At 72.8% G+C, this 57,671-nt stretch carries 43 protein-coding genes (2 of these 43 running past the window's edge); 26 read left to right on the top strand and 17 right to left on the bottom strand.

The genetic code is table 11. The annotated features are described in order from the left end of the window. A protein-coding gene (locus AGRA3207_RS25115; protein ID WP_231329465.1) for a flavin-containing monooxygenase crosses the window boundary here: on the top strand, positions 1–753 show its final stretch. 753 nt of this gene lie to the left of the window's left edge; 753 of the gene's 1,506 nt are visible here — the last part of the coding sequence; its start codon lies beyond the left edge, outside the window; the stop codon is at positions 751–753. Here AGRA3207_RS25115 and AGRA3207_RS25110 read toward each other — a convergent pair. Both AGRA3207_RS25110 and AGRA3207_RS25105 read right to left on the bottom strand, forming a co-directional pair. Further along, positions 708–2,393 (bottom strand): AMP-binding protein, encoded by a 1,686-nt coding sequence (locus tag AGRA3207_RS25110; protein WP_231329464.1) that lies wholly within the window; start codon positions 2,391–2,393, stop codon positions 708–710. The two genes, AGRA3207_RS25115 and AGRA3207_RS25110, sit on opposite strands and share 46 nt — an antisense overlap. Then, positions 2,390–7,162 (bottom strand): non-ribosomal peptide synthetase, encoded by a 4,773-nt coding sequence (locus AGRA3207_RS25105; RefSeq protein ID WP_231329463.1) that lies wholly within the window; start codon positions 7,160–7,162, stop codon positions 2,390–2,392. The genes AGRA3207_RS25110 and AGRA3207_RS25105 overlap by 4 nt, the downstream gene beginning before the upstream one ends. Before the next feature lie 380 nt (positions 7,163–7,542). Here AGRA3207_RS25105 and AGRA3207_RS25100 point away from each other — a divergent pair, with 380 nt between their 5' ends. The 4 genes from AGRA3207_RS25100 to AGRA3207_RS25085 all read left to right on the top strand — a co-directional run bounded on the left by AGRA3207_RS25100 (position 7,543) and on the right by AGRA3207_RS25085 (position 10,208). Continuing rightward, positions 7,543–8,157 (top strand): class I SAM-dependent methyltransferase, encoded by a 615-nt coding sequence (locus AGRA3207_RS25100; RefSeq protein WP_231329462.1) that lies wholly within the window; start codon positions 7,543–7,545, stop codon positions 8,155–8,157. Positions 8,158–8,239: 82 nt separating this feature from the next. Then, positions 8,240–8,500 (top strand): acyl carrier protein, encoded by a 261-nt coding sequence (locus AGRA3207_RS25095; RefSeq protein WP_231329461.1) that lies wholly within the window; start codon positions 8,240–8,242, stop codon positions 8,498–8,500. Then, complete coding sequence (locus tag AGRA3207_RS25090; RefSeq protein WP_231329460.1) at positions 8,500–9,354, top strand: SAM-dependent methyltransferase; 855 nt, start codon at positions 8,500–8,502, stop codon at positions 9,352–9,354. Before AGRA3207_RS25095 ends, AGRA3207_RS25090 begins: the two co-directional genes overlap by 1 nt. Further along, the gene (locus AGRA3207_RS25085; protein WP_231329459.1) at positions 9,351–10,208 is read left to right on the top strand and encodes an acyl-ACP desaturase; all 858 of its coding nucleotides are present in this window, start codon (positions 9,351–9,353) and stop codon (positions 10,206–10,208) included. Before AGRA3207_RS25090 ends, AGRA3207_RS25085 begins: the two co-directional genes overlap by 4 nt. Before the next feature lie 32 nt (positions 10,209–10,240). On the opposite strand, the gene AGRA3207_RS25080 is transcribed toward AGRA3207_RS25085, so the two are convergent. Then, positions 10,241–11,056: an SDR family NAD(P)-dependent oxidoreductase gene (locus tag AGRA3207_RS25080; protein ID WP_231329458.1), complete on the bottom strand. Its 816-nt coding sequence runs from the start codon at positions 11,054–11,056 to the stop codon at positions 10,241–10,243. Positions 11,057–11,118: 62 nt separating this feature from the next. Between AGRA3207_RS25080 and AGRA3207_RS25075 the strand changes: the two genes are divergently transcribed. From AGRA3207_RS25075 to AGRA3207_RS25060, 4 genes are all read left to right on the top strand, one after another. Next, positions 11,119–12,486: a cytochrome P450 gene (locus tag AGRA3207_RS25075; RefSeq protein ID WP_338028218.1), complete on the top strand. Its 1,368-nt coding sequence runs from the start codon at positions 11,119–11,121 to the stop codon at positions 12,484–12,486. A 221-nt stretch (positions 12,487–12,707) separates the two neighbouring features. Next, the gene (locus AGRA3207_RS25070) at positions 12,708–13,187 is read left to right on the top strand and encodes an avidin/streptavidin family protein (protein WP_231329457.1); all 480 of its coding nucleotides are present in this window, start codon (positions 12,708–12,710) and stop codon (positions 13,185–13,187) included. An 854-nt stretch (positions 13,188–14,041) separates the two neighbouring features. Beyond that, a complete protein-coding gene (locus tag AGRA3207_RS25065; protein ID WP_231329456.1) occupies positions 14,042–14,767 on the top strand; it encodes a S1 family peptidase in 726 nt (241 codons plus the stop codon). Between the two features lie 29 nt (positions 14,768–14,796). After that, positions 14,797–15,354: a snapalysin family zinc-dependent metalloprotease gene (locus AGRA3207_RS25060; protein ID WP_231329455.1), complete on the top strand. Its 558-nt coding sequence runs from the start codon at positions 14,797–14,799 to the stop codon at positions 15,352–15,354. A gap of 136 nt (positions 15,355–15,490) precedes the next feature. Here the strand turns inward: AGRA3207_RS25060 and AGRA3207_RS25055 are convergent, their stop codons facing one another. Further along, positions 15,491–16,249 (bottom strand): GntR family transcriptional regulator, encoded by a 759-nt coding sequence (locus AGRA3207_RS25055; protein ID WP_231329454.1) that lies wholly within the window; start codon positions 16,247–16,249, stop codon positions 15,491–15,493. Continuing rightward, positions 16,246–17,586 carry a homogentisate 1,2-dioxygenase gene (gene hmgA / locus AGRA3207_RS25050; protein WP_231329453.1) on the bottom strand — a complete coding sequence of 447 codons (1,341 nt, stop codon included), beginning with the start codon at positions 17,584–17,586 and terminating at the stop codon, positions 16,246–16,248. Before hmgA ends, AGRA3207_RS25055 begins: the two co-directional genes overlap by 4 nt. Positions 17,587–17,799: 213 nt before the next feature. Between hmgA and AGRA3207_RS25045 the strand changes: the two genes are divergently transcribed. Next, positions 17,800–18,882, top strand: coding sequence for a glycoside hydrolase family 113 (locus AGRA3207_RS25045; protein WP_231329452.1), 1,083 nt, complete (start codon positions 17,800–17,802; stop codon positions 18,880–18,882). 31 nt (positions 18,883–18,913) lie between these two features. On the opposite strand, the gene AGRA3207_RS25040 is transcribed toward AGRA3207_RS25045, so the two are convergent. Further along, entirely contained in the window at positions 18,914–20,743 is a 1,830-nt protein-coding gene (locus AGRA3207_RS25040) for a DUF2334 domain-containing protein (RefSeq protein WP_231329451.1), read from the bottom strand. A gap of 296 nt (positions 20,744–21,039) precedes the next feature. On the opposite strand from AGRA3207_RS25040, the gene AGRA3207_RS25035 reads away from it, so the two are divergent. The 4 genes from AGRA3207_RS25035 (at position 21,040) to AGRA3207_RS25020 (ending at position 24,453) form a co-directional block, all read left to right on the top strand. Then, positions 21,040–21,231, top strand: coding sequence for a hypothetical protein (locus AGRA3207_RS25035; RefSeq protein ID WP_231329450.1), 192 nt, complete (start codon positions 21,040–21,042; stop codon positions 21,229–21,231). Then, complete coding sequence (locus AGRA3207_RS25030; protein ID WP_231329449.1) at positions 21,228–22,475, top strand: glycosyltransferase family 2 protein; 1,248 nt, start codon at positions 21,228–21,230, stop codon at positions 22,473–22,475. The genes AGRA3207_RS25035 and AGRA3207_RS25030 overlap by 4 nt, the downstream gene beginning before the upstream one ends. 95 nt (positions 22,476–22,570) lie before the next feature. After that, a complete protein-coding gene (gene wecB / locus AGRA3207_RS25025) occupies positions 22,571–23,758 on the top strand; it encodes a non-hydrolyzing UDP-N-acetylglucosamine 2-epimerase (protein ID WP_231329448.1) in 1,188 nt (395 codons plus the stop codon). Positions 23,759–23,769: 11 nt separating this feature from the next. Further along, a complete protein-coding gene (locus AGRA3207_RS25020; RefSeq protein ID WP_231329447.1) occupies positions 23,770–24,453 on the top strand; it encodes a 3-keto-alpha-glucoside-1,2-lyase-like domain-containing protein in 684 nt (227 codons plus the stop codon). An 84-nt stretch (positions 24,454–24,537) separates the two neighbouring features. Here the strand turns inward: AGRA3207_RS25020 and AGRA3207_RS25015 are convergent, their stop codons facing one another. Further along, positions 24,538–25,110 (bottom strand): snapalysin family zinc-dependent metalloprotease, encoded by a 573-nt coding sequence (locus tag AGRA3207_RS25015; RefSeq protein WP_231329446.1) that lies wholly within the window; start codon positions 25,108–25,110, stop codon positions 24,538–24,540. Between the two features lie 175 nt (positions 25,111–25,285). Between AGRA3207_RS25015 and AGRA3207_RS25010 the strand changes: the two genes are divergently transcribed. Next, positions 25,286–26,236, top strand: a complete 951-nt coding sequence (locus AGRA3207_RS25010; RefSeq protein WP_231329445.1) for a LysR family transcriptional regulator — start codon at positions 25,286–25,288, stop codon at positions 26,234–26,236. Here the strand turns inward: AGRA3207_RS25010 and AGRA3207_RS25005 are convergent. Both AGRA3207_RS25005 and AGRA3207_RS25000 read right to left on the bottom strand, forming a co-directional pair. Next, positions 26,228–27,160, bottom strand: a complete 933-nt coding sequence (locus AGRA3207_RS25005) for a LysR family transcriptional regulator (RefSeq protein ID WP_231329444.1) — start codon at positions 27,158–27,160, stop codon at positions 26,228–26,230. The genes AGRA3207_RS25010 and AGRA3207_RS25005 overlap by 9 nt on opposite strands. A gap of 68 nt (positions 27,161–27,228) precedes the next feature. Further along, positions 27,229–27,915, bottom strand: a complete 687-nt coding sequence (locus AGRA3207_RS25000; RefSeq protein ID WP_231329443.1) for a hypothetical protein — start codon at positions 27,913–27,915, stop codon at positions 27,229–27,231. Positions 27,916–28,167: 252 nt separating this feature from the next. Here AGRA3207_RS25000 and AGRA3207_RS24995 point away from each other — a divergent pair, with 252 nt between their 5' ends. Next, positions 28,168–29,091: a glycoside hydrolase family protein gene (locus tag AGRA3207_RS24995; protein WP_231329442.1), complete on the top strand. Its 924-nt coding sequence runs from the start codon at positions 28,168–28,170 to the stop codon at positions 29,089–29,091. A 4-nt stretch (positions 29,092–29,095) separates the two neighbouring features. Here the strand turns inward: AGRA3207_RS24995 and AGRA3207_RS24990 are convergent, their stop codons facing one another. Next, positions 29,096–30,085, bottom strand: coding sequence for a sulfotransferase family protein (locus tag AGRA3207_RS24990; RefSeq protein WP_231329441.1), 990 nt, complete (start codon positions 30,083–30,085; stop codon positions 29,096–29,098). Between the two features lie 397 nt (positions 30,086–30,482). On the opposite strand from AGRA3207_RS24990, the gene AGRA3207_RS24985 reads away from it, so the two are divergent. Further along, positions 30,483–31,832 (top strand): NsdA family TPR-like regulatory protein, encoded by a 1,350-nt coding sequence (locus AGRA3207_RS24985; protein ID WP_231329440.1) that lies wholly within the window; start codon positions 30,483–30,485, stop codon positions 31,830–31,832. Between the two features lie 173 nt (positions 31,833–32,005). After that, positions 32,006–33,274: an FAD-dependent oxidoreductase gene (locus tag AGRA3207_RS24980; RefSeq protein ID WP_231329439.1), complete on the top strand. Its 1,269-nt coding sequence runs from the start codon at positions 32,006–32,008 to the stop codon at positions 33,272–33,274. A 324-nt stretch (positions 33,275–33,598) separates the two neighbouring features. Here AGRA3207_RS24980 and AGRA3207_RS24975 read toward each other — a convergent pair whose 3' ends face one another. Beyond that, positions 33,599–35,503 (bottom strand): ABC transporter ATP-binding protein, encoded by a 1,905-nt coding sequence (locus AGRA3207_RS24975; protein WP_231329438.1) that lies wholly within the window; start codon positions 35,501–35,503, stop codon positions 33,599–33,601. Between the two features lie 10 nt (positions 35,504–35,513). Beyond that, on the bottom strand, positions 35,514–35,729 hold the full coding sequence (locus AGRA3207_RS24970; protein ID WP_231329437.1) for a hypothetical protein: 216 nt from the start codon (positions 35,727–35,729) through the stop codon (positions 35,514–35,516). A 194-nt stretch (positions 35,730–35,923) separates the two neighbouring features. Between AGRA3207_RS24970 and AGRA3207_RS24965 the strand changes: the two genes are divergently transcribed. The 5 genes from AGRA3207_RS24965 to AGRA3207_RS24945 all read left to right on the top strand — a co-directional run bounded on the left by AGRA3207_RS24965 (position 35,924) and on the right by AGRA3207_RS24945 (position 43,405). Beyond that, on the top strand, positions 35,924–38,965 hold the full coding sequence (locus AGRA3207_RS24965; protein WP_231329436.1) for a lantibiotic dehydratase: 3,042 nt from the start codon (positions 35,924–35,926) through the stop codon (positions 38,963–38,965). After that, positions 38,962–40,299: a lanthionine synthetase LanC family protein gene (locus AGRA3207_RS24960; protein ID WP_231329435.1), complete on the top strand. Its 1,338-nt coding sequence runs from the start codon at positions 38,962–38,964 to the stop codon at positions 40,297–40,299. Before AGRA3207_RS24965 ends, AGRA3207_RS24960 begins: the two co-directional genes overlap by 4 nt. Positions 40,300–40,329: 30 nt before the next feature. Continuing rightward, positions 40,330–41,235 (top strand): cupin domain-containing protein, encoded by a 906-nt coding sequence (locus tag AGRA3207_RS24955; protein WP_231329434.1) that lies wholly within the window; start codon positions 40,330–40,332, stop codon positions 41,233–41,235. Then, entirely contained in the window at positions 41,217–42,263 is a 1,047-nt protein-coding gene (locus tag AGRA3207_RS24950) for an ArsR/SmtB family transcription factor (RefSeq protein WP_231329433.1), read from the top strand. Before AGRA3207_RS24955 ends, AGRA3207_RS24950 begins: the two co-directional genes overlap by 19 nt. A 119-nt stretch (positions 42,264–42,382) precedes the next feature. Beyond that, on the top strand, positions 42,383–43,405 hold the full coding sequence (locus tag AGRA3207_RS24945) for a GlxA family transcriptional regulator (protein ID WP_231329432.1): 1,023 nt from the start codon (positions 42,383–42,385) through the stop codon (positions 43,403–43,405). On the opposite strand, the gene AGRA3207_RS24940 is transcribed toward AGRA3207_RS24945, so the two are convergent. Next, complete coding sequence (locus AGRA3207_RS24940) at positions 43,386–44,366, bottom strand: winged helix-turn-helix domain-containing protein (RefSeq protein WP_231336383.1); 981 nt, start codon at positions 44,364–44,366, stop codon at positions 43,386–43,388. The genes AGRA3207_RS24945 and AGRA3207_RS24940 overlap by 20 nt on opposite strands. A 231-nt stretch (positions 44,367–44,597) precedes the next feature. Between AGRA3207_RS24940 and AGRA3207_RS24935 the strand changes: the two genes are divergently transcribed. Then, on the top strand, positions 44,598–45,299 hold the full coding sequence (locus tag AGRA3207_RS24935; RefSeq protein ID WP_231329431.1) for a class I SAM-dependent methyltransferase: 702 nt from the start codon (positions 44,598–44,600) through the stop codon (positions 45,297–45,299). Positions 45,300–45,532: 233 nt separating this feature from the next. Here AGRA3207_RS24935 and AGRA3207_RS39905 read toward each other — a convergent pair whose 3' ends face one another. From AGRA3207_RS39905 to AGRA3207_RS24915, 3 genes are all read right to left on the bottom strand, one after another. After that, positions 45,533–49,918: a CDP-glycerol glycerophosphotransferase family protein gene (locus AGRA3207_RS39905; RefSeq protein ID WP_273699936.1), complete on the bottom strand. Its 4,386-nt coding sequence runs from the start codon at positions 49,916–49,918 to the stop codon at positions 45,533–45,535. Between the two features lie 14 nt (positions 49,919–49,932). Further along, complete coding sequence (locus tag AGRA3207_RS24920; protein WP_231329430.1) at positions 49,933–53,997, bottom strand: bifunctional glycosyltransferase/CDP-glycerol:glycerophosphate glycerophosphotransferase; 4,065 nt, start codon at positions 53,995–53,997, stop codon at positions 49,933–49,935. 306 nt (positions 53,998–54,303) lie between these two features. Next, positions 54,304–55,248, bottom strand: coding sequence for a LysR substrate-binding domain-containing protein (locus tag AGRA3207_RS24915; protein WP_231329429.1), 945 nt, complete (start codon positions 55,246–55,248; stop codon positions 54,304–54,306). Positions 55,249–55,699: 451 nt separating this feature from the next. On the opposite strand from AGRA3207_RS24915, the gene AGRA3207_RS24910 reads away from it, so the two are divergent. Continuing rightward, positions 55,700–56,254, top strand: coding sequence for a peroxiredoxin (locus AGRA3207_RS24910; RefSeq protein WP_231329428.1), 555 nt, complete (start codon positions 55,700–55,702; stop codon positions 56,252–56,254). Positions 56,255–56,329: 75 nt separating this feature from the next. Further along, complete coding sequence (gene ahpD, locus AGRA3207_RS24905) at positions 56,330–56,872, top strand: alkylhydroperoxidase, AhpD family (RefSeq protein ID WP_231329427.1); 543 nt, start codon at positions 56,330–56,332, stop codon at positions 56,870–56,872. 116 nt (positions 56,873–56,988) lie between these two features. Here ahpD and guaA read toward each other — a convergent pair whose 3' ends face one another. Continuing rightward, positions 56,989–57,671: the 3' portion of a glutamine-hydrolyzing GMP synthase gene (guaA, locus tag AGRA3207_RS24900; RefSeq protein WP_231336381.1), read on the bottom strand. Its footprint extends 952 nt past the window's final position; only the last 683 of its 1,635 coding nucleotides appear in the window; its start codon lies off the right edge, out of view — the gene reads right to left on this strand; the stop codon is at positions 56,989–56,991.

Here is a 57,671-nt window from a genome sequence, read left to right as displayed (position 1 = left end):
TTCCAGGTCAGCCGGTGGTTTCCCAAGACCGTGCGCGGTCTTCTGCGGCGGATGGCCGTGGCGGCGCTGCCGCCGGGTTTCGAGGTGGACGTCCATTTCAATCCCCGCTACCGGCCGTGGGACCAACGTCTGTGCATGGCTCCCGACGGTGACCTGTTCACCGCCATCCGGGACGGGAGGGCGTCGGTCATCACCGGCCGCATCGCCGGGTTCACCAAGGACGGGATCGAGTTGCGCAGCGGGGAGGTGCTGCCCGCCGATCTCGTCGTCACGGCGACCGGGCTCAACATGCGGCTCTTCGGGGGTGTGCGGGTCGTGGTGGACGGGGAGGAGGTGGCGGTTCCGTCCACGCTGACCTACAAGGGCGTGATGTTCGCCGGTGTGCCGAACCTCGTGTACGCGATGGGGTACACGAACGCCTCGTGGACGTTGCGGGTCGAGCTCATCGCCCGGTACCTGTTCAGGCTGCTGCGCCATATGGACGCGCGCGGGCACCGCGTCGCCGTCCCGGTCAATACCGACGCCTCGGTGACGGAGGAGCCGTTCGTGGACCTCGCGGCGGGGTACGTGCGGCGCGTGCTGCACGAGCTGCCGAGGCAGGGGTCGCGGGCGCCGTGGCGGCTGCCCATGAACTACGTGGTCGACTCGCTCGTGCTGCGGTTCGGCCGTGTCGACGACGCGGCGATGACGTTCCGAGGTGGATCCGGTCAGCGCGCGCGCCGGGCGAGTATGGGGAGCCGGCCGTGGAAGTAGCCGTCCCGGCAGCGTCCGCGCTGTACCTTTCCTGAGGACGTGAGCGGGATCGTCTGCCCGCGCACCACGACGACCTGGTCCGGTGCGTGCCCGACCTCGGTGCGGAGGCGGGCCATGACCCGCTCCGCCAGGTCCCCGGGGTCGGCGCCGCCGTGGGCCTCCACGGCCACGACCATCCGTTCGGTCTCGGGGAGGGCGAACGCGGCGCAGGCGGCGCCCACGCCGTCGACCTGCGCGGCGACGTGCTCGTAGTCCTCCGGGTACAGGTTCGCGCCCCCGATGATGATCATGTCTTTGAGGCGTCCGCTCAGCACCAGCCCGGCGGGCGTGCGGTAGCCGAGGTCGCCGGTGCGCAGCCAGCCGTCCCGCATGACCGCGGCGGTCGCCTCGCGGTCCCGCCAGTAGCCGCGCATCACCGACGGCCCGCGGACGCAGATCTCGCCGACGACGCGGTCCGTCAGCGGGGTCCCGTCCTCGGCCCTGATCGACAGGTCGACGCCGGGGACGGCGGTGCCGCAGACGGCGAGCGTGCGGGTGCCCGGTCCCGCCTCGGGGGCGGGGGTCGCGGCGCCGCCGGGGCGCAGGCCGTCCCGCCGGACGTGGTCCCAGCGCATCGGCTCGGTGAGGCTGCCCATCGACACCGACAGGGTGGCCTCGGCGAGTCCGTACATCGGGGTGAGCGCCTCGGGGCGCAGGCCGTACCGCGCACCCCGCGCGGTGAACTCGTCGGCGGCGTCCTTCCTGGTCGGCTCCGATCCGTCGCCGCACACCCGCAGCGCCGACAGGTCGAGTCCGCGGGGGCGCAGCCGCATACTGCGCGCCGCGAGCCCGTAGGCGAAGTTCGGTGTCACCGTGCTCGTCGCGCGGAACCGTGAGAGGGCGTCGAGCCAGGAGTCCGGGGCGGACAGGAACGCCTCGGGCGGCTGGAGCACCATCCTGATCCCGGACGCGACGCACGACAGCACCGCGACCAGGCCGAGGTCGTGGTAGAGCGGCGCCCAGCTCGCGTGCACGCTGTGCTCGCCGTCCAGCAGCAGCCGGTCGCAGCACACCGCGACGTTCGTGAGCAGCTGCCGGTGGGTGAGCGCGACGGCCTTGGCGGGGCCCGTCGTACCGGAGGTGTACTGGAGGAAGGCCAGCTCATTGGGGCAGGTCTCGATGGGCGGCGGGTCGTCGGCGCGTCCGGCGACGAGGTCCCCGCACGTCACCACCGGGCGGCCGGCGCCGATCCGGCCGGCGACGAACCCGCCGAAAACGTCGGCGACGACCAGGCAGCGCGCGCCGACGTGGTCGAGGCGGCCGCGGATGTCGGCCATGATGACCGCCACCTCCGACAGCCGGTGCGGCGGCGCGAGGACGACCGGCACGGCACCGGCCCGCCAGGCCCCGAACAGGCAGATCAGCAGGCGGGGGCTGGTCGAGGACAGCATGGCGACGCGGTCGCCCCGGCGCACGCCGAGGCCGGCGAGCGCGGTCGCGGCGCGCCGGGCGGCGGCGGCGAGGAGCCGGTAGGGCAGCGGGGTCTCGCGCAGGTTCCCGTCAATGAACGTGATCCCCCGCGGGCCGCGGGCGGCGAGCTCCAGCACCTCGGGCACGGTCGCCGCGCCGAACATGTCCTCCGGTCGCGGGTGGCCGGTCACCCGGCCTCCCCCGCGAGGTCCGCCAGCTCGCGGGTGAACCGGTCCGCGAGCGTCTCGATGGTCGCCGCGGTGTGCAGGTTCGCGCTGTAGTTCCACACGAGCCACAGCTCGCCCGAGACGGTCAGCGCCGTGAGGTCCAGCACCCTCGGACGGTGCCCGCGCGGGCTGCGGTGGTCGCCGAAGGATCCGGTCACCGGGTGCGCGTCGGCGGTGAAGTACTCGCTCACCTCGCCCCAGAAGTTGAAGCCGACCTCCGGCGCGGGGACGGCCGCGAGCCGGGCTCGGACCGCGGGGTCGGGGTGCAGGTACCTGAGCAGCCCGAACCCCACGCCGCGGTGCGGGATCTCCGCGAGCCGGTCGCGGACGCGGGCCAGGCCGTCCGGACGGAGGAGCGCGGGCGACAGCGTGGAGAGACGGCCGATGGTGCGGCTGACGTCCAGGTCCCCGTAGATCCACTCCCTGCCGTGGCCCTCCAGCTCGACCAGCAGGTCGGGACGGCCCGTCCAGGACGTCACGGTCCGCACCAGGGCGGCGAGAAGAACGTCCCTGACCTCGGTGTTCCGCTCGCGGGGCAGGCGCGTGGTCACGGCATGCGCGAGCCCTCCGGTGATCTGCACGAGATGCCGTTCCGCGGACGCCTGGGTGTTGCCGCCCAGCCGGTGGTCCACCGGCAGCGGGTCCGGGCGCAGGTCGGCGAACCGGCTCCAGTACTCCAGTTCCGCCGCGAGTTCCGACGCCGGTTCCGCGGCGGCGGCCGCCAGCCGTTCGGCGCAGGCGGGCAGGGAGGCCGGGACGGGGGGCAGGCTCGGGCGTTCGCCGCGTCCGAGGGCGGAGTAGGCCGACCTGAGGTCCTCGTAGAAGATCCGCGAGGAGTAGTAGTCCATGACCAGCCAGTGCGCGCTGACCAGCAGCCGGGGCTCCCGGCCGGGTCCGAGATCGAAGTGGCTCAGGGCCACCACCGGGCCGCGGGCGAGGTCGAGGGACGCGTTGCGGGCGGCGACGTGCTCGCCGACGCGGTGTTCCAGGACGGCGTCGGGCGTGCCGTCCAGGGAGATCATGGCGACGGCGCGGGGCACGGCGTCGTCCGGCGCGTCGGCGATCTCCGCTCGCCATCCGTCCGGGCCGCGGTGGAACCGGGTGCGGAGGGCGTCGTGGTGCGCCACCACGGCGGCCAGCGCCCGGCCCAGCAGGTGGGGGTCGAGGGGCTCGCGGAGCGCGAACATCGGCCACATGCCGTTCCAGTGGTCCGGGGCGGCGAAGTCCTGGCCGAGGAACCAGAGCTGGCTCGGCGTCAGGCCGACCGGGCCGGTGGACGGCACCCGCGCCGGGGACGCGGCGGGACGCGCGCGGGCCAGCGCGGCCTGTCCGGCGATCGTGGGGTGGCGGTAGAACTCGGCCATGGTGAGGTGCAGGCCCTCACCGGCGGCCATCGCGACCGCGCGGACCCCGAGCAGGGAATCGCCGCCGGCGGCGAAGAAGTCGTCGCGGCGTCCGATCGCGGGGACGCCGAGGAGCCGCCGCCAGATCCCCGCCAGCGTCCGCTCCGCCGGGGTGGCGGGCGGTTCTCCCTGGTCACCGGCCGGTTCCGGGTCGGGCAGCGCGGCGCGGTCGACCTTGCCGTTCACGCCCAGCGGAAGCGCGTCCAGCGGCACGATCCGCGCGGGCACCATGTAGGACGGCAGCCGGGAGGCGGCGAAGGCGGAGAGCGCGGCGGGGTCCGGCCGCCCGCCGGGGGTGTGCGGCACCACGTAGGCGATCAGGTGCCGAGGCCCGCGCTCGGGACCGGCGGCGACCACCACCGCCGCGCGGACCGCGTCGTGTTCGGCCAGGACCGCCTCGACCTCGCCCGGCTCGACCCGGTGCCCGCCGAGCTTGACCTGGTCGTCCCGCCTGCCAAGGAACTCGATGTTCCCGTCGGGGAGGTACCGCCCGAGGTCACCGGTCCGGTAGAGGCGCTCACCGGTGACCGGGTCCGGGACGAACGACGCCGCCGTCCGCGCCGGGTCGGCCCAGTACCCGTCGGCCACCCCGGCGCCGCCGATGTACAGCTCACCCGGGACGAGCGCCGGCCGGGGCTCCAGCCTCGGGCCGAGGACGCGGACGGTCTGGCCCCGCAGCGCCCTGCCGTACGGGATGCTGCGCAGCCCCGGATCGACCCGTCCGATCGGATACCAGACCGACCAGATGGACGCCTCGGTGGCGCCGCCGAGACCGTACAGCGCGGGCTTTCCGGCGCTGACCGCCCGGGCCCGCCCCGGCAGCGACGGCGGGATCCAGTCGCCGCTGAGCAGCGCGGCGCGCAGCGTCGGCGGCAGCGTGGCCCCCGTCCGCTCGCACCACTCCACCGCGAGGTCGAGCACGCCCGGGACCGAGTTCCACAGCGTGACCCCGTGCCGGTGGGCCAGCTCGACCAGCCGGGCGGGGTCGCGGACGTCGCCGGGGCCCGGGAGCACGATCGCGCCGCCCGCGCCGAGCACGCCGAAGACGTCGAACACCGACAGGTCGAAGGCCAGCGACGACACGCCGAGGACCCGGTCCCGCGGCCCGGCCGCGAGCCGCCCGGCGACGTCGGCGACGGTGTTCGCGGCGGCGCGATGGGCGATCATCACGCCCTTCGGCGCGCCGGTCGACCCGGACGTGAAGATCACGTACGCCAGGTCGGACGGGGTCGCGGACGGCGGGACAGGCGCCGTCCGGGCGGCCCGTGGTGGCGGGGACGCGCCGTCCACGATCAGCCGCCGGACGCCGGGCGCGGCGGCCCCGGGCCGGGTGAGGGCGACGGTGACCCGTCCCGCCTCCAGGAGCCTCGCGATCCTGGTCTCGGGCGACCGCGCGTCCACCGGCAGGTACGCGGCGCCCGCCCTGAGGACGCCGAGCACCGCGACGACCTGTTCCCAGCCCTTGTCCATCACGATCCCGACGAGGTCGCCGCGGGACACGCCGAGCGCGCGCAGCCGGTGCGCGATCCCGTCGGCGCGCCGGTCCAGCTCCCCGAAGGTCAGCACGCGGCGGTCGGTGATCACGGCGGGCGCGCCGGGACGGGCGGCGGCCTGGCGGTCGACGCCCGCGTGGAGCGGCTCGTCCGGCGGCGTCCAGGCGACGTCGAGGACGGGGCCGGACGTGCTGTCACCGGCCACGATGGCGGCGGACGCGGTGTCGCCAGGATCCTCGGCGCAGGGCGGGCGCAGCGGCACCGCGACGTCCTCGCCATCGGCGAGGCGGTCGAGCAGGTCGGTGTAGGCGCCGAACATGGCGTCCAGCACGCCCGGTGGGAAGGCGGCCTCGACCGCGTCCCAGCCGACCACGAGCCCGCGGCCGGTGAGCAGCACCTGGCTGTCCAAGATCACCTGCGGTGTCTGCGAGACGGCGTACACGAGCTCGTACACGACGCCTTCGAGCCCGGCGAGGTCGCCGGGGTCCTGGAGCAGGCTGGTGAACACCACCGGCATCCGCGCCCGCGCGCCGTCCCCGCGTCTGGCCAGCTCGCGCTGCACGCGGACGCCGCCGAACAGCACGTGGTCCAGGTCCGCGCGGAGCCGGGCCTGCAACGCGGCGGCCGTCGCGGACAGGGTCCCGGCGCGGGTGAGGTCGCATTCCAGCAGGACGGTGCCGGTGAAGTCGCCGACGAGCCGCGGGATGTCGGGGTGACGGCCCGGCCGGTCGGCGAGGGTGAGGTTGAGCGTGAAACGCGCCGTCGCGCTCCACACGCTCAGGACCTCGGCGTACGCCGCGCACAGCAGCACCGAGGGGGTGACGCCGAACTCCCGCGCCCGTTCGCGCAGGCACCGCCACCGGTGCTCGGGCAGCAGGGTCTGGCGGCGGACGAACTCCGGCGGCGCGCCCTGGGGCACCGCGCGGACGGGCAGCCGCGGGGACGGCGGCAGCGACCCGAGGCGGTCCAGCCAGTAGCGGCGCGCCCGGCGGTACGCCTGCCCGCCCTGGTCCGCCGCGGCCGCCTCGACGACGTCCCGGAAGGTCAGCCCGGGCGCGGGGTCGGACGAGCCCGGATCGAGCAGCAGCCGGATCCATTCGCTGAGCAGCAGGCGGATGCTGCCCGCGTCGGCTATCAGCAGATTGATGCTCACATGCACCCGCAGCCGGTCGTCGGCGACGGTGTGCGCGCGGACGTCGTAGAGCGGCCAGGTGCACGGGTCCAGGACCTGCCCGGACATCCGCGTGCGGACGTCGCGCAGCACCCGCGCCGCCTCGGTGCCGGGTAGGCCGCGCAGGTCGGCGTGCGGCAGCCGGTACGCGGGGACGATCGCGAACACCTCCTGGGTGCCGTCCGGGCGGAGGACCGCGCGCAGCATGTCGTGCCGGGCGATGAGCCGGTTGAAGGCGTCCTCGACCTGCTGCGGCCCGCAAGAGAACAGGTCGAGCTCAAGGTAGAGGTGGGCGGAACGGCCGCCGAGCTCCGGCCCGTCCGCGCCGAGCCAGTACGCCTGCTGGACGTCGGTGAGCGGGAAGGGCGCGTAGCGGCGCGCGGCGTCATGCCGGATCATCGGGCGCGGGCCGCCGCCGGACGCCAGCCGTTCCCGCACCGCGCCGGAGACCTCCGACGCGGTGCGGCCCTCGAACAGCACGGCCAGCGGCAGGTCGACGCCGCAGGCCGCCTCGACGCCGGATCTGAGGCGCAGCGCGTCGAGGGATTCGAGGAACAGGGGCCCGCCGCGGGCGACCGCGTCCTCCCCCACGATCTCCGTGAGAAGCGCGTTCAAATGCCCGGTGAGGGAATCCGCATGTTTGCCGGGATCCGCTCTGGCGGGCATGGCGCGCCTCCCTGGCACTAGGGGTCCGATCGCCCAAAGAAGGCCATTGTCCGAACGCCCCCACTGCACACTCCGGAGACACGGGATGTCAAGACATTAACGGGTGAATCAGTGGATCTTAATGATCAACATTTGCCGGGCGGATCGGAGTGATCGCCTGTAAGTGCAGGCGAACAGGGGTGGACTCCTTGTCCGGCGACGGTCTCAATGCTAGCGTTCCGACTCAGAAGAACGCTTCCCGGTCAAAATAGACGATCAATTCTAAGATCACGAAAGATGGCTCCACGGAGCGTTCTTTGTTCGCGCTTTAATTCGCTTTGAATGACCCTTGATGTTCCGTTCGCCCCCCTATTGGCCGGTCATGTCGAGGGAGGAGGCCGATGGACCCCCGCTGTACGGTCTGGGTCGCCGGGACCGATTCAGTTCCCGGGCGGCAACGCGCGCTCGACCTGCTGCGCGCGGCCCCCGGCGTCGAGCCGGGCCCCCGCGTCCTGGTGATCGAGGGGGGCGGTGCCGCCGTCGGCGCCACCCTCGGCTCCGGGGCCGACGCCACGTGTTTCCGTGACTTCGTCCCGGACGCCCGGTTCGACACCGTCCTCGGTGTGCAGGCCGTGGAGCACCTCGTCACGCCCGCGCGGCGGCTGCGGGGTGAGGCCGTCCGGAATCTCCGTGACTTCTTCCACGCCGTCCGGGCCTGGACGACGCCCGGCGCCCGGTTCGTCCTGTACGCGATCGTCGCCGGACGCCTGCCGCGCCGGGCCGAGGAGATCCGCGGGCTCGCCCGGCTCACCCGGGAGAACGTGCTGCCCGGCGGCTGTCCCCGCGTCGAGGACGTGGTCAGGGCGACCGGCGCCGCGTGGGAGATCCGGGGCATCGACACGGTCGTCCCGTCCACCCCGCACGGCGGAGGGGGGCGCCCGCCGCACGACCGCGCGTGGGCCTTCGAGCGGGGCCACGTCTGGTCCGCCCGGTTCACCCTCCGCCGGATCGACTGACCTGGCGGCGCGCACGACCGGCAGGGCGCACGACGAACAGGGCGCCCAACCGGCAACAACGAGGAGACAGGAGCGGTATCCGATGGCTGTGGCCTCCAACGAAGAGATCCTCGCCGCGGTCCGCGTCGAGGCGAAGGCGCTGGTCCCCGACCTGGACACCGGACGCCTCGGCCCGGGCGTGCCGATCGCCGAGGTGGGGATCGGCAGCGTGCAGATGCTGGAACTGGTGGCGCGCCTGGAGGACCGGCTCGGCGTGACGCTGCCGGACTACGAGCTCGCCTCGGTCGAGTCGGTCGCCGAGCTGGTCCGGCTCGTCGCCCGCGCGCAGGCCGAGGCGGGCTGATGTCCACACCGTCCGACATCGAGGTCAGCTACGACGTCGGCGACGACTTCTTCGCGCTCTGGCTCGACGCCGGGCGCAACTACTCCTGCGCGCTCTGGGACGGCGACGACGACCTGGAGGCCGCGCAGCTGCGCAAGCTCGGCTACCTGAGCGACCTCGCCGGGACGGGACCGGACACCGGAGTCCTCGACATCGGCTGCGGCTGGGGCGCGAACCTGCACTACCAGGCGTCGCGCCGGGGCGTGCGGCGGATGCACGGCATCACGCTGAGCCCGGCGCAGCTGCGCGCGGCGCGGGACCGGCGGATACCGGGGGCGACGCTGTGGCTGTGCGACTACCGCGACTTCGCGCCCGAGGAGAGGTTCGACGCGGTGTTCTCGATCGGGATGATGGAGCACATCGCCCGGCCGCCGGACGTGCGGTCCGGTGCCCACCGGCGGATCTACGCGGGGTTCTTCCGCCGCGTCCACGAGTGGACCCGTCCCGGTGCCGCCTTCGCCCTCCAGGTGATCCTGCGGGACCGCGTCCCGCGCGACCGCGCCGACCTCGTCGAGCTGAAGTGGGTCACCGACCACATCTTCCCCGGCGGGATGAGCCCGCGGCTGGAGGACGTCCTCGTCACCGCCGAGCCGTACTGGGAGCTCGTCAGCCTGCGCACCCGCCGCGACCACTACCGGCGCACGTGCGAGGAGTGGCGGCGGCGGCTGCGCGCGGCCGAGCCGACGATCCGGGAACGCTGGGGCGACCGGCGGTTCGACGACTACGACCGGTACCTGTCCACCTGCGTGCTCGCCTTCGCCCGCGGCTACCAGGACCTCGGCCAGTTCGGCCTCCGGAGGAGGGATGCGCCGTGACCTACCTCGACGAGAAGCAGATCTACCGCAAGTACATGGAGTTCTTCGAGGTCGCCGAGCGCAAGCGCCGCTGGAGCGTGTTCGACGACCTTCCCTGGGAGCTGGCGGAGGGCCTGGACCCCGACCCTGACGCGGTGCTGTGCGCGGAGACGTTCTGCGCGGTGGAGTCGTACATGCCGGACTACGTCGGCGAAGGGCTCAACCTCGTCCGGGAGTCCTTCGGCCAGGCGTGGTGGCACGTCAACTGGGGCTACGAAGAGGCGAAGCACGCCCTGGCACTGCGGGAGTACCTGGTGCGGACGGGACAGCGCACCGCCGACCAGATGGTCGATTTCGAGACGGGCCTCCTCAACAGGCGGTGGACGCTGCCGTTCACGACCGTCCGGCGGATGGTGTGCTACGGGGCGTTGCAGGAGAAGACGACCTGGATGATCTACCGGCACCGGCTGGCCGCGGCCCGCGCCGCCGGGGACGCGCTGCTCGCCTCCATCTACCGGTACATCTCCCGGGACGAGGCGGCGCACGGCGGCTTCTACCTCGACGTCATCGGCACCTGCCTGTCCGAGGACCGGGACGGCACGGTCGCGGACCTCCAGCACGTCCTCACCCGGTTCACGATGCCCGCGTACGACCTCGTCCCCGACTACGAGGAAAGGGTGCGCGTGATGCGCGCCATCGGCATCACCAGGAAGATCTTCCTGCGCGAGGTGCTCCTGCCGATCCTGGGCAGGCTCGGGGTGGACAGGCGCGAGCTGGCGCGCGCGGCGGCCGCCGAGGCCGCCGCCGCCGAAGCCGCCGCCGAGGCCGCCGCCGGGGCGCAGGGCGGGCAGGCCACTCCGCGGACGCGGGCATGAGGCCCGCCGGGGCGCCGGTGGCCCCGCGTCGCTCACGACCCCTCACCGTCGGCGACCCGGCGCAGATAGGCATGGACGCCCGCCCGCCTGGCGACCCAGGAGGCCAGGCGCGGGGACACGGCGCTCACCACGTCCGAGGCCCTGAGCAGGGGCGGCGCCAGGGTGATCTCGACCTTGTCCTTCCTGATGCACCTCATGACCGCGAGCGCCACCTCGTCGGGGCTCACACGGCCGAGCAGCATAGGACGGTGTCCGGCCCGCCATCGCGAGGAGATGCCGACGTCGGACACCAGGGTCGGATAGACCGCAGAGACGCCGACGCCGGTGCCGCGCAGTTCCTCGCGCAGGGACCAGGTGAACCCCACCAGCCCGTGCTTGGCCGCCGCGTTGGCCACGCCGTACGGGTAGGCGGTGCGCCCGCCCACCGAACCGATGCTGACGATGTGGCCGCGGCCCGCCGCGAGCAGGTGCGGCAGCACCATCCTGGTCATCGTCTGCGCGGCGACCAGGTTCACCAGGACGATCTCGCGGATCGCGGCCGCGTCGGCGTCGGCGAACCGTCCGACGCGCTCGACGCCGGCATTGTTCACCAGCAGGGACGGCGGCCCGAGCTCCGCCGCCACCGTGTCGACGACGTGCCGCGGGGCGTCCTCGTCGCGGAGGTCCGCCGGGACCACGAGCGGGCCGGGCCCATGCCGTGCGACCCGTCCGGCCGCCTCGCGCAGCCCGCCCTCCGACCTCGCCACCAGTGCCAGCCGGACGCCCTCGCCGGCCAGGCGCCGGGCGATGACCGGGCCGATACCGCGCGAGGCGCCCGTCACAATCCCGACAGCGCCCTTCAATTCCATCCGAATTCCTCTATTTCTGATGGAAAGAGACAAGCACCAGGCTGGAAACCAGGGAGCCCGCCATGCCCAGCGGTGATGATCAGAAGGCCCGGCGCGCCGCTACGGGGTCCGTGACCAGAATGCCACCGGGTCCGCGCCTGCCCGCGACATTGCAGACCATTCTGTACTCACGTTATCGCCACCGTTTGTTCCCCCTCCTGCGACGCCATTACGGCGACGCCTTCACGCTGCGGCTCACCATGCCCGCGCGGCGGCTGGTCGTCCTGAGCGACCCGGACGACATCCGGACGGTGTTCGCCGGATCCGGGGAGGCGCTGCACGCCGGCGAGGGCAACGCGATCATGGGCCCCGCGCTCGGCCGGCACTCGGTCCTGCTCGCCGACGAGGACGCGCACCGCAGGTTCAGGCGGCTGCTGATGCCGGTCTTCTCGGCGGCGGCGCTGCGCGGGTACGAGGGCCTCGTCACCGAGCTGGCCCGCGCGGAGGCGGCGCGCTGGCCGCGCGACCGCGCGTTCCGCGTCCATCCCCGGATGCGGGCGCTCACCCTGGAGACGATCCTGCGCGTGGTCTTCGGCGTGACCGACCGGGACCGCCTGGCGGGCATGCGCCCGCTCGTGCGGGCGCTCGCCGACATCGGCCCGATCACGCTGCTCGGCCTGCCCTACCCGGCCCTGTGCAGGGTGGGTCCGTGGCGTCCGTACGTCGCCGCCCAGCGGCGGCTCGACGAGCTGCTGTACGCCGAGGTGGCCGACCGGCGGCGGGCACCCGACCTGCCCGAACGCACCGACGTGCTGTCCCGGCTGGTGCGGGCGGCGTCCGCCGGGGACGACGGCCTCACCGACCGTGAGCTCCGGGACCAGATGATCACACTGCTGCTGGCCGGGCACGAGACCACGGCCACCGCGCTCGCCTGGACGCTGCACGAGCTGGCGCACGACCCCTCTCCGCTGGCCCGCGCCGAGCGGGCCGCCGACGCCGGGGACGACGAGTACCTCGCCGCCGTGGTCAAGGAGTCCTTGCGGCTCAGGCCGGTGGTGCACGAGGTGGCCCGGGTCCTCACCCGTCCCATGACCGTCGCCGGTCATCCGCTGCCCGCGGGCGCGACCGTGATGCCCGCCATCGGGCTCGTGCACGGCGACGCCGGCCACCACCCCCGCCCCGGATGCTTCCACGCGGAACGGTTCGCGGGCGCGCAGCCCGCCGCGTACACCTGGATCCCGTTCGGCGGCGGCGAGCGGCGCTGCCTCGGCGCCGGGTTCGCCCTGCTGGAGGCGACGGTCGTGCTGCGCGAGGTCCTGCGCCGCCATCACCCGCGTCCGGCGGGACGGCGCCGGGAGGCACAACGCGCCCGCAACGTGACGCTGGTGCCGGCGCGGGGCGCCCGCCTGGTCATGTCCGCGCGCCAGGCTCCGGCAACGGCGCGGCGCTGACCGGGAAATGGATCGATCGGCCGCATTGTGATCCCTTTTCACAACACAACTGGAATCGGACAGCGTCCGCCACGTTGCGGCGGCATAGAAAATCGTCTTGCCGTCCTCTAGTGTCATATGCGAGGGGACCATCGTCGTTGATCTTCCGGCTCCCATTCGCGACGGTGAGGAAACGCCGAGACGCGACGCGGGTCACACAATGACGTCCATGGGGAGGAATAATGGACAAGCGTAAGATCGCTCTCGGCGGCACCGTCACCGCCCTGGTGCTGGCCGGCGCGGCCTCCGCGGCGGCCGACGCCCGCGGCGGACCGCGGCAGCACAGGCTCGACGGCACCTGGTACAACGAGCTCTGCTCGGTCATGCACCTGCGCACCACGCCCGACGGGAACGTCACCGGCGACTACGAGTCGCTCGTCGGCAACGCCAAGGGCAAGTACGCCCTCAACGGCCGGTACGACACGGAGCCGCCCGCCGGGAAGGGCCAGACCGTCGGCTGGACGGTCTCCTGGCGCAACGACCGCCTGAACTCCCACAGCCTGACGACGTGGAGCGGCCAGTACTTCGGCGACGGCGGCGAGCGCATCCACACCCAGTGGCTGCTGACCACGAGCAGCACGGCGCAGGACCAGTGGGGAAGCACCCGGATCGGCCCGAACACCTTCGTCCGGAAGCGCCCGCCGCAGTGCACCGGTAAGTGACGCAAGATCCACCCATTCCGGGGACACCCGGATTCACACCGGACATGACTCCCGGAACGAGGCGATCAGGCGGACCCGACCGGCGTCCGTCACGCGTCCGCCGATCGCCGCACCCCGAGCCCAACGCAGAAGTGCCTCGGTGCCGCAACGGGCACGCTCCCGCCACCGCGGACTCGGCCGGGCAGTGAAATCCCGCCTTAACAGGTGGGTCGCATAGGGAATATGCGAATCCATCGCGGCACGGCCGACCTGGGCATATGTCCCCGGAACATTGTGGCACCCGATACCGCCCTCATCTTCATGACGTCGCGAAAGCCTTCTTCGAGGTGCCATCCTTGGCAGTGCGGGCAGTCCTTCCACCATGCTCCCGCGCGCTCAGCTTGCGCTGGCGTGAACACTGCCAACGTTGACCCTAACGGCCGTCAAGTGTGCACGAAATTATTGTGACGGGAACCACTGGTACAGCCAACGATCTGCGGTTATCGTGTCGCGCACGAATCGGTGGCGGCAACGAAGTCTTGCTAAGTATTCGGCGCGGTGGTTACCGTGTTGCCCGTCTGATAGGAGGGCTTCCTATCAGGTGAAGAGTGCGATGCCCCCACCCCCGCTCCCCTGCATGGACGTGGCCGCCGGTCAGTCGCGGCCCCCCGCCATCCATGGTTCACATGGCTTCTCCCGCCATGCCCGGCCATTCGCACAGTCGGTGGCGACGGAACCCGGCCACACCTGGGTCCGGAGACGGGCTTTCGCAATCTGAGCGAACCCGCCGTTCCGGAGTCGCGCCGCCGTCCCGCTCCCGCGTGGAGCAGGACGGAGGCCGTCGGCGCCCTGAACTGCCGATTGGAGAAGTTGCCATGCGTAAAGTGCTGAAAGGGACGCTCGGCATGTGCGTCCTCGGCCTGGCGATGTGGGGGACCACAGCCGCGAACGCCGCCGGACCCGCCGGTGGCGGAGGCCAGCAGCCGATCATCGGAGGACACGACGCCACGGAGACCTATCCGTGGATGGTGTCGCTGAGCAACGGCTGCGGCGCCAGCCTCGTCGCGCCCCAGTGGATCGTCACGGCGAACCACTGCGGCTCGGCGTCACAGGGCCGGATCGGCTCGAACGCCAAGAGCTCCGGTGGCGAGACCCGCCAGATCGACCGGCGCGTCACCAAGCCCGGCACCGACCTCACCGTGATGCACCTGACCACGGCCTCCACGCAGACGCCGGTGAAGATGGCGCAGACCAACCCCGCCTCCGGGACCGCGGTGCGGCTGCTGGGCTTCGGCTGCATGAGCTGGCCGAGCTGCAGGAACGCCACCACCCTCCAGGAGATCGACCTGTCCATCCTGCCGAGCAGCCGCTGCTCGGCGGGAGGCGGCGCCGCGAACGACGTCTGCGTCTCGGGCGACCGGACGCACTCCGCCTGCCACGGCGACTCCGGCGGCCCGGCGGTGACCGGGACCCGCGGCGACTGGACGCTCGTCGGCGAGACCCACGGCCCGGGCGACAACGGAGGCGAATGCGCCACCACCACGCTCTACACGGGCATCGCACCGCACCTTTCGTGGATCAACCAGCAAATCGGCGGCTGATCCCGGTTCCCCCATCGCAGGAGTTCCCCATGTTCCTCCGCAAGATCATGACGGCGCTGGCCGTCACCGTCGGGCTGACCTTCGTGGTGCCCGCGCTCGTCGTCGACTCCGCGTCGGCGGCCGCTCCGACCGCGGTCCGCACGATCTACTACGACGCCAGCGGCGCGCAGGAGTTCAAGGCGGACGTCGACGAGGGCGCCGCCGCGTGGAACAAGGCCGTGTCGGTGATCGAGCTCAAGCCCGCCACCGGGACCCAGGCCACCATCAAGGTCTACGCCGACGACGGCTGGCCGCGCACCTCGTCCAACGGCTTCGGCCGCGGCACCATCTACATGGGACGCCAGGCGGTCAAGGACGGCTTCTACCCCCCGAGGATCGCCGCGCACGAGATCGCGCACGCCCTCGGCCTGCCCGACAACCGCAACGGACGCTGTGACTACCTGATGTCCGGTCACAGCTCGCCGACCTCGTGCAAGACCACGACCCCGCACGAGACCGAGGCGGCGCAGGTCACCCGCAACGCGGGCGGCCTCTTCCCGGCCACCCTCGCGCGTCCGCTTGAGTTCAAGGACTGCTGGGTCTTCTGACCCTTCCGCCCTCTGCTGCGGGCACGCCCTGGTGGCGTGCCCGCAGTCGGCGTCCGAGGCAGACGATCGCCTTGTTCCAGCACGTCCACCAGCCGGTACCGTCAGGCCGGGCCGGGTCCTCGGTTCTCGGCCATGGTCAGGAGAGGCTGAGGCTGAGGGCGAAGCGGAAGCGGTCGGCGCGGTAGTGGATGACGGCGGCGTCGACGATGGCGCCGTCGGCGTCGAAGGTCAGGTTGCGGGACTGCAGGACCGGGGCGCGGGGCTCGATGTCCAGCAGCCGGGCGATCTCGGAGTCGGCGGCGACCGCCGCTATCTCGTTGTCGATGCGGCCGAGGGCGAGGCCGAGGTCGTCGCGCAGGACACGGGTCATCGAGCCGGTCCGCAGGCTCTCGTCGGACACGCGGTCGCCCACGTCGCGTCGCAGGTGGTTCCTCGCGTGGCTCAGCAACGCGCCGTCGGAGTAGCGGACGCGCTCGAACTCGACGAGCTCCTCCGCCCCGGGGAAGATCGCGCGCAGTTCCCCGGGGACGGGGACGATCCGGCGGCCGAGCACCCGCGTCTCGTCGCTGGCCTGCTGGTGGACGACGGCGTCCAGCGGACCCGCGACGTGCAGCGGCCGGGACTGGACGCCGCGCGGCGCGACGAACGTGCCGTGCCGCCGCCTGCGGGTGAGCAGCCCCTCGCCCTCCAGCGCCGCCAGCGCCTGGCGGACGGTCGACACGCTCACGTCGTAGTGGCGGGCGAGCTGGACCTCGGTCGGCAGCCGCGTGGGCGCGCCGGGCGCGGCGCGTTCGGCGAAGTCGCGGACGCTCTCGGCGACCTGCGCCCACAGCGGGAGCCGCCGGTCGGCGGACGCGGCGAGCGGCGGGAGCAGGTCGAGGTCCACGGCCGTCACGGCCGGGTGAAGTGCGGCCGCAGGCCGTCCCACACGCCGTCGTAGTCGTCCTGGAGCGAGGGCGCGGTCGCGGCGTGCTCGGTCAGGCGGACGATCCAGCGGCTCTCGAACATGAACGCCAGCGTGTCGTCCAGCTTCCGCGGCCGCAACTCCCCGGTGCTGGCCCGCGCGTAGGTCTCGGCGTCGGGGCCGTGGGAGGTGAAGCCGTTGTGCAGGCTCGCGCCGCCCGGCAGGAAGCCGTCGGCCTTGGCGTCGTAGACGCCGCGGACCAGGCCCATGAACTCGCTCATGACGTTGCGGTGGTACCACGGCGGGCGGAAGGTGTCCTCGCCGACGAGCCAGCGCGGAGGGAAGATCACGAAGTCGGCGTTCGCCAGCCCCGGCGTGTCGGTGGGCGAGGTGAGCACGGTGAAGATCGACGGGTCGGGGTGGTCGAAGCTGATCGTCCCGATCGTCATGAAGCGCGCCAGGTCGTACTTGTACGGGGTGTAGGTGCCGTGCCAGGCGACCACGTCGAGCGGTGAGTGGTCGTAGTCGGCGGCCCAGAGGCCGCCGCCGAACTTCTGCACGACCTGCACGTCGCGCCGCCGGTCGTCGAAGGCGGCGGTGGGGGCGAGGAAGTCGCGCTCGTTGGCGAGCCCGTTCGCGCCGATCGGCCCGCGCTCGGGGAGCGTGAAGGACGCGCCGTAGTTCTCGCAGATGTAGCCGCGGACGACGGGGGCGAGCAGCTCGACGCGGTAGCGGATGCCGCGCGGGACGACCGCGATCTCCCCTGGCGCGACGCGCAGGCGGCCGAGCTCGGTGTCGAGGAGCAGCCCGCCGAGCTGCGGGACGATGAGGAACTCGCCGTCGGCGTTGACGAAGTACCGGTCGGTCATGGACGTGTCGGCCCGGTACCAGTGGACGGCGATCCCGGCGCGGGTCTCGGCGTCGCCGTTGCCCCCGATGGTGAACAGGCCGTCGACGAAGTCGGTCGGCGCGTCCGGGAGGGGCAGGGGGTCCCAGCGCAGCCGATTCGGGTCGGCGGGGACGTCGGTGAACGGCGCGGTGCGGAGCAGCCCGTCCCCGATCTTGCGGAACGGCCCGTGCGCGGCCGACGGGAGGATCCGGTACACCCATGTGCGCTGGTTGACCGAGCGCGGCTGGGTGAACGCGGTGCCGCTGATCTGCTCCGCGTAGAGGCCGAGCGGTGCCCGCTGTGGTGAGTTGCGGCCCTCCGGGAGCGCCCCCGGGACGGCCTCGGTGACGTGCTCGTTACCGAATCCCGGCAGGTAGCGGGGCTGCTCGCCCGTCCCCGAAGTGTCGTGCGCCTCCACGGCGGCGGTGCTGGTGGTCACGGCGTCCCTCCCAGGCATTCATTTGATTACTATGCTCGAACATAGCATTGCGCCCGGACGGCCCCCAGACCGTCATCGGCCACGGTTCGTCGCCGGGGCGCCGGGGGCGCGGGGCGGGTTCCGGATTCCGGTGGCGGATTCCGGTCAGGATGGACCGGACCAAGATCGACGGCCCGGTCGCACCGTGCGGCCGCGTCGGCTGGAATGGATCGGGTGACGAAGGCGAACAGGCCCACGGCCCGCGGGCGCGGAGCGCGTACGGCGGCACTGCTCGCCGTCCTGTGCGCGGCCGCCTCGTGCTCGGTGTCCGGCCCGCCGCCCGGGGGCGGGCGCCCGGGGGAACCGCGCCGCGGACCCGCGCCGCCGTCCGCGCGGCAGCACGGGGTGGCCCTGCCGTCCTGGAGTGAAGGCGACTACGGCGGGCCGCGGGCGGGCGCCTACGTCGCGTCGATCGCGGCGGCGGGCGCGAACTGGATCCAGCTCAACCCGACCTGGTACCAGGACTCGCCGCGCGACGACGGTATGCACCGCACGGACGAGACGGCCGATGACGCCGGGCTGCGGCACATCATCGGCCTGGCGCGGCGGGCGGGATTGCGCGTCCTGCTGAAACCGCATGTGGACCTGCCCGGTGACCAGGACCGGGCCGCGATCAGGCCGCGGGACCGGCGCCGCTGGTACGCCGCCTACACGCGCCTCATCACGCACTACGCCGACCTGGCCCGGGAGACCGGCGCGGACGAGCTGGCCGTCGGGACCGAGCTGGCCGGGCTGTCGGGTGACCGGGATCCCTGGCTGGACGTCGTCGCCGCGGTGCGGGCGCGGTTCCGCGGGACGCTCGTCTACGCGGCCAACTACGACGAGTACGAGCACGTGGCGTTCTGGGACCGCCTGGACCTGATCGGGATCGACGCCTACTGGCCGCTGGCGTCCGGGCCCACCACCGACGTCGCGCAGCTGCGGCGCGCGTGGCAGCCGATCCTGCGGCGGGTCGCGCGCTTCTCGGCGGACCGCGGACGGCCCGTCCTGTTCACCGAGGCGGGGTACGTCAGCCAGCGGGGATCCACGGCCGCGCCGTACGCGTGGGACATCAGCACCGCCGACGGTGCCGCCGAGCAGGCCGCCGCGTACGAGGCCCTCCTCGCGAGCTGCGGGGGCCTGGGCTGGTGGGCGGGCGTGCACTGGTGGATGTGGGACGACTGGCCGGACGCCGCCGAGACGCCCCGGAGCCTCTCGTACTCCCCGCACGGCAAGCCCGCTGAGCGGGTCCTCCGCCGCTGGTGGCGGCCCGGGTGACGACCCGGCGCCCGGAGGACCCGGCGCTCGTCTAGGGGGCCAGGTTCCCCGGGTCGACGAAGGTGTAGCCGAGGCCCCGGATGCCGCTCACGATCTGCGAGAGCGGGCCGGTCCCGTGGTAGGGGTGGTAGAAGGTGCTGGCGAAGCCGTCGCGCACCGCCAGGTTGTACTGGGCGGCCCTGATGATGTCGGCGGGCGTCCGCAGCGGATTGTTGTTCTGGGCTTCGGGCTCGTAGTTCCCGAGGTTCTCGGGCAGCACGGTGGCGCCGCCGATGTCACGGACGGGGTAGGGAAAGAACTGCCCGATGTAGCGGCGCCCGTCGACGGAACCGCCGGTGAGCTGGCCCGAGAAGTACAGGCTGCGCTCCAGGCGGGCGGCGTAGTGCTGCCGGACGGCGCCGTAGTCGACGGCGGAGGCCGCGTAGTGCGGGGTCGTCCAGATCGTGGGGGTGGGCAGCCCGGCCGGGGCGTAGGCGGCCTTGCCCGTGCCGATCCTCGACGAGGCCCAGGTGGCGGAGTCCTCCGGGACCGGGCCGTCGAGGACGACGGAGTCCTTCGCGTCGATGTGCGCGCGGAAGAACTCGAAGTCGTCGCCCGTCGTCCCGCTGTAGGGGTTCTGGACGTTGCGGTACTGGTGGGTGTAGCCGTGCGCCACGATCCGGCCGCCGTTGGCGACCATGTACTTCAGTGCGTTGAGGACCTGCGGCCTCTGCGCGAGCGTGATGGTCTCCGGGACGCCGTCGTTGTTGGCGCCACGGGGGTCGGTGTAGACGGGGATCACCTGGAACGCGTAGGGGATGCGCTGCGCGGCCAGGTACTGGGCGACGGCCGTCAGCTGGGCCGGGTCGCTCGCCGGGCTGATGTCCTCCAGCCGCAGGACGGCGCGGTGCCGGATGGCCGTGCCCGGCGCGAGGGCGTCGAACAGCAGGTCGTGCCAGGCGATGATCCGGTCGGTCTCCTTGACGTAGGCGTACGGGATCTCGCCGAGGTAGGTCAGGTTCGCGGACCTGATCGCCCAGGGGAAGGACGTCGCCGGGGTGGTGCTGGTGTCCTGCGCGGTGGCGAGGCTCGTCACCGCCGACGGGTTGGTAATGCGGGGGCGCAGGACGCCGCCGTCGGACCCGGCGGGGACGGTGCGGGTCAGGGGCTGGTTCCTGTAGTCGACCCTGGTCACGCCCCCGACGGGGTCGAAGAACGACTGGGTCGGGTCCCAGCCGTACTTGGCGGTGAACGCGGGCACTCCGATCTTGCCGGCCAGCGTCCAGATGTTGTTGTTCACCCAGACCACGGGCCTCGCCGTCGCGGCGACGTCGGCGTAGAAGGCGTTCGGGACGGCGTCGGGGACGGAGCCGCCGTAGTAGGTCGAGCCGATGTAGATGGTGGCCGTGTGCTGCTCGACCTCCCCGGCGGTGTACTGCGAGACGGGCTTGGCCTTGACCGTGCCGAAGTGGCCGGCGAGGTTCGCGGTGGCCATCCCGTACAGCTCGCCGAGGAACCCGTACGGGCCGGTCGAGTCGTAGAGCACGAGGGCCGAGGACGCCGCGGCGGCGGCCCGCGGCGCCGCGGCCGTCGCGGGCGCGAGCTCGACGCCCTTGAGCGGTGTGGTCGCCGGTGGCGCCTGCCGCCTGCGCCGGTCGGCCGCCGCCTGGGCCTTGGCCCATTCGGCCATCTTCAGCGCGGGCGCCGGCCCGAAGGTGGGTTCGCCCCCGTGATGCCCCTTGGGCCCGGTGTGGCCCGGTAGGACCGGCAGGGCCGCGGTCCCGGTCGCCGCCCCCGCGGGGGCGGCCGCGACGGGCGCGACCGGCAGCGTCACCGCCGCCAGCAGGGCCGCCGCTTTTCGGCTGAGCCATTTCATGGTCATGGAAGTTCCCTCCACGTCCCTTTACGAAGAGTAAGAGCACCGCACACCGAGCGGAATGGCGCACCGCCTCGGGCGTGGCGCGATCCGGCCGATCCGCGGCCCTTCATCTTCTCGACTTTGACAAGACTTTACTTCGGGGTACCGTTTCCGATGAACACTTACGGAGTCCCGGTCTGAACACCACCGGGGGTGCCGCGTCGACCGTGGGTAACGCTACGAAAACGCGGGACTTCCGTTAGTCGTCATGCGAGAAAACGGGGGTACACGGGGTGTACATAAAGTCTTCGATCGGCGTGATGCTGATCTTCTCCGGGATCGTGGCCACACCTGGGGAGACTCCTGCCATGCAGGTGGCGCGGGTCTTTCTGCAGATCACCGGAATCGGCTTCGGTTTTTACTGCCTGACCGCTTTCGGACTTCTTCTCGCCGGTGTGAGGATGCGGGCGACGGCGGGCGCGCGGCGGCCGCATGCCAGGGAGTGGCCATGATCGGCCAGCTCGCGGTGGCCGGAAGCCTGGCCATCATCGTGCTCGCGGTCGTCTACAACAGCGGAATGTTCGTCCTGTCGCGGCGGCGGATCCCGCATCCGGGCGAGGCGCGGAAGGAGCGGACCTATGTTTTCATGCTTGCATGCCTGAACGAGGAGAAGGTGATCGGTGAGAGCCTCGCGCGCCTCACCGGACTACGGCTGGACGACTTCGTCGTCCTGGTCATCGATGACGCATCCGATGACGGCACTGCACAGTCCGTCACCACGGCGGCCGAAGCCGCACCCGGCAGAATCCACCTCTACCGGCGACGGTTTCCGGATGCCCGGAAAGGAAAAGGCGCGGCGCTCAACGCCGGGCTGAATTGGTTGAGCGAATCTGATCTCCTGGAAGGCAGGGATCCACACGACGTCATCATTTGCGTGGTCGATGCCGATGGGCGACTGGACCATCACGCACCGGAACAGGTCGATCCTTTCTTCAATGACCCCGGAGTCGGCGCCGTGCAGGTGGGCGTACGCATGTACAACCGCCACAGCCGCCTTCTCGCCCGGTTGCAGGACATGGAGTTCGTCGTCTACGGCGAGATCTTCCAGGCCGGACGCCGCCATCTCGGCAGCGTCGGGATGGGCGGCAACGGCCAGTTCATGCGGCTCGCCGCGCTGCGGTCGCTGCCCGGCCGCCCCTGGAGCGACTCCCTCACCGAGGACCTCGACCTCGGCGTCCGCCTCATCGCGGCCGGGTGGACCAACGCCTACTGCGGAACGGCGGCCGTCCACCAGCAGGCCGTCCTCACCCTCGGGCGGCTGCTCAGGCAGCGGTCCCGCTGGTTCCAGGGCCATATCCAGGCGTCGCGGCTGGCGCCGCTGATCCTGCGCGGGATCGCGCCGCGGCCGGCGGCGGACCTGCTGTACCACCTGTCGAGCCCGGCCCTGCTCCTGCTCACCTCACTGCTGCCGATCGCCTTCGTCCTCATGCTCGGCGACACCGCCGTCGCCTCGGGCAGGGCCGGGCACAGCCTCGTCTCCCTGTGGTGGCTGCCCTGGTTCTACGGGATGACGTTCGGCCCCGCGGCCGCCTACGCGTTCGTCTACCGCAGGCGCGAGCCGGTGAGCCGCTCCTACTCGCTTCTGCTCGGTCACCTCTATGTGATCTACGGCTACATCTGGTTCGTCTCCGGCTGGTGGGCCCTCGGACGGGTCGTCACCGGCAAGCACGGCTGGCTCAAGACCGCACGAACCTAGGCGAGCCCCCGCCTGGCGCCTGTCCGGCGCGATGGCCGGCCTCACCCGCTACCGGCCTCCCGCGTCATCCGAACACGTCTGCGAGGAGCAGAAAGATGACAGTCCTTCCCCTGCACCGCCCTGCCGGGAACCGGCCGGGGAACATCGCGGGTGACCCTCCGATCCGGGCCATGGTCGTGCTCGGCACCCGGCCCGAGGCGATCAAGCTGGCCCCCGTCGTCCGCGCGATGGACGCCTCGCCGCTCTGCGAGCCGTTCGTGGTGAGCAGCGGCCAGCACCGGGAGATGCTCACCCCGATGCTGGCCGCCCTCGGCGTCCAGGCCCACGCCGACCTCGCCGTCATGCGGGACCGCCAGCGGCTGTCCGGGCTCACCGGGCGGCTCGTCACCGCGCTCGACGCGGCGATCCGCGACGAGCGTCCCGATGTGGTGGTCGTCCAGGGCGACACCACCACCGCGATGTGCGGCGCGCTCGCCGCGTCCTACGAGCAGATCCCCGTCGCGCACGTCGAGGCCGGGCTGCGCACCGGCAACCTCTACAACCCGTTCCCCGAGGAGCTCAACCGCCGCCTGATCGGCCGCATCGCCCGCTGGCACTTCGCGCCGACCGAGCGGGCCGCCGCGCACCTGCGCGCCGAGGGCATCCCCGAGCCGCAGATCGTCACGACCGGCAACACGGTCATCGACAACCTCCACTGGATGCTCCGGCAGGGCCGGGGCGAGCCGGCGTTCCGCACCACCGGGAAGCGGATCCTCGTGACCCTGCACCGCCGCGAGAACCAGGGCGGCGGGATGCGCGGGCTCGCGGGCGCCGTCCGCCGCCTGGCCGACCGCGGCGACTGCGAGGTGCTCTTACCTCTCCACAAGAGCCCCGCGGTGCGCGAGTCGCTGCTCCCCGATCTGGCCGGCCATCCCGGCGTCACGATCTGCGAGCCCCTCGGCTATCCGGACTTCACCGCGACGCTCGCCGCCTGCGACCTGGTCCTCACCGACTCGGGCGGCGTCCAGGAGGAGGCGCCCAGCCTGGGCAAGCCGGTGCTGGTGCTGCGCGCCACCACCGAACGGCCCGAGGCGATCGACGCGGGCGTGGCCCGGCTCGTCGGGACCGACCCGGACGAGGTCTTCGCCACCGCGTCCCGGCTGCTGGACGACGAGGCGGAGCGCGACCGGATGGCCCGCGCCGTCAACCCCTTCGGCGACGGCCGGGCGGCGGACCGGATCATCAGCGCGATGGTCGGCGACTGCCTCCGGCCCGACGCCGTGTACTCCGCCGCGCTGGACTGAACCGCACCCCTATGACGCAGACGCCTCCGCCCCGGCCGGACCCGTCGCCGCCCGGCGGCCGCCCGGCACTCGCCCTGGCCGCACTGGTCACCGCCGCGGCCGTGGCCGCCGTGCCCGGCTGCGGCGGGGACGGGTTCGACCGGTGGCGTGACGGCACCGACCATGGCCCGTGGCGGTCGGTGTTCGACGGCCACGGCGTCAACGGCTCACGCGACGACGTCATCTCCCTGCGGCCGAGGAAGGCGACCAAGCCCGCGGAGACGCATGCGGGCCTGGTCGTCTCCCGGGCCCGGTACGGGAGCATGGAGTTCCGCGTGCGCGCCCGTACCGTCGCCCAGCTGCGGGGCGGGGTCCCGAATCCGTGGGAGGCCGCCTGGGTCGCCTGGGCCTACTCCAGTGAGAGCCGCTTCTACTATCTCGCCCTGAAGCCCACTGGCTGGGAGCTGGGCAAACGCGACCCCGCCTATCCCGGCGGGCAGCGCTTCCTCGCCACCGGCCGGCCCGCCTTCGCGGTCGGCCGGTGGTACGAGGTCGGCGTCTCCCACCGCGGCGCCGCCATGACCGTCCGGGTGGACGGCCGGGAGCTGACGACGTTCACCGACACCGAACGCCCGTACACCGAGGGGGCCGTGGGTCTCTACACCGAGGACGCCGAAGTCGAGTTCCGCGACATCTCCGTCCGTCCCGGTCCCTGACCCCGACGGGAGCGGTACGGGGCCGGGACCGGGGGGAAGGACCCACGACCCCGGCCCCGGCCCCGCGTACCGGATGCGCCTCCGCTACCGGATGGCCGGTGCGGGGGCGGCGAGGACCTCGTTCTCGTCGGCGTGGTCGGGTCCCGGCTTCGGGTGGAGCAGGCCGCGGCCCCAGAAGCGGTCGACCGCCGCGCGCTCGTCGGCGTTGGGGTAGGGGTTGTCGCACCGTCCGCCCGCCATCACCTTGTCGCAGTTCCCGATGTCCGGCGGGTGCTCCAGGCTGAGGATGTGGCCGAATTCGTGCACGATCACGCGCAGCGGCGCGGCACCGGACGACTTGATCTGGTTCCGGTAGAAGTAGATCTGGCCGCGGGTGCAGCCGACGCAACTGGCCGTCCCGGGAGCCGACCCGTTCTGGGCGGTGGTCACCGTGATGCCGGCCTGCCCCTTGACCAGGCGGACGTTCGTGACCCGGGTGTTCCAGATCTCGGCCGCCTCGTCGACCTGCGCGGTGAGCTCGGCCGCCTGGCTCGCGTCGTAGTAGATGGTGGTCTGCGCCGGGGCCCGCTGGGGGGCCGCGGCGGCGCCGGTCGCGCCGGCCAGGACCAGCGCGGCGACGCCGCCCAGCACTGCCGCGACGAATCTGGTGGGGAACATCTCCGGCTCCTTTCCCGATGGATGTGATACCGGCTGGTGCCCCCGCGTTATGGCTGTTTTCACGGCGCCGACCTGAGAGAGAGTAGCCGTATAAAGCGTTCCGGCGACATGACGAATGCATATAATATTCTTTGATAGGCATTTCTTGCCGTGGCCGCGGACGCATACTTGGCTCATGGAGCTGGAGGTCCGCCATCTCAGGATGATCGACGCGATCAGCGTGGACGGCAGCCTGACCAGGGCGGCGGCCCGGCTCGGCGCCTCGCAGCCGGCGCTGACGACCCAGCTGCGCAGGATCGAGGAGGCCGTCGGCGGCGCGCTGTTCCACCGCACCCCGCAGGGGATGGCGCCGACGCCGCTGGGCGAGGCGGTGCTGGAGCACGCGCGGACCGTCCTCGCGGGCATGGACGACCTGGCCCGGGCGATGCGCGGCCTGCGTGACCGGCCCGAGCTGCGCGTCGGCCTCCTGCCCACCGTGCTGGCCTCGTTCCTCGGCGAGGCGGCCTCCGCCGCGGTGCCGGACCGCCCGGTGGACCTGACCGTGGTGGAGAGCCGCGCCGAGGCGATCAACGCCCTGGTCGCCGACGAGCTCGACCTGGTGTCGCACGTCGACTATCCCGGACGCGAGTGCTTCGTCCCCGAGGGCGTCGAGCTGATCGAGATCGGACGGGAGCCGGTGTTCGTGACCGTGCCACCCGAGATCGATCATCAGGGTGTCGTTGAATTGTCCCGGCTCGTGGAATTCACCTGGCTGATGGACCGGTTCGACGGCGGGGAATTCGTGGGGCATCTCCGGGACGTCTGCGCGTCCGCGGGCCTGCGGACACCGCTGATCCGCACCTCCGCCCTCATCAGCGCGGCGCAGACGGTGCGGCGCGGCGACCCCGTCGTGACGGTCGTGCAGGCGCTGGCCGGCCCCGGTGGCATGCCGGGCGCGGCGGCGGAGGTACGCGGCTCGCCGCTGCGGCTGCGGCACGTGCTGCTGTCGTCGTCCCTCTCCCGCGCCCAGGCCGAGCGCATCTCCGCCGAACTGGTCCTGGCCTACCGGCGGGCGGTGCCGGGCCGCTGCCGGGTGCCCGGCTGGTTCGACCGCCACGACGGCTGGCTGGGCTCGGCGTCATCGTGAGGGCGTCGTCCGCCACTCTGGATGCGCCTCCAGCCACTTCCGGTAGAGCGGGGCCCGCTCGACGCGTTCGTGCTGGGCGGCCACCAGCCGGTCGCGCAGCCGGATCACATCGGCCGGGCGCAGCGGGCCGTCCGCCCGCCAGAACAGGCTCGTCCGCACCGCCAGCGGCGTGCCCGCGAGCGTCAGGAACGCGATGCCCTCCCTCGACCGGGCGCCGGGCATGACGGGCAGCACCACCCGGCCCATCCCGACCAGCCCGAACGCCGCGGCGAAGTCGACCGTGCGCACCCGGGCCCGCACTCCGGCGCCGGTGAGCACGTCCAGCAGGTAGGCGCGGCGCCGGTCCCGGGCCGGCGTCACCGCCCAGTCGATCCCCGCGAGGTCGGCGAGGTCCACCTCGCCGCGTCCGCCCAGCGGGCCGTCGGCGGCGACCGCCACGAACATCGGCTCGTGCGCCACCACCGTCCGCCGGACGCCCGGCAGGTCGGGGTGCTCGTGGCCGCGGAAGTCCGTCGCGAGGACGGCGTGGGCGCGGCCGTCGGCGACGAGGTCCACCGGCGCCGCGGACTCCGGTGCCGCGTGCACGTCCACCGCCGCCCCCAGCGCCTCCTCCGCGAGGACGACGAGGTGGGGCTGGAGCGTGCTGGGGGTGCAGCTCAGATGCAGCGCCGACCCGGCCGCCTTCAGCTGCGCCAGGGAGTCGAGCACCCCGCGCGCGTGCGCGGCGACCACCTCCCCCAGCGGCGTGGGCGAGGCGCCGTGCGCCCCCCGCCGGAACAGCGCGCCCCCCGCGACCCGCTCGGCCCGGCGGAGGGTCTCCGACACCGCGGGCTGCGTGACGCCCAGCTGGGCGGCCGCACCCGTCAGGGTGCCGGTGTCCACCAGCGCGAGCACCACCCGGAGGTGACGGAATTCCAGTTCCATGCGCAGAGCCTAGGTGCGCTCATCAGGCCGCCGACGGATGACGGCCTGCCAATGCCCGGCGGCGCGGGCTACGTCCAGAGCTCCAGGGCCTTCTTGCCGAGCGACTGGCGGCCCGCGGTATTGGCGTGGCAGCCGTCGGCGGCGACCTCGGTGTTCTTGAGGAGGAACGACCCGGAGTAGGCGGCCTTCTGCGTCGTGTCCGCGGCCGCGCGCCGGGCGAGGTCGTCGGTCAGCTTGGGGCCGTCGGCGCCCGCGAGGGAGCACGTGTGGCCGGTCTCGTAGAACGGCTGGCCCGTGATGTGGATCGTCGCGTCGGGAGCGGCGTGGGCGCGGGCGTTGGCGATGAGCCGCTTCACCTCGTCGTAGGTCGCGCCGTCGCGGGCGAAGACGCAGATCTGCACCCACACGGCCGTCGGCTTCCCGAACTTGGCCGCCTGCTGGTCGAACTTCTGCCAGGCGGGCGAGTTCGGGTCCGTCCACGCCTGGACGACGAGGCCGCCCGTCCCGTAGGGGCCCCACATGCGCGTTCCGCCGGCCGCGACGTATCCCTGCGCGACGTTCTCCGCCATGGAGCAGCCGATGAAGCCCATCGTGCCCGCGGTGGCGGCGGGACGGGGCGCCGCCGCGGCACCGGTCGCCGAGCCGAGGGCCAGAGCGGCGGCGGTCAGGGCGGCGGTCAGGGCGGCGGAGCGGGCGGTCGCGCGGCGGCGGACCGGCGACGATGCGCCCGGCCGGCGAACGGAGGAGCTGATCACAACCGGTTCCCTTCTCTGTCCTTGCCCCCGGCCAACGCCCGATGACGCTAGGAACCCCGGCGGGCCGCCGTCAATCGTCTTCGGGGCCCTCTCCATCACACGGCCCGTTCGATATCGCCCGATGACGCGTCCACAGATCCTGACCTGGCGGAGGACGGCCTCGCGGAGTCCCGGCCGTGCCGGAGGCTGAAAATCCGGCGGTGCCCGTACCCCGGCCACCCGTCTAGCAGGGATGTTCTCTATCATTTGAGTATGGTCACTAGGGAATACGTGCCGCCGTTCGCCCCCCCTCTCCTCGACCGGTCCCGTCCTGCCGTGCCGCCGCCGCTGGGAGGCGAGGGCCACTGGGCCGGCGCGCCGAGCGCGTGCGTCGTGGACGGGGTGACCTATCTGGCCTACCGGCTGCGCCGCCCGCTGGGCGAGGGGCGCGGCCACGACGTCGTCATCGCCGCGTCCCATGACGGGGAGCGCTTCGAGCCGGTCGTGTCGATCGGGAAGGACCGGTTGGACGCCGAGTCCCTGGAGCGGCCCGCGCTCGTCCGCACCGACGAGGGCCGGTGGCGCCTGTACCTCAGCTGCGCGACGCACCGCACCAAGCACTGGCGGATCGAGACCCTGGAGGCGGCCACGCTCGAAGGGCTCGCGGACGCGGAGCCCAGCGTCGTGCTGCCGGGGAGCCCGAGCGTCGGCGTGAAGGACCCGGTGATCCTCCGGGAGGGCGGCAAGTGGCACCTGTGGGCGTCCTGCCATCCGCTCGCCGACCCCGCCGAGGCCGACCGGATGGTCACCGACTACGCCACCAGCCCCGACGGCCTCGACTGGACGTGGCACGGCACCGCGCTCGGCGGGCGCCCCGGTCACTGGGACGCCCGCGGCGTCAGGGTCGCGGCCGTCGTCCCCCACCGCGGCCACGTCTTCGCCTACTACGACGGCCGCGCCACCGCCGCGGAGAACTACGAGGAGCGGACCGGCCTCGCGGTCGGGACGGGATTCGGCGTGCTGGCGGCGCTGGGCACCTCCCCCGTGGCGGAGTCGCCGCACCGCGGCCGGGGGCTGCGCTACCTGTGCGCCGTCCCCGTCCCGGGCCGGGGCTGGCGGCTGTACTACGAGGCGGCGCGGGCGGACGGGGCCCACGACATCCGGACGGAGTTCCACCCGTCCGAGGAGGTCGCCTGACCGCTCATCCGGACCGGGGCCGGCCGTTGCGGGCCTGACGCTGCCCCGCGGGCCGCGCGCCCACCATGCCGCCGGACGACGGCCGAGGCTCCAGCCAGTCGCCGAACGGCTCGCCGGTGACCTCCTCCAGCAGCCCGACGTCCGAGGCGAAGTAGGGGATGAGCGCCGCGCGCTGTTCCCAGGTGAGCGGGCGCCGGGGCCGCCCGTTCCCCTGGAGCGCGCGTTCCAGCGGCGCCGTCACACGGGTGGCGAGGTCGCCCGGCAGCAGCGTGCCCGCGGTCACGCCGAGACGCAGCGTCCGGGCGAGGATCCGGTGGCGGGCATTGAGGTCCGGGTGCGCGGTGACGTTCTCCCGGGGCAGTTCGGTGAGGACGCCCGTCTCGACGCCGAGGAACGAGCAGATGCGGTCGAGGGCCTCCGCCGGGCGTTCCAGCAGGTCCCGGTAGCGGAACACCAGGACCTGCTCGCGCGGGAACAGGGTGAGAAGGTGCTGGAGCTGCTCGCCGTAACGGCCGAGCCGGACGTAGTGCCAGAACGCCGCCCAGCCGTCCTCGATGCGGCGTTCCTCGGCCGCGCACGCCCGGACCACGTCGCTGATCGGCTCCAGCCCGGCCGACCAGAGGTGCGTCCAGTTCGAGTGGGCCCGCTCCACCGGATCCCGCAGGATCGTGATGAGGCGGACCTCGGGGATCAGCGCGCGGATGCGCCGTTGCGACGCCAGGTCGTACAGGTAGAACGGGGTCGACTCGCCGCGGAGCGTTCCGGGCGGCGCCTCGTCGAACAGCGCCTCGTAGTCGGCACGGCGCCAGACGTGCTCGCGGTAGGTCTGGGCGTCGCCGGGGCCGCCGCGGGTCGGCGGCGGCCCGTCGGTGAGGAAGAACTTGGGCTCCTTCACCGGTGACATGTACAGCGACGGATGGCCGGCGAGCGCCGCGTGCAACGCGGTGGTGCCGGCCTTGGGGGCACCGCAGACCAGGAAATCCGGCAGTCCCATCTGAGCTCCACACAGTCCGGTACTAAGTAGATTAAATCTACCGAATATGTATGAAACCAGAGCGTACCAGGACGCGCCGGGCCCCGGCGTCCAGGGCGGGACAGCGCGGGGTCCCCGGGGACGGCGTCCATGGACGGCGTCCGGGGACGGCGTCCGGGGACGGCGTCGGCCCGGTCCCGCCGCGTCCCGCCGCGCCGTGGGGACGGCGATCGCCGATCTGGTCAGCGCACCGGACCCGGCACGCACATCGAAACAGCGGAGGATATTGATCGGACGCACAATCCCGTCGCGGGCGGTGAAAGTTGCACCTTCCGGTGCCCGGATATTGACGGGCACCCGCGGCCTTGAAACGCTGAACCCGCGCGAACACCGTCCGGCGGAGCCGCGAGGATCGGACGTGAGTGGAATGTCCCCAGCGCCGTCCAATGATCGGCTGCGCGCCCTGCTCGCCGAGGCGGAATGGACCGGCGGGCGACTGGCCCAGGCCGTCAACGCGGTCGGGGCCGAGGCCGGCCTGGGGCTGCGGTACGGCCGGGCGTCGGTCACCCAGTGGATGTCGGGCACGCGGCCCCGCGATCCGGGCCCGGCCCTGATCGCCGAGGCGCTGTCCCGGCGTCTGGGCAGGTCATTGGGCATCGTCGACACCGGGTTCGAAGGCGCGGAGGACGCGTACTGGAGCATGGACCTGCCCGCCCAGCTCACCGAGCTCGCCGCGGCCGCGGGCACCGACCGGCAGGCCGCGCGGCGCGTCTGCGTCTACCGGCTGGCCGACTGCCGGGTCCCGGGATGGCAGGAGATCCGGGACGGCCGAATTCACCGCGGCGGGCCCTCCCCGGAAAGCGGCGGGCCGGAAATGGAATTGGCTCACACGATGGTGCGCCTATTCTCCGAGGTCGACCGGAGTCATGGCGGCGGGGTTCTGCGCGCTCCGGCATCGGCGTTCCTGTCACATGTCGGCGGCCCCTGGTGCCGCACGCCCCCCGGCGACTCCCGGCGCGCCGAATTCCTTGGCGTGTGCAGCCGTCTCGCGCACGTGTGCGGCTTCATGAGTTTCGACGACCAGGCCCACGGCCCGGCCCAGCGCTTCTACCGGGCGTCGCTGCGCACCGCGGCGGAGGCCGGCCACCGTGAGGAGTACGCCTGGGCGCTGCGGGCGATGAGCGTCCAGGCACATGACCTCGGGCACTTCCGGCAGGCCCTGGAGCTGATCGAGACGGCGGCGTCCCCGCGCCTGACCGTCCTGACCCGGGCCTCGCTGGCGGGCCAGGCGGCGGTGGCCCTCGCCTCGACCGGTTCCCGGCGGCGGGCCCTCGCCGAACTCCTGCGGGCGGAGGAGCTCCTCGGCCGCGCCCCCGAGACCCCGGCGCGTCCGGTGGGCTCCTACCATCCGGCCGAGCTGTCCTTCCAGAGGGCGCTGGTCCACAGCCACCTGAACGATCGCCGGGCGGCCCTGACGGCGCTGCGGGAATCACTGGCCCGCTGGCCGCCCGCCGAACGGCGGTCCCGCGCCATCACCCTCGCCCGCATCGCCGAGTTCGAGCTGGAGCAGGGGCTCCTGGAGGAGGCCGTGGCGACCGCGCACCGCTTCCTGGACGACTACTCCTACATCCGGAGCGCGCGGATCCGCAGGTTCCTCGCCGGCCTGCGCGCCCGGCTCCGCCCCTACGGCAACAGCCGCGCGGCGGGAGCGCTCCTCCACCGGGCCGTCCGGGTGGCCGACGCCTCGACGGCGTTCTCCGCGCCCTGACGCCGGGACCGTCCCGGCCCCTCACCCCGGCCCCCCGGCCGTCAAGATCACCGGAAGTTTGAACCGGTTCCCCCGCCCGCCGACGATTAGGCGTACGAGGGCGGGTGAACCTACTTCCCGCACAAGGGAGCCCGGACGGACGCCTGACGGCACCACCGACACCGGAGGAATCCATGCGCATCGCCATCGCCGGAGCCGGGATCGCCGGGCTCGGCACCGCCTGGCTGCTGGACCCCGTCCACGACGTGGTCGTCTTCGAGTCCCAGCCGCGGGTCGGCGGCCGCGTCCTGACCGTCACCACGTCCGCCGGACAGGCGGTGGACGTCGGCGCGCAGCACGTCGCACCGGGGGCCTTCCCCCTGTACGGCCGCCTCTTGGAGGAGCTGGGCCTGGCGCCCGAGGCGGTCGTCGAAGTGCCCCTGTCGGTCACGGTTCTGCGGGGCGCGGGCTCCGCGCCGGCACTGGTCTCCCCCCACGGCGGGGAGGCCGGGCGGGGACGGTCGACGATCCTCGGGGACGGGTGGGCGGCGGTGCGCCTGATGGTCGACCGGGCCACGGAGTGGCGGGCACGGGACACCTCGTGGGAGGTGCCGCTCAGCGACCTGGTGGAGCCGCTCCCGGTGGCCCGCGACGTCAAGGACACGCTGCTGTACCCGTTGCCGGCCGCCATCTTCGGATGCGACACCACGCGGGTGAGGGAGATGTCCGCGCGGGCCGCGACGGACCTGCTGGCCGCCGTCCCGCCCGCGAGCCCGGACGAGGCGCCCGTGTGGCACGGCCTGCGCGCGGGACTGGGCGGGGTCCCCGGCGCGCTCGCCGACGGGCTGGTGAGGGGGCGCGTCCGCACGGGCGCGGGGGTCAGGCTCCTGCGCCGGTCCGGTGACGAGATCGAGGTCACCGACTCCACGGGGAGCCTGCACCTGGTGGACCGGGTCGTCCTGGCCACCCACCCGGACGAGGCGGCCCGGCTCATCGCGCCGCTGCCCGGGACCGGCGGCCTCGTCGGCGCGCTGAACGAGTTCGGCTACACGGAGGTGCTCGTCGCCGCGCACACCGACCCGGCCTACATGCCCGCCGAACGGCGGCACTGGTCGACCAGCACCGTCACCGTGCACGGCGGGTGGGCGGAGAGCAGCACGTGGTGCGGGACGGACGGCGCCGACGTGTTCAAGAGCTGGATCACCCACCGCGAGGAGGCGCCCCGGAAGCCGCTGGCCCTGGCGTCGTTCCGGCAGCTGTGCCTGACCCCGCCGGCCGTCCGCGCGCGGACGCGGGTGGCCGCCGCCCAGGGCCGGGGCGGGATCCACTTCGCCGGCCACTACCTCCACCGCGTCGACAGCCAGGAGTCGGCCCTCGCCAGCGCCGTCGACGTCGCGCGGCGGCTCGCGCCGGACGGGCCGCGGCTCAGGAGGCTGCTCGGGCGGCGGCCCGCCGCCGGGTGAGCGGCGCGGCCGGTGGCAGGAAAGACGCGCTCTTTGGCCGTAGCGCTACTGGCTCGGCGTCCTCTCGCAATGGCATTCTCTCTTTCGAGTGCGACCGGAAAGCCAGGTGGCGGTGCCTGGCGTTTATCCGCCGCACCGGGACCAAGGGGGCCGTGCCATGGAGACGGAGAAGTCCGGTGGATCCGCGAACGGGGAATCACCGCGGGGCCGATCGATCAGGATAATCATAGACCCCCAGAAAGGCGAAGGCGGCTCCAGGAAAGCCGTCCGGCGTGAGCGCGGAATGCGCAAGAGGTGACGGGCGGGCCGCCGGGTGGACGGCGCTCATGTCACCAGGAACTGGTCGGCCTGAAGGCGGTACATGGCGGCGTAGCGGCCGCCCGCGTCCATCAGGGAGGCGTGCGTCCCCTGCTCGGCGACCCGGCCGTCCGCCAGCACGTAGACGCGGTCCGCGCGGGCGACCGAGGCGAGCCGGTGCGTGATCAGGATGACCGTGGTGCCGCGCGCGGCCAGCTCGGTGATCTTGTTGAAGACGTCGATCTCCGCGGCGGGGTCCAGCGCGGACGTGGGCTCGTCCACGACCAGGACCGGCGCGTCGCGGTACCAGGCCCGGGCGAGGCCGAGGCGCTGCCACTGGCCGCCGGACAGATCGGTGCCGCCGAAGAACTCGCGGGCGAGGAGCGTGTCCCAGCCGTCGTCGAGACGGCCGGCGACGGCGTCGGCGCCGGTGGACCGCGCCGCGTCCGCCAGCCTGCGCCCGTCGGGCTCCCGGTCGGGGCGGCCTGTCACGACGTTCATCCGCGCGGTGAACGGCCACTGGACGAAATCCTGCGACACCAGGGCGATCTGGTCCCAGAGGGTGTCGCGGTCCAGCTCGCCGGTGGGCACGCCGTTCCACAGGACGCTGCCGGAGGACGGCAGGTACAGGCCGGTCAGCAGCTTGGCGAGGGTCGACTTGCCGGACCCGTTGTCGCCGACCAGCGCGACCACCTCGCCGCGCCGGACGTCGATGTCGACGCCGTCCAGCGCCGGGGTCCGCGCGCCCGGGTAGGTGAAGCGCAGCCCGCGGGTGCCGATCGTCTCGACCGGCGCGGCCGGCGTCAGGCCGCGTGCCGGGACGGCGCCGTCCCGCGCCCGCGCGCAGACCTCGCGCCACTCGGTGGTGAGCAGCCCGTCCTGGTACAGCTGCTGGAACCGCGTGACGAACGACGTCAGGCTCATCATGCTGGACCGGATCGCGAACGCGGCGGTGCCCGCGGTCGCGAACGTCGTCCGGCCGTCGACGACGAGCAGGAGCAGCACGCCGTAGGTCGCGAGGGCGGCGAGCCCGCTCAGGGCGCCGGCCAGCGACCGGGTGAGCGCCTCCTCCCGCGCCAGCCGGGCCTGCTCCCGCGCCGACAGGGTGGCCAGGCGCCGGTAGTGGCCGAGCAGGAAGCCGCCCACCCGGTGGGCCCGCACCTCCTCGGCACTCTCGTGGCTGGTCATCAGCTGGGCGAGCAGGTCGAGCTGGCGGGTCAGCTGCATCCAGCTCTTCATCGACGAGTGCCGGGCGGCGGCGGTGCGCGCGACGCTCCACGCCCGCGGCGCCAGCGCGACGAGCAGGAGCGGGGTCAGCAGCGGGTTCAGCGCGACGAGCACCCACAGCGCGGCGAAGATCGACACGAGTTCGCCGCACAGTCCCACCGTGCTCTGCGTGACGCGCGAGGTCGCGTCGGCACCCCGCCGGGCCGTGCTGAGCCGGTCGTGGAAGGCGGCGTCCTCCATCAGGACCTGCTCGACCCGGACGGCCTGCTCCAGCAGCATCAGCTGGGCCCGCTGGGCGACGCGCGGCCCGAGGCGGCCGGACGCGGCGACGGCCACGGCGTCGCACAGCCCCCGGACGGCCATCGCGCACGCCAGGACCGCGGCGACCGGCGCCATGGCGTGGATCTTCCCATCCGCGGGTGCCGCCGAGAACAGGCCGGTGAGCAGCCGCTGCGTGGACAGGTAGGTGGCCGACGTCGCGACGCCCATCACGAGCTGGGCGGCCGCCACGGCGGCGAGGGCCCGGGGGTCCGCGCGGTAGCCGAGGCGGAGGGTGATCGCGACGATGGCGGGTAGCCGGCGCAGCGCGGCGCGGGTGCCGGCGTCCTCGGGCGCGGCGTCGTACGCGGGACGGATCCCCCGCCCGAACAGCGGATCGTGCTCCGCCGGCCGGCCGGGGGCCCGCTCGTGGCGCGTTCGCCTCACGCGCGCCCGATCAGCACAGGCAGGGACGGCCGGTGGCGCCGCAGGTGTGGCTGCACCCGCTGGACGCGCACTGGCAGGAGTTGATGGGCCATGTGGGGTCGCACGCGTACACGCAGCCGTCGGAGTCGTCGGCCATCCTCATGCCGGGGACGGGCCCGGCGCCGCGGAAGTGCGCCTCCCAGCCGAAGCCGCCCTCCACTTTCGGATCGAGGTCGAATTCCCCCATCTGACAGTCCTCTCTCGCGTTTCGGAGCGGTTCTCCTATCAGCGTCTCGCCACTATTCACGGTGAGGCCGCCGATGGCGTCACCGTATATCGGCGACGATCGTTTTCGGCATCATTTCTAAGAACCTGGAAATGTGCGGGCCACGCCACTCGGCGCGAATATGCTGGGCGTGCCCGACCGCTGGGAGGGGGAGCATGACCCGGCATTCTCTGTTCCGTGCGCCCGATTTCGCCGTCGTCCGGTTGTCCGCGCTGGCGGCGGGGACGCCCGCGCCCGTCCCGCCGGACGATCTGGACTCGCCCGAGGCCATGCGCCGCTACCTGCGGGAGGCCGCGTCGCACCCCTGGTTCCGCGAGGCCGTCGCGGTGTCCAGTTCGGGGCTCGACGGCGCGCTGCGCAAGGTCGTGGACGGAGACGCCGTCCCGGCGGCGAATCTGCGGCGCGCGGTGCTCGCGACCACGCGTTACCTGTCCCGGATGACGCACCGTCCCACGCCCTTCGGGCTGATGGCGGGCGTCGCCGAGGCACGTTTCGACGCCGGGGCGAAATTCCGCGTCGGCACCGACCACCGCAAGAGCGCGCGGGCGGACATGGGCTGGCTGGCCGCGACGATCAAGGAGTGGGAGACCGACCCCGGGGTGCTCGCGCGCCTGCGCCTCGTCGCGAACGACCTCGGTTTCGTCCGCGGCGACCGGCTGGTGCTCCCGCTCGTCCGCGTGCCACCCGACCAGCGGGGTCCGAACGACCAGGAGCGGACGGTCCGCGCGACGAACGCGGTCCGCGCCGCGCTGACCGCCGCCGCGGAGCCGATCCGCCATGCCGACCTGGTCGCCCGGCTGCGGGAGGGTTTCCCTGACGCGCCGTCCGACGCCGTCGAGCGGATGGTGGTGCAGCTGGTCGAGGGCGAGTTCCTGCTCACCGACCTGCGCCCTCCCGCCGCGGCGGCCGACCCGCTCGGCCACGTCCTGGAGCGGCTTCCGGAGAGGTTCGCGGGACGGGCCGCGCTCACCGGCGTCCGGGACGCTCTGGCCGCGTACTCCGCGACCGCGCCGGGGCACGGGCTGTCCGCGTGGCGGACGGCGGTCACCGAGATGCGCGCGCTGCACGCGGGCGACAGGCCGATCCAGGTCGACCTCGGCATGGACGCCGACGTGATCCTCCCCGCCGCGGTGGCGGACGAGCTGGTGGACGCGGTGTCGGCCGCCTGGCGGGTGCTGCCGCCCCGGCTGGCGCCGCTCGACCCGCTGGCCGACTACCGGGCCGCGTTCCTGGAGCGGTACGGGACCGGCGCGCTCGTCCCGATCAAGGAGGTGGTCGACCCGGAGGCGGGTCTCGGGCCGCCGTCGGGCTACCTGCTCCCGCCGGGGCACCGGCGTCCCCCCGACCGCCCGGCGCCGGACGCCGAGCGCGACACGCTGCTGCTGGGCCTGGCGCAGCGCGGCGGCCCGGAGATCGTGCTGGACGACGCGCTGGTCGAGCGGCTGGCCCGCCCCGGCAGCGTGGACGAGCCCGCCTCCTACGCGGAGGTGTGCGCCGAGCTGGTCGCCGACTCGGAGGACGGGCTGCGCGACGGCGGGTTCCGGCTCGTCATGACGGCGATGAACTTCACCCGGCCCGGCGCGATGTCCGGGCGTTTCCTGCACCTGCTGCCCGGCCTCGGCGCCGCGGTGTCGGAGACCGCGCGGGAGGAGGCCGCCCCGGCGGTCCCCGTCCAGGTGGTGGGGCCGGTGCTGGACTCCCGCAGCGCCAACGTCGCGCAGGTCCCGCGGCTGACGGGCGAACTCGCGGCAACGGGGGTGTTCGCCGACGGCCCAGAGGCGCTCTCCCTGGACGATCTGCTCGTCGGCGCCGACCACGACCGGTTCGTGGTGGTGTCCCGGCGGGACGGCCGTGAGCTGGCCCCCATGCCGTTCCACGCGCTGAACCTCCAGCTCACGACGCCGAACGCGGTCCGCCTCCTGATGGAGATCGGCGAAGGCCGCACCCCCGCGTGGCCGCTGTGGAGCTGGGGGACGGCCGAGCGGATGCCGTACCTGCCGCGCGTGCGGCGCGGCCGGACGATCCTGTCCCCCGCGCGGTGGCTGCCCGATCCGCGGCTGACGCAGGAGGTGGACTGGGCGGCCTGGAAGCGGCTCTTCGAGCGGTGGCGCGCCGACTGGGCCGTCCCCGACATCGTGTACGCGACCTACACCGACCACCGGGTCCGGCTGGACCTGGGCAGCGTCGCCCACCTGAAGACGCTGCACGCCGAGCTGCGCAAACGGCCCGGGACGGTGCTCCAGGAGGCCCCGGCCGGCGGACGGCACGGGTTCGGGTGGGCGCGGGGGCACGCCACGGAGATCGCCGTCCCGATGCGCCCCGTCCGGCACCGCGCAATCTCGGACACCACCCGGCGGCGGGCCGTCCGGCGGACCCACCCGCCCGGCGGCGAATGGCTGTACCTGAAGGTCTACGCCACGCCGGGGCGGCACGGCGAGCTGCTCGCCCGGCACGTCCCCGCGCTCGTCCGCCGGGCCGCCGGGATCACCGACCGCTGGTTCTTCCTGCGCTACCGCGACGACGAGCCCCACCTGCGGCTCCGCTTCCACGGGGACCCGGCGGCGCTCGGCGCGCGGCTGCTGCCGATCGTGCACCGGTGGGCCGCGGACCTGGCCGAGACGGGGCTGATCAACCGGATCGTCCTGGACACCTACCTGCCCGAGACGGGCAGGTACGGCGGCCCGGACCTGATCGAGGCGGCCGAGGACGCCTTCGCCGCGGACTCCGGCAGCGTCCTCTCCCAGCTCGCGCTGCGCGAGGCGGGGGAGCTAGACCTGCCGATGCCGCTGCTGCTCGCCGCCAACCACCTCGACCTGGCGCGGCACCTGCACGGCGAGGGGTGGCGGGACTGGCTGCTGGAGACCTACCCCAAGGGCGCCCGCCACGAGACGTTCCAGAGCCACCGCCGCGAGGCGATCCGGCTGCTGGATCCGGCGGCGGGGTTCGCGGGACTTTCCGAACTGCGTGGCGGGCGGGCCCTGCTGGACGGCTGGGAGCGCCGCTCCGGGCCCGTCGCGGCGTATGGCCGGGCCGTGCGCGAAGCCCTCGACGACCCGTCGGCCATCTTCGCGAGCGTGCTCCACATGCACCACATCAGGCTCGCCGGCATCGATCGCCGCGCGGAGCAGGACGGCTACGCCGTCGCCCGCGGCGTCCTCCAGGCCCACCGAGACCGAGAGCGGCACCGGACCCCATGACATCGCAGATCGTCGCGTCCATCGCGGACAGGCTCACCGACCCCGAGACGGTCGCGGCCGTCACCACCCGCCCCGAGAACGAGCTGACGCTGCCGTCGGGCGCGCTCCGCCAGTGGGAGCCGAACGGCCTGTCGGACGCGTTCCCGGCCGTGTCGCTGCTCTTCTCCGAACTCGCCGCCGCCGACCCGGCCCGGCGCGTCCACGCCCACGCCCATCTGTCGGCGGCGCTCGCGGCGGAGGCGCCGCCGCCGGTGCCCGCCCTGTACGGCGGCTCCGTGGCCCTCGCCTTCGCCGCCCACGCGGCGGCCACGGCGTCGGGCGGCTACGGGACGCTGCTGTCCCGGCTGGACGAGGCCATCGCCGGGCAGGCGCTGCGGTGGACGCGGGCGCGGCGGGCACGGCTGGACGCCGGGGACCCGGTCGGCGACTGGGGCGGCTACGACGTCATCACCGGCGGATCGGGGTTCGGCCGGTACCTCCTGGCCCGCCAGGAGCGGACCGGCGCCGAGGCGACCGGGGAGGCGCTGCGCGAGACGCTCGGGCTGCTCGTCCGCCTCGCGCTCGCCGGGGACGTCACCGTCGGCGGCCGGAAGCTGCCCGTCTGGTGGGTGCGGCACGACATGACGAGGGGCCACGCGGACGGCGGCCACCTCAATCTCGGGCTGGCGCACGGCGTCGGCGGCCCGCTCGCGCTGCTGGCGCTGGCCTGGCGCGCGGGCGTCCGGGTGGACGGGCAGGACGAGGCGGCCGCCGCGATCGTGGCGCTGCTCGACGCCCATCGGCTCGACGACGACGCCGGGCCGTACTGGCCGCACGAGACCACCCTCGACGAACACGGGCACGGGCACGAACGCGGGCACGGGCACGGGCACGGGCACGCGCATCGGGGCAGGACGCGCGACGCCTGGTGCTACGGAGCCGCCGGGATGGGCCGTGCCCTGTTCCTCGCGGGCGCGGCGTTCGAGGAGAAGGAGTGGCGCGAGACGGGCGACGCCGCGGTGCGCGGCGCGTTCGCCACGTCCGGCGAGCACTCGATCCACGACTCCACGCTGTGCCACGGCTGGGCGGGCCTGCTGCACATCGCGTCGCGCATGGGCCACGACACGGGCGATCCCGTCCACGCGTCCGCCGCCGGGCGGTTCGCCGGGCGGCTCCGCGAGTCCTACGACCCGGACGCGGCGTTCGGGTTCCGGTACACCCATCCGGCCGCGGCGCGCGTGACCGACCGGCCGGGCTTCCTGGAGGGCGCCGCCGGGGCCGCCCTCGCGCTGCACTGCCACGAGACGGGCGCGCCGCCCGCCACCGGCTGGGACGCCGCCCTGCTCCTCGCCTGACACTCCCCACGACCGACAAGGAGCCGACGCATGAGCTGGTCCGACATCTTCGCCGACCCCGCCGACCGCGAGCGCCTGGAGTGGGGCCGCGCGCACCTGCGCTTCGACGCGTCTCCGGCGACCGTCGCGTTGCTGGACTTCGAGCGGGTCGACGAGTGGATCCGGTACGGGCAGGTGCGGTATCCGCAGTTCCAGGTGAACATGCCGGAGGGCGGCGTGCCGCCCACCCTGTTCACCGAGACCCGGCAGTACCTCGCGCTGAGCATGCCCGGCTACCCGGTCACCGACGCCGTCGCCGAGCAGGTCCGCCGGGGCGCGACGCTGCGGTTCGTCAACATCGAGGACTGGTACCGTCCCGTCGCGGAGCTGGCCGACCGGCTCACCGCGACCGTCGGCGCCGGCGTCACGAGCTACGCGTTCTACACCGCGCCCGGGGACGACGGGGTCGGCGCTCACTGGGACACGGCGGACGTCTTCGCACTCCAGGCCGAAGGCACCAAGAAGTGGCATCTGTGGGACATCCCCGACGGCGTCGAGTGGCAGGCCAGTCAAACGCTGCGCACCGACCGGGAGCCGGACCACGTCGTCGAACTGGCGCCCGGGGACGGCCTGTACATCCCGGCGGGCACCGGCCACCGGGCGTTCGCCGGGCCGGAGGGGTCGCTGCACCTGTCGGTCGCGGTGTCGGCGACCTCGCACCGCAAGATCGTCCGGACGCTGCTGGAGGAGCTGCTGGCCGGGGTGCCGCTGCTGGACCGGCTGCCGGTGGACGGCGACCGCCTCACCCCCGTCGCCGCGCTGCTGCGCGAGGTCGCCGAGGCGGCGGGCAAGGCCGACCCCGCCGCGCTGCTCGCGAAGGCCGACCGGCAGGAGCGGCGTATCAGCGACGGCCCGCTCATCGCGGGCGTGGAACCGGCGTGCCGTCCCCCACGGTGATCGACGACGGGGCGGAGGCCGGTCCCGCCGGGGAGCGGACGGCCCTCCGGCGGGCCACGGAGCTGCGCGTCGGACGCACCGTCGACGTGCGGATGGCCCTCGACCCGTACGTGTCGACGCTGGCGCTGGGCATCGACGCCTTCGCCGGCCAGGGCGGCGTCCCGGCGGCGTGGCGGCGCCGGATCCTCGGCGCCCTGCCGGCCCGCGGCGCCCAGGCCATCCACCCGCTCGCGGTGCCGGGACGGTCGGTCGTCCCCGGTTCGGTGAAGCCGCTGAACCCGACTACCGAGACCGCGGTCGGCGACCAGGTGGAGCGGCTCCGCGCCATCCCCGGCGAGCGCCTGCTGGAGGACCTGGAGGCCGCCTTCCCCGACGGGGACCTTCCGCCGCACTGGCGCCGCGTCGCGGACCGGCCGGGCGACTGGCTGCACCGGTACGCCGACACGATGGACGAGATCTGGGGCGCCGTCGAGCCGCTGTGGGAGGAGGCGCTGCCGCTGCTGGAACGCGAGATCGAACGGGTCGGCGCCGCCTTCGTGCGGGGCGGGCTCGGGACCGTCCTGGCCGCCCTGCATCCGGCCGTGGGCTTCGAGGACGGCTCGCTGCGCGTCCCCGACCCCGAGCCGGCGCGGTTCGCCCTCGGCGGGCGTCCCCTCGTCCTGGTCCCGATGCTCTCGGCCGTGGACGCCCTGATCTGCGACTTCGACGACTCCGACGCGGTCTGGATCGCCTACCCGCTCCCGGCGCTCGACCCGGCCGCGTGCGACCCGCCGGACCCCGCGTCGCTGGAGGCGATGCTCGGCCCCGTGCGGGCCGCGCTGCTGCGGGCCGTCGCGCGGCCGCTGACCATGGGCGAGCTCGCCCGGCTGACCCAGCTCTCGCCCAGCGCCGTCACCCACCACTGCGAACGGCTCGTGGCGAGCGGCCTGGTGCGCCGCGAGCGGCAGGGCCGCGAGATCCGGATCCACCAGACCGGGCGGGGCCGCAGAATCGTCGGGCTGTTCCCTCCCGACCCGCGCGCCCTCTGACCCTGGCCGCCCGCCCCCGCCCGGCGACTCTTCGAGGATGATCGAAAGGCTCGTCGCCGTGGACCGCTCCCGGCAGGATTCCACCGCCAGGCGTCGGACCGTCGATCCGCGGAGGAACAGTGAGAACAGCACACACGCCTCACGTCAACCGGTGCGCGCGGTATGGGAACCGCCGGGCCGCACGGCTTCCCTCCGCCGACGGCGCCACCAGGCCCTTCCGCTCGATCGCCGTCTACGTCACCCCCGGGGTCGGCTCGTTCGGCCTGAGCGGCGTGAGCAGCGTCTTCAGGGACCGCTCGCACCGGGGCCTGCCGCCGTTCGAGCTGCTGATGTGCGGCGACGTCGCCGGGGTCGTCCGCACGGACCTCGGCTGGTGGGTCGACGTGCCGCACGGCCTCGGGACGCTGGCCCGGGCCGATCTGGTGATCGTGCCGCCGACGGCCCGCCGTCCGCTCCTGCTGGGCGAGGCGGCCGTCGAGGCCCTCCGGTCCGCCCACGACCGCGGCGCGATCGTCGCGGGCTTCTGCTCGGGCTCGGAACTGCTGGCCGCCGCGGGCCTGCCCGACGACCGGCGCCCCGCGGGACGCCGGGGCCTGGCCGCCCTGACCCGCCGCCACCCCCCGTCGGCGGCCGACCCGGGCACCCCTCAGACGGACGCGGGACGCCTCGCGACCGGCATCGAAGCGGGCGCCGGAATCGAGCTGTGCCTGCGCCTGCTGCGCCGGGAACACGGACCGGCCGTCTCGGAGGCCGTGACCAGGCAGGCCATGGAGTGCGACGAGGACCCGGGCGCGCCCCGGCCGTGGGAGCCCGGGGACGCGGACCTCGTCGCCCTGCTGTCGTGGGCACGGACGCGGCTGGACCAGCCGCTGTCGGTCGGGGAGCTGGCCCGGCGCGCGTCGATGAGCCCGCGCACCTTCGCCCGCCGCTTCCGCGCGGCGATCGGCACGACCCCGATCGCCTGGCTGCGCGACCAGCGCCTCGACCACGCCGAGGCGCTGCTGCTCACCACCGACGAGCCGATCTCGGTGATCGCGCAGGCGGTGGGCTTCCAGCCGGGGCAGCTGCGCGCGCACTTCATGAAGCGGCACGGCGTCCCGCCCAACGTCTACCGCGGTGCCGCTAGGAGAGCAGGTCGATGAGCCCGGCGCCGCGGCCGGTCCGGCGCAGGCGGACCTCCCGCCCGCGGCGCGCGCGTTCCAGGAGGCCCGCCCTGACGAGCTGGTCGCAGTGGTAGGTGACCGTGCTGGCGCCGACGCCCAGCCGCCCCGCCAAATCGCTCACGGACGGCGCGGTCCCCGCGTGCCGAAGGATCGCCGCCCGCACCGGCCCGAGGAGCAGCACGAGCGCGTCGTCCGGGACGGTCGCGGCGGCCGCCGGTCCGCCCGCCCCGGCACGGCGCGGGTCGAGGATCTGGCCCAGGCCGGGCAGGGGGTAGGCGACCCAGATCGCGTCCTCGCGCTCGACGCTGTACATCCCCGCGGTGAGCCCGGACGCGAGCGGCACGAGGACGAGGCGGCGGCGCCCCGGCGCGACCGGCCGCCAGGGCAGGCAATTGGGCAGGCAGTTCGGCAGATGCAGCCGCCCGGCGTCGAAGCGCACCCGCGTGCGCAGCCCGTCCATCACGCCCTCCAGCGCGCCGCTGACCGCCGCCACGCCGACCCGTTCCGTCTCGCGCGCGTGGAGGCCGTCCGCCTGCGTCCACAGCGGGGCGATCCCGTCCCAGACGGCCGCCACCAGCCGCCGGTAGGACGTCATGAACGCCGCGGGCCGCGCGGCCACCGCCCGCCACGCGGGCGGCGGGTCGCCGGAGAAGCCCGCCTCGATCTCCTCCGCCACCACGTCCGGCCGGAGCCCGTCCAGCTCCTCCAGGACCGTCGCCATGGTGACGGTCTCCAGCGTCTGGAGCAGCGCGAGGCTTTCGGGCAGCCATCCGTTCGCCGACGCGAGCAGGGCCGCCATGTCCGCCGCGTCCGTCCCGGGCAGGGTCCGCCGCAGCGCCTCCCGCAGGCCGGGCGGGACGCCGTGCGAGCGGCCCCCCACCAAGTCGGTGAGCACGGACAGCACCGTCGCGCCCGGGTGGCGGATGACGCCGACGCCCACGCGTTCCAAGGGCCCGAGTGATACCACGCAGTCGTCCACGATCTAGATAGACCACGCTGACCCCGCCACCGCAAGCACCGCTGACCCCGCCACCGCAAGCGCCGCTGACCCTGCCACCGCAAGCGCCGCTGACCCGGGCACTGCCGCGCAAGGGTCAAGGTCCGGCCAACGCTCCGCCCGTGAGCGGCGCCGACGGTGGCACAGGACGGTGTGATCCCGTCGGCTTGTCCCGTGGACACCATCGAACTCCAGCGGATCGCGCGCATCGAGGACGACAACTGGTGGTACCGCGAACGCCGGGCGGTTCTGTCCGAGGAACTCCTGCGGTTCAGTTCCCCCGGTGACGCCGTGGATATCGGTGCCGGTGCGGGCGGAAACTCCCGTGAACTGGTCGCCCACGGCTGGCAGGCCACGGCGATCGACCTCAGCCCCGATGCCGTCGCTCTGGCGCGCGCGCAGGGCGTTGAAGCCTACGAGGGAGACGCGCGCTACCTCCCGCTGCCGCCATCGCGCTTCGACCTGGCCCTCGCGTTGGACGTCCTGGAGCACATCGAGGACGACGCCCGCGCTGCCGAGGAGATCGCCCGCGTCCTGCGCCCCGGCGGGACGCTGCTGCTCTCCGTCCCATCCGACATGTCCCTCTGGTCGGCCCACGACGTCTCCCTCGGCCGCGTCCGCCGCTACAGCCCCCGCGCCCTGATCGACCTGCTGGAAGGCGCCGGCCTGCTCCTGGACCGGGTGTGGAGCCGCGGCGTCCTGTTCCGCCCGTTCCTGCGCCTGCTCCGCCACCGCAGCGCCCACTACGAGGACCTGGCCCCTCTCCATCCGCTAGCCAACGAGGCCCTCCGCCTGTCAGCCGCCCTGGAGCGCCGCCTCCCCCTCCACACCTGTCCAGGCACGACGCTCTTCGCCCGAGCCCAAAACCCCGGCTAAACCTCCGCCGCACACCCGCGGACTTGCACGGATTCCGTGTCGTGATCTGAGATCTCAGTGCATGCAGCAGCGCCGCCGGGGCGACCGGGGGCCTTGCTCCAACCAGGGGCCCGGCCTCTGAAGACGGCATCCCGCTCCTGTTCCGGAGCCCGTTCTCGGATGCACTGCCCGGTCGTCTCGATGCCGCCGCGGGACCCGCGGTCCGTATCGATCACAGAGACGATGTCCGCCGGTCATGCGAGGAGCCGTTCCACGGCTCTGGCCGACGCCTTGCCGTCGTCGTGGGGACAGTACTTGTCGAAGAACGTGTCGTAGGCGTCCACGTAGACGTCCTGGATCTCGTCGATGGCAAGAAGCGCCTCGACAACGTCGGCGGACGTGGCGAGCAGCGGGCCGGGGGCCTCCGCCTCGAAGTCGATCGTGAGGCCGCGCACGTGGTCCCGATAACGTTCCAGGTCGTAGGTGTAGAAGAGCATCGGGCGACCGGTGCAGGCGAAGTCCACCATGGCGGACGAATAGTCGGTCACGAGTACGTCGGCCGCCAGGTACAGGTCGGCGATGTCGGGGTAGCGGGAGACATCGATCACGAAGTCGTCCACCGGCAGGCGGTCCCTTTCGGTGATCAGATGGTGGGGCCGCACGAGCAGGACATGATCGCCGCCGAGTGCCCGCCGCAGTGTCTCCACGTCCAGTTCCAGGGAGAAGGCCCTCCTGCCGGGCGAATGGTGGAGGTCGTCACGCCAGGTCGGCGCATACAGGACGACCTTCTTGCCCGCCGGGATTCCGAGGCGTTCACGGACGAGTTGCCCGAGCCGACCGAAGTCCGGACTGCTCAGGACGTCGTTGCGCGGATACCCGATCTCCTGGATCTCGCCGTCGAAGCGAAAGGCCCTGCGCATGACGTCGGAGGTGAGGGCGTTCGGAGAAAGCAGAACGTCCCACCGCGGAACCTCGTGCGCGATCCAGTCGACCTTCTCCGTGCGCTTGTACGGCATCTCGGCGAGGTCGTAACCCATCCGCTTCAAGGGGGTGCCATGCCAGGTCTGCATGTAGGTCTGCCCCGACCGCTTGGCGAATCCCGCAGGAAGCCCGAAGTTCGTGACGATGTACCGGGCGCGTGCAAGCGCGCGGTAGTGATCCCGACTCCCCGACATGACGGTCCTGGCATCGCCTTCGACCGTGAACTGGCCGTCGGTGGAGACCCAGACGCATTCCAGGCCCGGGTGACTCCGCGCCAGTTCCTCGTAGATCGCCCTGGGGTTGCAGCTGTACTGGGACGCGCCGTAACTGTCGAACACGACCATCTCGGTCAGCGGGCTACGCAGATAGACCGGATAGTCACGCTCCCAGAGCAACCGCTGGGCATAACCTCCCCGCTCGTCATCGGCCAGGGCGGTGCGGCTTTGCAGTTGCAGCGCGTCCGTCTGGTGGACGCCGACCTCGATCTCCTGGGTTCCGACCGTCCGCCATGGGGGAAGGCGGGAGATCACACCACGTTCGACGACGACGGCGACCTCCCCCGCGGCACCCCGACCCGGCGCCCCGTTCGGCACCGCCGACGGACCAGCGCCTTCCCTGATCGCATGGCCAGTGGCTACATCTACCGTCCCAGCGACACCCTCGTCCCCCGCCCCTGGCTGTTGGATGGGCCCCTGCCCAGCGGCTGCCACGCCGGTAGCCTGCGGCCTCACCTGGCTTGGCGCAGCGGTCGGCTGATTGATCAGCCGACCGGCCCACCTAGGCACGAACGTCGGCGGAACCACCTGACCGCCGCCACTCTGCGACGGAACAGCGCCCAGGCCGAAGACTGCCGCGCTCGGACCCTGCGGAGACTCGCCACCCCACGCGGCGATCGGCTGAGTGACCGCCTGGCCCGGCTCTCCAGACACCGGAGTCGGCGGCCCTGCCTGCCCACCGCCATTCGGCAACTGAACAGCACTCTGACCAGCAGCCGCCGAGGACGTGGGCTGCGGAGGCACACCGCCCGCCGGGCGAACGGCACCTTGACCAGGGGCCACCCCATTCGAAACCCGCGGAGCCACACCACCATGCGGAGGCATCGGCCGCGCGGACGGGCGACCGGGTATCCCAGGCGCAAGCGTCGGCGGGACTACCTGGCCACCACTACTCGGCGGCTGAACGGCGGCCCCGCCAGCGGCTCCCCGGGGCGCGGGCTGCGGAGGCACACCGGCTTGCGGGGGTATCGGCTGAGTGATCGGCCCTCTGGACGTGCGTGTCGGGAGGACTGCTGAAGCGTGTCCGGTCGGTGGTTGGTGGGGTGGGTAGTCGGTCGGTTGCCTTTTCTGGGTTCGGCTGATGCTCTTCGCTATGGCCGCAGGGGTGACTACTTGGCTGGTGGATGCGCGATCGGGCGTCTGCTGTGCCTGCGGACGTGTCGGCTGCCTTGTCGTGTTGCTGGAACCCGTCGGGGCCAGGAGTTCCCAGGGGCCGCTGGCTAGAGGGACGGTCGCGCCGAAGAGGGGCATGGCAGCCGGTTCGAAGGTGGTGGTGAAGGTCGGGCCGTCCCAGGTGAGGGGGAGGTGGTGCTCCTCGCTGGAACGGAGGCGGCGGAGGATCAGGTGGTCGGGGCGGTGGGCGGGGTCGGCCAGGTCACCGGTGAGGGTGAGACGGTCGTCGGTGGTCCATGCGACGGACGTGACGACGGGGCGGAAGCTGCGTTCGACGCCGCGCAGGTTGCCGTATGCGGTGCGGGTGAGGGCGAACTCCCGGCCGCGGGAGGCGAAGCGGGCGCCCGGCAGGTTGCGGGCCACGGTCAGGCGGACGGGGCCGCCGACGCCGGTGAGGCGGAGGTCCCACTCGATCGCGTCGCGCAGGTGGGCGGCGCAGGGGCCGCGTTCGGCGGCCTCGGGGTCGGAGAGGAGGTCGTCGAGGGGGAGGGTGGCCGTGAAGTCGAAACCGGTGCCCTTCTCCATGCGCATGCCCGACGCCGGGCGGACCGTCACCTCGCCGCGGACCTCGGCGCCGCCGTGGCGGCGGGCGGCGACGATCGCGGCGCCGGCGCCGAGGGCGCGTCTCGTCCAGCCCATGACCTCCAGCAGGCCGCCGACCTGGCGGTAGCCGGTGACCACGGCCTTGGCGCGCTTGACGTGGACGACGAAGCCGTGGTCGGCGGCGGGCTGGACGGCGACGTGCTCGTCCACCTGGCGGGGGGCCGCCCAGTTCACCGAGGGCTCGGACGAGGTGAGGCGCCGGACGCCCTTCCGTCCGGCGGTGGTGACCTCGGCGAACAGCTCCCAGGTCGTGGTCGGCCATTCGTCGCCGTCTTGGAGGAGTTCGGGTTCGATCCGGACGGAGAACCCGGACCAGTCGTAGGAGACCTGCGACTGCCCCGAACGGACTGTCGCTTCCGGGCACGGGATGCGTTCCACGGGGAGCCGGATCTCCTTGCCGGTCTTGGCGTCGTGCATCCAGATCCGGATCCGGGATTCCTTGGCGGAGGCCACCGAGAGGCGGTCGAAGTGGGCGTGGCCTTCGACGAGGAGGGCGCCGGCGTCCCAGCCGACACTGTCCACCTCCGCGCGGAGGTGGAACTCGCCGGTGACGTCGTAGACGTGGTCGGGGATGGCGTGTCCCCGGTCGCCGAAGAAGGGATAGCGGGCGTACCAGCGCTGGCGGCGCCTGCCGCGGCCGACGATCGGAACGTCGTGCAGGCCGTTCTCCTCGAAGCGGAGCACCTCGAGCAGTTCCGGCAGCTTCCGCTCGCGCAGGAGATGCAGTTCCAGGCGTTTGATCGCCTCCAGGCCGCCGATCGCGGACGGGGCCGCGGCGGCGACGATGTCGGCGCCCGCGTTCAGCAGGCGCTCGCGGTCTTCGGGGGACGCGGCCGGGAGGGTGTGGATCAGCGCGCGGACGTCCAGGTCGAGCGCGTAGCGGTCGTAGACGGGCAGGAGGGCGGGAGCGTGGTCGCCGAGGATCCCCCGGACCATCTCCAGGGACGCCAGCCGGTCGGCGATGTCGGGCCGGGCGCCGGGGCGGCTCCGCCAGAAGTAGACGGCCGTGTCGAGGACGTCCACGGCGGAGGCGAGGACGTGGGCTTCGACGCTCACGGGCGGGTCCTCGAAGGACATCGCCGGGAACTCGAACCGGTGCGCGTCCCAGAACGAGCGCCGGTACACCTTGTTCCCGACGGTCCTGTCCTGCAGCAGGGTGGGACGCCGCGTGATGTGCGTGGCCTTCACCGTCGTCGCGTATGGCTCGGTGTGGGGCGGGGACTGCCAGGCGCGGTCCTCTTCCAGGCGGAGCACGTTGCCGCCCGCGAGGTCCGAACCCGTCGCCTCCAGTGTTCGGATCAGGAGTTCGTAGGTGTAGGGCGGGAGGGCGTCGTCACCGTGGGCGAAGGCCAGGTACTGGCCGGTGGCGTGCTCGACGCCGGTGTTCCGCGCCGGTCCCAGACCCTGCCCGCCGACGGGGAGCAGGGTGAACCGGTCGTCGCGTCCGGCGAACTCCTTGGCGACGACGGGGCCGCCGTCATCGGAGCCGCCGTCCACCATGATCACTTCCAGGTCGCGGAGGGTCTGCCTGGCCAGCGACTCCAGGCATTCGGCGAGGTACTCCTCGGAGTCACGGAACGGGACGACAACGCTGATCTTGGGCGGCACGGGCGGCTCCGTTCTCAGTGGGCGGACGGGAGGTTCTGAAGGACGCGGTCGAGCACGCGGGACGCGGCGCGGCCGTCATCGTGCGGGCAGTACCGGGAGGCGAACACCGCGCGGGCCGCGCGGTACCCGGTGTCCAGGGCGGCCGGTTCGGACAGGGCGTCGATGACCTCGCGGGAGGTGCCGAGCAGCGGTCCGGGCGCCTCCGCCTCGAAGTCGAAGTAGAAGCCGCGGACGTGGTCGCGGTAACGCTCCAGGTCGTAGGTGTAGAAGAGCATCGGGCGGCCGGTGACGGCGAAGTCGAACATGGCGGAGGAGTAGTCGGTGACCAGGACGTCGCTGATGAGGAACAGCTCGGAGATGTCCGGGTAGACCGACACGTCGAGGACACAGTCGCCGGGCCGCCATTTCGGCCGGTCCGTCACCAGGTAGTGCGTGCGCAGGAGCAGCATGTGGTCGCGGCCCAGCACCGCGCGGAACCGGTCGACGTCCAGTTCGAGGCTGAACGCGCGCTTGCCGACCGAGAAGTGGAAGTCGTCACGCCAGGTCGGCGCGTAGAGCACGATCCTCTTGTCGTGGGGGATGCCGAGCCGCCGTCTCACCGCGTGGGCGATCTGTTCGCGGTGCGGGCTGCTCAGGATGTCGTTGCGGGGGTAGCCGCTTTCGAGGATCTCTCCCTCGTAGGCGAACGCCCGCCGGAACAGCGGCACCGAGAAGGCGTTCTGGGAGAGGAGCAGATCCCATTGCGGGACGTCGTGCTCCATCCAGTTGAGGCCCTCGGTCCGTTTGTACGGCATCTTCTTGACGTCGTAGCCGAGCTTCTTCAGCGGCGTGCCGTGCCAGCACTGGACGTACGTCTGGTCGTCGCGTTTGGCGAACCACCGCTGCTGCGACCAGTTGCCGAACACGTAGCGTGCGCGGGCGAGGGCCTCGTAGTGCTCCCGCGTCCCGGACAGGACGGTCCGCGCTCCGGTGGGCTTGCCGAACTGCCCGTTCTCGGTGACCCAGACGCACTCGATGTCCGTCTCCCGGCGGCGCAGCTCGTCGTAGATCCCGCGTGGGTTGCACGAGTACTGGCGGCCCTTGTACGCGTCGAACACGGCCAGGTCGCGGACCGGCAGGTTCAGGTGCCGCCGGTAGTGGCCCGAGCGGAGCCGCGCCTGCGCGTAGGCTCCGCGCTCGTCGTCGTCCAGCGAGGTCTCGATCCGCAGGGTCAGCTGGTCGGTCTTGCGGGCCAGCACGCTGACCCGGTGCAGACCGGCCTCGTGCGGTTCCGGCAGGTCGCGCAGAGAGTGCCGCCGGACGGCGACGGGCTGCTCCTGGCCGCCGACCGTCGCCAGGACGTCCCAGCGGCCGGCGACGAGGGGGCGGGACAGGCCGAGCACGGGCATCCGGGCGGGTGAGAACGAGGCGGTGAAGAGGTCCCGGTCCCAGTGGAGCGCGACGGTGTGCTCCTCGCTGGACCGCCGCCGTCTCAGCACCAGCACGGCCGGGCGGCTCACCGGATCGGTGCACGATCCGGTGAGGCAGAGGGTCCCGTCCGCCGACCAGGTCACCTGGTCGACGACCAGGACCCGCCCCCGGACGACGATCCGCAGCGTGTTCCGGCGGGTCCTCGCGATCTCCAGCTCGCCGCCAGGGAAGCGGAACGACGCACCCGCTGCTCCTTCGTCCAGGTGCGGGCGGATCCCCCCGGGGAGCGTGACCTCCCAGTCCCCGGGATGGCGGGCCAGTCCCGACACCGGCAGCCTGGCCCGGAACCCGTCCTCCGGATCCCCCGCCCTGCCCCGGCCGGCCTTCCAGGTCGCGCCTCCGAGCCGCCTGCCGCTCCGCGCGCCGGGAAGGATGGGCAGCCCGCCGAACACCCTCCCGGACCTGAACACACCAATGCTCAACTCGTCGAAGAGCACACTGGCGTCTCCCGCCTCACCGGGTCCGGCTGCGGGAACCGCACCGGATGTGCCACCCGGCCTCCGGCCGGGAGCTCCGGTGCCGTGGTCGTCGGCAGTGGCCTTGGCATCGGCTGTGCCGCCGCGCGCCCGGAGGGTCGCATCCTCAGCCGTTCCGGCCTGGGCGTCGCCTGCTATCGAGGCGGGCGGGCTCGCTGGCTGGTCGCCCGTCGGCTGGTTGCCCGCCGCCTCGCCGAACGGGTCACCGTTGCGGGGCGCGTTGTGTGCCTCGTCGTCGGATGGGTCGGGTGGTCTCGTGCTCAGAGTGCTGTCGAGGGACGTGTCGGATGTCCGGTCGGGTGGGTTCGCCGCCAGGTCGTCGGCCGCCGCTGCGGATGCGGATGCGGATGCGGATGTGGATGTGGATGCGGCCGGGGCGGCTTCGGTGAGCCGGGCGGCGAGAGGGGTGGCCGGACGGGCGTGGACGGGAGCGGCGGGGTCGCCGATGGGGCCGAGGACGGTCGCGCGGCCGGTCCTGGTAGTGGCGGTGATCCTCGGCTCGTCACCCAGGGAGGCGCGGCTCCAGCCGTCCAGCCAGAGTTCGCCGTCCTCCAGGTGGCAGCCGACCACCTCCGCCGCAGTCCGCCGCACCTGGAGGACGAACCGGCGCTTCCCGGCGACGGCCTGGACCAGGACGCCCGGCGCGCACTCGTGCTCCTGCGGCCACTGCCGGTTGGTGAGGCTCGGGTTGCCGAACGTCCGGCGGCGCCAGAGCCCCCGGTTGATGATCTCCACGCAGGGGATCCAGTCGACGTCCCGCCAGCGGCCGAAGATCTTGAGGCTGGACGGGTCGATCTCGGCGACGAAGCCGGACCAGTCGTAGGAGACGACCGGCTGCCGCGAGCGGGCGGTCACGTCCGGCCGCCGGACCCGCTGGACGGGGACGCGCAGGAGACCCCGGCGGTTCGAGGCCAGCAGCCACACGCGGATGCGGGAGCCGTCCTCGGTGGAGGAGTCCAGGTGCTTGATGTAGGCGTGGCCCTCGATGCGGAGACGCCCGTCGACCCACGCCGCCCGGTCGATCGCTGCCACCGGCGTGAGCTCGTCCGTCACGTCGTAGACGTGGGACGGGACGGCGCGCTCCTCGTCCTCGAAGAAGGGGTACTCCGCATACCAGCGCGGCCGCAGCCCGCGCCGGGCCCGGGGAGCCTGCGCCGCCATCCCCAGGCGGACGAAACGCAGCACTTCCAGCAGTTCGGGTGTCATCCGCCGGCACAGCAGGTGCAGTTGCAGGCGCATGAGCGACGGGAACCGCTTCAGGACGCGGGGACCGACCTTCTCGGCCAGCACGGCGCCCGTCTCGACGAGGGCCTCGCGGTGGGCCTCGTCCGTCCGGGGAAGGGCGTCCAGGAGCACGCGGAGATCGACGTCGATCAGGGCATGCTCGTCGAACGCGGCCAGAAGATGCGGCGCGAAATCGGCGAGCCCGGCCCGCAGGGCGGCGACCGACCGCATGCGCTGCGAAATGTTGTCCCAGCCGTAGCGGTCCTCGGTAATGGACCCGGGGCGCTTCCGCCAGTAGTAGACCGTCTCTTTGAGGACGTCGACCGAATCGGCGAGTGCGTGGGCCCGTGCCATCACCGGCGGGTCCTCGTAGAAGCCCGAGGGAAAAGACAGCTCGGCCTTCTCCCAGAAAGCCCGCCGGTACACCTTGTTCCAGGACGTCCGGTCGCGGATCAGGAGCGGATGGGACGAGACGTGTGTCCGCGCGCGGTACTCGGTGAACAGCCCGGCGTGCAGGACCGACTGCCAGCTCCGGTCCCCGTCGAGCCGCTCGACGTTGCCGCAGGCGAAGTCGGAGCCGGTGCGCTCCAGGGACCCCACCAGCCGCGCGTAGGCGTCGCGTTCGACCACGTCATCGGCGTCGGCGAAGGCCAGGTAGGTGCCGGTGGCCTCGCGCACCCCCGCGTTGCGGGCCGGCCCCGGGCCCTCGTTGTCCCGCGTGATCAACCGGAACCGGGGGTCGCGGCCGCAGGCGTCCTTGGCGATCACAGCGCCGTTGTCGGTTGACCCGTCGTCCACCATGACCACTTCCAGGTCGCGGAAGGTCTGCCCGGCCAGCGACTCCAGGCATTCCTGGAAATAGTCCTCGGTGTTGTGGAAAGGGACGACGACACTGAGTTTCGGTGACATGGGGCCTCCAGGTCGGTTGCGCGGGGTGCCGCCGGAGAGCGAGCGGTCCAACGGACGGGACCTCGGAACACCGAGCATGGTGACGTGAGGCGACGATCCGAATGCGCATCGCGATTGCGAGGCCGTCACCTGACATAGACTTGACCTGCCCTGGCCCACGTTTACCGCCCCCTGACCGTCACCCCGGCAGGCGGCGCACGACCGCCCGGGACCCCTATCCGCCCCCTTCTTCCGAGGCGGCGACTCCATGTTCGGCACCGGGGACGGAGCGCAACACTAGAACGTCGTTCTGTGGAAAACCCGGTGTCAGACGGGGCGGATGCCGGGTGCGGCCGCCGCGTGGGTGGCGGTCACGGCGGCGCGGACGCTGGTCGCGAGCGCCGCGAACTCGTCCGAGCGCGGCGACGTCGAGCGGTAGCCCAGCCCGATGCGGCGGAACGGTGCCGGGGACCTGAAGCGGTGCAAGGCCAGGTTCGGCGCCCGCCGCGTCTCGACCGGCAGGGCCGTCTCAGGGACGAGGGTCACACCGAGCCCGCCCGAGACGAGTTGCACAAGGGTCGCCAGGCTCGTCGCATAAGTGGCGGCCGCCGCGCGCGCCCCCACCTCGCGGCAGACGTCCAGTGCCTGGTCGCGGAGACAGTGCCCCTCGTTCAGCAGGATCACGTCCAGATCGCCCAGCGCCTCGCGAGGGACGTCCTCCGCCGGCCCCACCAGATGGGACGAGGCAGGCGCGACCAGCACGAAGTCCTCGTCGTACAGGGGGATCTCCTTCACACCCTGCGCGGGCGCGGGCAGGGCCAGCAGCACGACGTCGAGCCGTCCGGCGAGCAGTTCGGCGACGATATGGTCGGTCTGCTCCTCGTGCACGGACAGTTCCAGCTCCGGGAACTCCTTCGAAAGGCGCGGCAACACCACCGGCAGTAGGTAGGGCGCGACCGTCGGGATCACACCGACCCTTAGAGGGCCTACGAGCGGACCCCTGACCGACCTGACCTCCTCGACGAGCCGGTCCAGCTCCGCGAGGACGAGTTCGGCCCGACGCGCCACCCGCTCCCCCGCGGGGGTCAGCAGCACCTTGCGGGTCGTCCGCTCCACGAGCTGTGTGTCGAGGCTCTCCTCAAGGGCCGCCACGGATCCCGACAGGGCGGGCTGGCTCATCCGCAGCGCGGCGGCGGCATCCCGGAAGTGCAGATGCTCCGCCAGCGCCAGGAAGGCCCGCAACTGCGCCACCGTGGGTCTGCTGATCGCCATCTCGACTGGAACACTACCCAACAGTCAGTACGGCTGTGACTTGCCGGACAGGGCCGGATGTGGCTTCCGCCGTCCCCTGTGATCGATCACACCGAGATCACACCGATGCCCTCCCGGCGCTTCTCCGCCCTCTTGCCGGCCCTTGCCACTACACTTGCCCACTACTCAGCGTGATGATCAAGCCGGGGGCGGTTTGGTGTGATTTACATCAACCAGATCTGCGCATTCGCGCGCATCGCAGAGGTTTCTTCGCCGGTCACAGCGGTGGCGGCACTCTCTGATAGGCAGCCCCTATCGATTCATTGCGATAGATCGATTTCTCTTCTCACAGGGCGTGCGGCACGCTGAGTGACATCAGCCGCCGGGCCCGTCCCGGTGTTCTGGCGGCCTCCCACCATTCGTCTGCCTCTCCAATCAGAGGCGGCTGTTTCCCGTAGACGAAGGAGCCTGCGTGCTTACTGTCGGTGACCAGTTCCCCGAGTACGAGCTGACCGCCTGCGTCTCGCTGGACCCGGACAACGCGTTCAAGACGATCGACCACAAGACCTACGAGGGCAAGTGGCGCGTGGTGTTCTTCTGGCCGAAGGACTTCACCTTCATCTGCCCGACCGAGATCGCCGAGTTCGGCCGCCTGAACGAGGAGTTCGCCGACCGCGACGCCCAGGTGCTCGGTGCGTCCGTGGACAACGAGTTCGTCCACTTCGCGTGGCGCAAGGACCACCCCGACCTGCGGGACCTGCCGTACCCGATGCTGTCGGACCTCGGCCGCGAGCTGGCCGGGGCGCTCGGCATCCTCACCGAGGACGGCGTGGCGCAGCGCGCGACGTTCATCGTCGACCCGAACAACGAGATCCAGTTCTCCATGGTCACCGCCGGGTCCGTCGGGCGGAACGTGACCGAGGTGCTGCGGGTCCTCGACGCGCTGCAGAGCGACGAGCTGTGCCCCTGCAACTGGAGCAAAGGCGAGGACACCCTCGACGCCACCAAGCTGCTGGCCGGGGTCTGACCCCGCCTCCACCGGACGGCACGGCCGGCCGCGCGTCGCCGCGGCCGGCCCCTCCCACGGAAAGGACGCATGATCATGAGCGTTGACGCGCTGAAGGGCGCCCTGCCGGGGTACGCCAAGGACACCAAGCTCAACCTGGGCTCGCTGACCTCCACCTCCCAGCTCTCCGACCAGCAGCTGTGGGGGACGGTCCTGGCCTGCGCGATCGCCACGCGCAGCACGGCCGTCATCCGCGAGCTGGCCGAGGAGGCCGCCGGCATCCTGTCGGCGGAGGCGTTCGAGGCGGCCAAGGGCGCCGCGTCGATCATGGCGATGAACAACGTCTACTACCGCGCCACCCACCTGATCGGGGACGACGCGTACGCGACGCTCCCCGCCCGGCTGCGGATGTCGATCATCGGCAAGCCCGGCGTGGACAAGCTCGACTTCGAGCTGTGGTGCCTGGCGGTGTCGGCGATCAACGGCTGCGGCCGCTGCCTGGAGTCGCACGAGAAGGTGCTGCGCGACGGCGGGATGTCGCGCGAGCTGATCCAGGAGGCGCTGCGCCTCGCCGCGGTGGTCAACGCGACCGCCGCGACCCTCGACGCGGAGGCTGCCCTGGAGCCCGCCACCGTCTGACACCGCGTCGCTGTCGGACACCCTTGGCCGGACACTGCGTCGCGGTCGGACACTAGCGTCGCGCAGAAGGCGCGCGGAAGGCCCGGACGGGAACGTCCGGGTCTTCGCGTGTCAGGTCACTCCCACTCGATGGTGCCCGGGGGCTTGGACGTGATGTCCACGGTGACCCGGTTGATCTCGCGGACCTCATTGGTGATGCGGGTGGAGATCCGCTGGAGGACGTCGTAGGGGAGCCGCGCCCAGTCGGCGGTCATGGCGTCCTCGCTGGTCACGGGACGCAGCACGATCGGGTGGCCGTAGGTGCGGCCGTCGCCCTGGACCCCGACCGAACGGACGTCGGCCAGCAGTACCACCGGGAACTGCCAGATCTCGCGGTCGAGCCCGGCGCGGGTCAGCTCCTCGCGGGCGATGGCGTCGGCCTCGCGCAGGACGTCGAGGCGCTCACGGGTGACGGCGCCGATGATCCGGATGCCGAGGCCGGGGCCGGGGAACGGCTGCCGCCAGACGATCTCGGACGGCAGGCCGAGCTGCTCGCCGAGCGCGCGCACCTCGTCCTTGAACAGGGTGCGGAGCGGCTCGACCAGCTTGAACTGGAGGTCTTCGGGGAGCCCGCCGACGTTGTGGTGGGACTTGATGTTGGCCGCGCCGGTGCCGCCGCCCGATTCGACGACGTCCGGGTAGAGGGTGCCTTGGACGAGGAACTCGACCGGTTCGGACGCACCCGCCGCGCCGTCCCCGGAGCCACGTCCGGAGCCGCCCCCTGGGCCCGCCGTCCCGGGCCCGCCCTCGACGATCTCCC

This window comes from Actinomadura graeca (assembly GCF_019175365.1).
Classification (GTDB): Bacteria; Actinomycetota; Actinomycetes; order Streptosporangiales; family Streptosporangiaceae; genus Spirillospora; species Spirillospora graeca.
The sequence above is the reverse complement of the archived record's forward strand: the minus strand, read 5'-3'. Positions and strand labels throughout refer to the sequence as shown.

Excerpts from the sequence above, each read along its gene's own strand:
- AGRA3207_RS25105 (WP_231329463.1), bottom strand. The coding sequence starts at position 7,162 with ATGCCCGCCAGAGCGGATCCCGGCAAACATGCGGATTCCCTCACCGGG.
- AGRA3207_RS25100 (WP_231329462.1), top strand. The coding sequence starts at position 7,543 with ATGGACCCCCGCTGTACGGTCTGGGTCGCCGGGACCGATTCAGTTCCC.
- AGRA3207_RS25095 (WP_231329461.1), top strand. The coding sequence starts at position 8,240 with ATGGCTGTGGCCTCCAACGAAGAGATCCTCGCCGCGGTCCGCGTCGAG.
- AGRA3207_RS25090 (WP_231329460.1), top strand. The coding sequence starts at position 8,500 with ATGTCCACACCGTCCGACATCGAGGTCAGCTACGACGTCGGCGACGAC.
- AGRA3207_RS25080 (WP_231329458.1), bottom strand. The coding sequence starts at position 11,056 with ATGGAATTGAAGGGCGCTGTCGGGATTGTGACGGGCGCCTCGCGCGGT.
- AGRA3207_RS25075 (WP_338028218.1), top strand. The coding sequence starts at position 11,119 with ATGCCCAGCGGTGATGATCAGAAGGCCCGGCGCGCCGCTACGGGGTCC.
- AGRA3207_RS25070 (WP_231329457.1), top strand. The coding sequence starts at position 12,708 with ATGGACAAGCGTAAGATCGCTCTCGGCGGCACCGTCACCGCCCTGGTG.
- AGRA3207_RS25065 (WP_231329456.1), top strand. The coding sequence starts at position 14,042 with ATGCGTAAAGTGCTGAAAGGGACGCTCGGCATGTGCGTCCTCGGCCTG.
- AGRA3207_RS25060 (WP_231329455.1), top strand. The coding sequence starts at position 14,797 with ATGTTCCTCCGCAAGATCATGACGGCGCTGGCCGTCACCGTCGGGCTG.
- AGRA3207_RS25040 (WP_231329451.1), bottom strand. The coding sequence starts at position 20,743 with ATGACCATGAAATGGCTCAGCCGAAAAGCGGCGGCCCTGCTGGCGGCG.
- AGRA3207_RS25035 (WP_231329450.1), top strand. The coding sequence starts at position 21,040 with ATGCTGATCTTCTCCGGGATCGTGGCCACACCTGGGGAGACTCCTGCC.
- AGRA3207_RS25030 (WP_231329449.1), top strand. The coding sequence starts at position 21,228 with ATGATCGGCCAGCTCGCGGTGGCCGGAAGCCTGGCCATCATCGTGCTC.
- wecB (WP_231329448.1), top strand. The coding sequence starts at position 22,571 with ATGACAGTCCTTCCCCTGCACCGCCCTGCCGGGAACCGGCCGGGGAAC.
- AGRA3207_RS25020 (WP_231329447.1), top strand. The coding sequence starts at position 23,770 with ATGACGCAGACGCCTCCGCCCCGGCCGGACCCGTCGCCGCCCGGCGGC.
- AGRA3207_RS25015 (WP_231329446.1), bottom strand. The coding sequence starts at position 25,110 with ATGTTCCCCACCAGATTCGTCGCGGCAGTGCTGGGCGGCGTCGCCGCG.
- AGRA3207_RS25010 (WP_231329445.1), top strand. The coding sequence starts at position 25,286 with ATGGAGCTGGAGGTCCGCCATCTCAGGATGATCGACGCGATCAGCGTG.
- AGRA3207_RS25005 (WP_231329444.1), bottom strand. The coding sequence starts at position 27,160 with ATGGAACTGGAATTCCGTCACCTCCGGGTGGTGCTCGCGCTGGTGGAC.
- AGRA3207_RS24995 (WP_231329442.1), top strand. The coding sequence starts at position 28,168 with ATGGTCACTAGGGAATACGTGCCGCCGTTCGCCCCCCCTCTCCTCGAC.
- AGRA3207_RS24990 (WP_231329441.1), bottom strand. The coding sequence starts at position 30,085 with ATGGGACTGCCGGATTTCCTGGTCTGCGGTGCCCCCAAGGCCGGCACC.
- AGRA3207_RS24980 (WP_231329439.1), top strand. The coding sequence starts at position 32,006 with ATGCGCATCGCCATCGCCGGAGCCGGGATCGCCGGGCTCGGCACCGCC.
- AGRA3207_RS24970 (WP_231329437.1), bottom strand. The coding sequence starts at position 35,729 with ATGGGGGAATTCGACCTCGATCCGAAAGTGGAGGGCGGCTTCGGCTGG.
- AGRA3207_RS24965 (WP_231329436.1), top strand. The coding sequence starts at position 35,924 with ATGACCCGGCATTCTCTGTTCCGTGCGCCCGATTTCGCCGTCGTCCGG.
- AGRA3207_RS24960 (WP_231329435.1), top strand. The coding sequence starts at position 38,962 with ATGACATCGCAGATCGTCGCGTCCATCGCGGACAGGCTCACCGACCCC.
- AGRA3207_RS24955 (WP_231329434.1), top strand. The coding sequence starts at position 40,330 with ATGAGCTGGTCCGACATCTTCGCCGACCCCGCCGACCGCGAGCGCCTG.
- AGRA3207_RS24920 (WP_231329430.1), bottom strand. The coding sequence starts at position 53,997 with ATGTCACCGAAACTCAGTGTCGTCGTCCCTTTCCACAACACCGAGGAC.
- AGRA3207_RS24915 (WP_231329429.1), bottom strand. The coding sequence starts at position 55,248 with ATGGCGATCAGCAGACCCACGGTGGCGCAGTTGCGGGCCTTCCTGGCG.
- ahpD (WP_231329427.1), top strand. The coding sequence starts at position 56,330 with ATGAGCGTTGACGCGCTGAAGGGCGCCCTGCCGGGGTACGCCAAGGAC.